This is a genomic window from Ensifer sp. Root954, from assembly GCF_001429005.1.
Lineage (GTDB): Bacteria > Pseudomonadota > Alphaproteobacteria > Rhizobiales > Rhizobiaceae > Ensifer > Ensifer adhaerens.
Map to the genome: position 1 here is coordinate 220200 of NZ_LMJM01000027.1, position 55135 is coordinate 275334.

Annotated in this window: 51 protein-coding genes and 1 riboswitch; of the genes, 30 read left to right on the forward strand and 21 right to left on the reverse strand. The window is 62.8% G+C overall.

Features of this window, described 5'->3' with window-relative positions; all coding sequences use genetic code 11:
• Positions 1-125 precede the first annotated feature (125 nt).
• Positions 126-1547, reverse strand: a complete 1422-nt coding sequence (gene fumC / locus ASE71_RS22985; protein ID WP_089044142.1) for a class II fumarate hydratase — start codon at positions 1545-1547, stop codon at positions 126-128.
• 480 nt (positions 1548-2027) lie between these two features.
• On the opposite strand from fumC, the gene ASE71_RS22990 reads away from it, so the two are divergent.
• Positions 2028-3917 (forward strand): L,D-transpeptidase family protein, encoded by a 1890-nt coding sequence (locus ASE71_RS22990; protein WP_060520684.1) that lies wholly within the window; start codon positions 2028-2030, stop codon positions 3915-3917.
• A 40-nt stretch (positions 3918-3957) separates the two neighbouring features.
• On the opposite strand, the gene ASE71_RS22995 is transcribed toward ASE71_RS22990, so the two are convergent.
• A complete protein-coding gene (locus tag ASE71_RS22995; protein WP_060520787.1) occupies positions 3958-4632 on the reverse strand; it encodes an HAD family hydrolase in 675 nt (224 codons plus the stop codon).
• 223 nt (positions 4633-4855) lie between these two features.
• On the opposite strand from ASE71_RS22995, the gene rpiA reads away from it, so the two are divergent.
• The 3 genes from rpiA to gor all read left to right on the forward strand — a co-directional run bounded on the left by rpiA (position 4856) and on the right by gor (position 7799).
• Positions 4856-5551 (forward strand): ribose-5-phosphate isomerase RpiA, encoded by a 696-nt coding sequence (rpiA, locus tag ASE71_RS23000; RefSeq protein ID WP_060520685.1) that lies wholly within the window; start codon positions 4856-4858, stop codon positions 5549-5551.
• A gap of 119 nt (positions 5552-5670) precedes the next feature.
• The gene (locus ASE71_RS23005) at positions 5671-6219 is read left to right on the forward strand and encodes a DUF2059 domain-containing protein (RefSeq protein ID WP_060520686.1); all 549 of its coding nucleotides are present in this window, start codon (positions 5671-5673) and stop codon (positions 6217-6219) included.
• Between the two features lie 191 nt (positions 6220-6410).
• Positions 6411-7799 carry a glutathione-disulfide reductase gene (gor, locus tag ASE71_RS23010; RefSeq protein ID WP_060520687.1) on the forward strand — a complete coding sequence of 463 codons (1389 nt, stop codon included), beginning with the start codon at positions 6411-6413 and terminating at the stop codon, positions 7797-7799.
• 6 nt (positions 7800-7805) lie between these two features.
• Here gor and ASE71_RS23015 read toward each other — a convergent pair whose 3' ends face one another.
• On the reverse strand, positions 7806-8669 hold the full coding sequence (locus ASE71_RS23015; protein ID WP_060520688.1) for a LysR family transcriptional regulator: 864 nt from the start codon (positions 8667-8669) through the stop codon (positions 7806-7808).
• A 153-nt stretch (positions 8670-8822) separates the two neighbouring features.
• On the opposite strand from ASE71_RS23015, the gene ASE71_RS23020 reads away from it, so the two are divergent.
• From ASE71_RS23020 to ASE71_RS23030, 3 genes are all read left to right on the forward strand, one after another.
• Entirely contained in the window at positions 8823-9086 is a 264-nt protein-coding gene (locus tag ASE71_RS23020) for a hypothetical protein (protein ID WP_060520689.1), read from the forward strand.
• A gap of 367 nt (positions 9087-9453) precedes the next feature.
• Entirely contained in the window at positions 9454-10827 is a 1374-nt protein-coding gene (locus tag ASE71_RS23025; protein ID WP_034795289.1) for a class II 3-deoxy-7-phosphoheptulonate synthase, read from the forward strand.
• A 185-nt stretch (positions 10828-11012) separates the two neighbouring features.
• Positions 11013-11411 (forward strand): GFA family protein, encoded by a 399-nt coding sequence (locus ASE71_RS23030; RefSeq protein ID WP_060520690.1) that lies wholly within the window; start codon positions 11013-11015, stop codon positions 11409-11411.
• 3 nt (positions 11412-11414) lie between these two features.
• Here ASE71_RS23030 and ASE71_RS23035 read toward each other — a convergent pair whose 3' ends face one another.
• The 5 genes from ASE71_RS23035 to ASE71_RS23055 all read right to left on the reverse strand — a co-directional run bounded on the left by ASE71_RS23035 (position 11415) and on the right by ASE71_RS23055 (position 17548).
• On the reverse strand, positions 11415-12332 hold the full coding sequence (locus ASE71_RS23035; RefSeq protein ID WP_060520691.1) for a hypothetical protein: 918 nt from the start codon (positions 12330-12332) through the stop codon (positions 11415-11417).
• Positions 12333-12515: 183 nt separating this feature from the next.
• The gene (locus ASE71_RS23040) at positions 12516-14249 is read right to left on the reverse strand and encodes a TadG family pilus assembly protein (RefSeq protein ID WP_244496924.1); all 1734 of its coding nucleotides are present in this window, start codon (positions 14247-14249) and stop codon (positions 12516-12518) included.
• A gap of 1 nt (position 14250) precedes the next feature.
• A complete protein-coding gene (locus ASE71_RS23045; protein ID WP_034795083.1) occupies positions 14251-14673 on the reverse strand; it encodes a TadE/TadG family type IV pilus assembly protein in 423 nt (140 codons plus the stop codon).
• 282 nt (positions 14674-14955) lie between these two features.
• Positions 14956-15504 (reverse strand): DUF1003 domain-containing protein, encoded by a 549-nt coding sequence (locus ASE71_RS23050; protein ID WP_034795080.1) that lies wholly within the window; start codon positions 15502-15504, stop codon positions 14956-14958.
• Between the two features lie 115 nt (positions 15505-15619).
• The gene (locus ASE71_RS23055) at positions 15620-17548 is read right to left on the reverse strand and encodes an LTA synthase family protein (protein ID WP_082566473.1); all 1929 of its coding nucleotides are present in this window, start codon (positions 17546-17548) and stop codon (positions 15620-15622) included.
• A gap of 268 nt (positions 17549-17816) precedes the next feature.
• On the opposite strand from ASE71_RS23055, the gene ASE71_RS23060 reads away from it, so the two are divergent.
• The 5 genes from ASE71_RS23060 to ASE71_RS23080 all read left to right on the forward strand — a co-directional run bounded on the left by ASE71_RS23060 (position 17817) and on the right by ASE71_RS23080 (position 24331).
• Positions 17817-19499, forward strand: coding sequence for an NAD+ synthase (locus tag ASE71_RS23060; RefSeq protein ID WP_060520694.1), 1683 nt, complete (start codon positions 17817-17819; stop codon positions 19497-19499).
• A gap of 3 nt (positions 19500-19502) precedes the next feature.
• A complete protein-coding gene (locus tag ASE71_RS23065) occupies positions 19503-19838 on the forward strand; it encodes a hypothetical protein (RefSeq protein ID WP_060520695.1) in 336 nt (111 codons plus the stop codon).
• A gap of 24 nt (positions 19839-19862) precedes the next feature.
• Positions 19863-20690, forward strand: a complete 828-nt coding sequence (locus ASE71_RS23070; protein ID WP_060520696.1) for a TolB family protein — start codon at positions 19863-19865, stop codon at positions 20688-20690.
• Positions 20691-20855: 165 nt separating this feature from the next.
• A complete protein-coding gene (locus ASE71_RS23075) occupies positions 20856-22592 on the forward strand; it encodes an ankyrin repeat domain-containing protein (RefSeq protein ID WP_060520697.1) in 1737 nt (578 codons plus the stop codon).
• 236 nt (positions 22593-22828) lie between these two features.
• The gene (locus tag ASE71_RS23080) at positions 22829-24331 is read left to right on the forward strand and encodes a diguanylate cyclase domain-containing protein (protein ID WP_060539317.1); all 1503 of its coding nucleotides are present in this window, start codon (positions 22829-22831) and stop codon (positions 24329-24331) included.
• A 26-nt stretch (positions 24332-24357) separates the two neighbouring features.
• Here ASE71_RS23080 and ASE71_RS23085 read toward each other — a convergent pair whose 3' ends face one another.
• Positions 24358-25377 (reverse strand): LacI family DNA-binding transcriptional regulator, encoded by a 1020-nt coding sequence (locus tag ASE71_RS23085; RefSeq protein ID WP_060520699.1) that lies wholly within the window; start codon positions 25375-25377, stop codon positions 24358-24360.
• 103 nt (positions 25378-25480) lie between these two features.
• Between ASE71_RS23085 and ASE71_RS23090 the strand changes: the two genes are divergently transcribed.
• The 3 genes from ASE71_RS23090 to bluB all read left to right on the forward strand — a co-directional run bounded on the left by ASE71_RS23090 (position 25481) and on the right by bluB (position 28626).
• Complete coding sequence (locus ASE71_RS23090; protein WP_060520700.1) at positions 25481-26674, forward strand: phytanoyl-CoA dioxygenase family protein; 1194 nt, start codon at positions 25481-25483, stop codon at positions 26672-26674.
• An 88-nt stretch (positions 26675-26762) separates the two neighbouring features.
• On the forward strand, positions 26763-27575 hold the full coding sequence (locus ASE71_RS23095; RefSeq protein ID WP_060520701.1) for an SDR family oxidoreductase: 813 nt from the start codon (positions 26763-26765) through the stop codon (positions 27573-27575).
• Between the two features lie 97 nt (positions 27576-27672).
• A riboswitch (cobalamin riboswitch) is annotated at positions 27673-27885 on the forward strand.
• Between the two features lie 45 nt (positions 27886-27930).
• Positions 27931-28626: a 5,6-dimethylbenzimidazole synthase gene (gene bluB, locus ASE71_RS23100; RefSeq protein ID WP_060520702.1), complete on the forward strand. Its 696-nt coding sequence runs from the start codon at positions 27931-27933 to the stop codon at positions 28624-28626.
• A gap of 12 nt (positions 28627-28638) precedes the next feature.
• Here bluB and ASE71_RS23105 read toward each other — a convergent pair whose 3' ends face one another.
• The 4 genes from ASE71_RS23105 to ASE71_RS23120 all read right to left on the reverse strand — a co-directional run bounded on the left by ASE71_RS23105 (position 28639) and on the right by ASE71_RS23120 (position 33979).
• A complete protein-coding gene (locus tag ASE71_RS23105; protein WP_060520703.1) occupies positions 28639-29709 on the reverse strand; it encodes a DUF2865 domain-containing protein in 1071 nt (356 codons plus the stop codon).
• Positions 29710-29873: 164 nt separating this feature from the next.
• Positions 29874-30518 carry an acyl-homoserine-lactone synthase gene (locus ASE71_RS23110; protein WP_034795052.1) on the reverse strand — a complete coding sequence of 215 codons (645 nt, stop codon included), beginning with the start codon at positions 30516-30518 and terminating at the stop codon, positions 29874-29876.
• A 140-nt stretch (positions 30519-30658) separates the two neighbouring features.
• The gene (locus tag ASE71_RS23115) at positions 30659-31396 is read right to left on the reverse strand and encodes a helix-turn-helix transcriptional regulator (RefSeq protein WP_034795050.1); all 738 of its coding nucleotides are present in this window, start codon (positions 31394-31396) and stop codon (positions 30659-30661) included.
• A gap of 270 nt (positions 31397-31666) precedes the next feature.
• Positions 31667-33979: an NADP-dependent malic enzyme gene (locus ASE71_RS23120; RefSeq protein ID WP_034795048.1), complete on the reverse strand. Its 2313-nt coding sequence runs from the start codon at positions 33977-33979 to the stop codon at positions 31667-31669.
• Between the two features lie 173 nt (positions 33980-34152).
• Here ASE71_RS23120 and ASE71_RS23125 point away from each other — a divergent pair, with 173 nt between their 5' ends.
• Both ASE71_RS23125 and ASE71_RS23130 read left to right on the forward strand, forming a co-directional pair.
• Positions 34153-34992 (forward strand): UDP-2,3-diacylglucosamine diphosphatase, encoded by an 840-nt coding sequence (locus ASE71_RS23125; RefSeq protein ID WP_060520704.1) that lies wholly within the window; start codon positions 34153-34155, stop codon positions 34990-34992.
• Positions 34993-35089: 97 nt separating this feature from the next.
• Positions 35090-36310 carry an MFS transporter gene (locus tag ASE71_RS23130; protein WP_060520705.1) on the forward strand — a complete coding sequence of 407 codons (1221 nt, stop codon included), beginning with the start codon at positions 35090-35092 and terminating at the stop codon, positions 36308-36310.
• Here the strand turns inward: ASE71_RS23130 and dgcA are convergent.
• Entirely contained in the window at positions 36262-37245 is a 984-nt protein-coding gene (gene dgcA / locus ASE71_RS23135; protein ID WP_060520706.1) for an N-acetyl-D-Glu racemase DgcA, read from the reverse strand. The genes ASE71_RS23130 and dgcA overlap by 49 nt on opposite strands.
• A gap of 260 nt (positions 37246-37505) precedes the next feature.
• On the opposite strand from dgcA, the gene ASE71_RS23140 reads away from it, so the two are divergent.
• The 4 genes from ASE71_RS23140 (at position 37506) to ASE71_RS23155 (ending at position 41619) form a co-directional block, all read left to right on the forward strand.
• Positions 37506-38633, forward strand: a complete 1128-nt coding sequence (locus ASE71_RS23140; RefSeq protein ID WP_051659332.1) for an ABC transporter permease — start codon at positions 37506-37508, stop codon at positions 38631-38633.
• A gap of 22 nt (positions 38634-38655) precedes the next feature.
• Positions 38656-39465 carry an ABC transporter ATP-binding protein gene (locus ASE71_RS23145; RefSeq protein WP_060520788.1) on the forward strand — a complete coding sequence of 270 codons (810 nt, stop codon included), beginning with the start codon at positions 38656-38658 and terminating at the stop codon, positions 39463-39465.
• Positions 39466-39547: 82 nt separating this feature from the next.
• A complete protein-coding gene (locus tag ASE71_RS23150; RefSeq protein WP_034795040.1) occupies positions 39548-40918 on the forward strand; it encodes an MlaD family protein in 1371 nt (456 codons plus the stop codon).
• Positions 40919-41004: 86 nt separating this feature from the next.
• The gene (locus ASE71_RS23155) at positions 41005-41619 is read left to right on the forward strand and encodes an ABC-type transport auxiliary lipoprotein family protein (RefSeq protein ID WP_060520707.1); all 615 of its coding nucleotides are present in this window, start codon (positions 41005-41007) and stop codon (positions 41617-41619) included.
• 16 nt (positions 41620-41635) lie between these two features.
• On the opposite strand, the gene ASE71_RS23160 is transcribed toward ASE71_RS23155, so the two are convergent.
• On the reverse strand, positions 41636-41908 hold the full coding sequence (locus tag ASE71_RS23160) for a BON domain-containing protein (protein ID WP_060520708.1): 273 nt from the start codon (positions 41906-41908) through the stop codon (positions 41636-41638).
• A gap of 153 nt (positions 41909-42061) precedes the next feature.
• Between ASE71_RS23160 and ASE71_RS35905 the strand changes: the two genes are divergently transcribed.
• Positions 42062-42238, forward strand: coding sequence for a hypothetical protein (locus ASE71_RS35905; protein WP_156400740.1), 177 nt, complete (start codon positions 42062-42064; stop codon positions 42236-42238).
• Positions 42239-42378: 140 nt separating this feature from the next.
• Here the strand turns inward: ASE71_RS35905 and hemF are convergent, their stop codons facing one another.
• Entirely contained in the window at positions 42379-43290 is a 912-nt protein-coding gene (gene hemF / locus ASE71_RS23165) for an oxygen-dependent coproporphyrinogen oxidase (RefSeq protein ID WP_060520709.1), read from the reverse strand.
• A 211-nt stretch (positions 43291-43501) separates the two neighbouring features.
• On the opposite strand from hemF, the gene ASE71_RS23170 reads away from it, so the two are divergent.
• Complete coding sequence (locus ASE71_RS23170; protein ID WP_034795016.1) at positions 43502-43762, forward strand: hypothetical protein; 261 nt, start codon at positions 43502-43504, stop codon at positions 43760-43762.
• Positions 43763-43846: 84 nt separating this feature from the next.
• Here ASE71_RS23170 and ASE71_RS23175 read toward each other — a convergent pair whose 3' ends face one another.
• A complete protein-coding gene (locus ASE71_RS23175; protein ID WP_034795013.1) occupies positions 43847-44086 on the reverse strand; it encodes a hypothetical protein in 240 nt (79 codons plus the stop codon).
• Positions 44087-44138: 52 nt separating this feature from the next.
• Positions 44139-44609 (reverse strand): redox-sensitive transcriptional activator SoxR, encoded by a 471-nt coding sequence (gene soxR / locus ASE71_RS23180; RefSeq protein ID WP_034795010.1) that lies wholly within the window; start codon positions 44607-44609, stop codon positions 44139-44141.
• A 77-nt stretch (positions 44610-44686) separates the two neighbouring features.
• Here soxR and ASE71_RS23185 point away from each other — a divergent pair, with 77 nt between their 5' ends.
• Positions 44687-45262 carry an NADPH-dependent FMN reductase gene (locus tag ASE71_RS23185; protein ID WP_060520710.1) on the forward strand — a complete coding sequence of 192 codons (576 nt, stop codon included), beginning with the start codon at positions 44687-44689 and terminating at the stop codon, positions 45260-45262.
• Positions 45263-45338: 76 nt separating this feature from the next.
• Here the strand turns inward: ASE71_RS23185 and ASE71_RS23190 are convergent, their stop codons facing one another.
• On the reverse strand, positions 45339-45800 hold the full coding sequence (locus ASE71_RS23190; protein ID WP_034795003.1) for a tRNA (cytidine(34)-2'-O)-methyltransferase: 462 nt from the start codon (positions 45798-45800) through the stop codon (positions 45339-45341).
• A 6-nt stretch (positions 45801-45806) separates the two neighbouring features.
• Positions 45807-46346: a GNAT family N-acetyltransferase gene (locus ASE71_RS23195; RefSeq protein WP_060520711.1), complete on the reverse strand. Its 540-nt coding sequence runs from the start codon at positions 46344-46346 to the stop codon at positions 45807-45809.
• 412 nt (positions 46347-46758) lie between these two features.
• Between ASE71_RS23195 and ASE71_RS23200 the strand changes: the two genes are divergently transcribed.
• The 5 genes from ASE71_RS23200 to ASE71_RS23220 all read left to right on the forward strand — a co-directional run bounded on the left by ASE71_RS23200 (position 46759) and on the right by ASE71_RS23220 (position 53740).
• Positions 46759-48612: an ABC transporter ATP-binding protein gene (locus ASE71_RS23200; RefSeq protein WP_060520712.1), complete on the forward strand. Its 1854-nt coding sequence runs from the start codon at positions 46759-46761 to the stop codon at positions 48610-48612.
• 119 nt (positions 48613-48731) lie between these two features.
• Positions 48732-50597, forward strand: a complete 1866-nt coding sequence (locus ASE71_RS23205; RefSeq protein WP_060520713.1) for an ABC transporter ATP-binding protein — start codon at positions 48732-48734, stop codon at positions 50595-50597.
• Between the two features lie 367 nt (positions 50598-50964).
• Positions 50965-51543 carry a ubiquinol-cytochrome c reductase iron-sulfur subunit gene (petA, locus tag ASE71_RS23210; RefSeq protein ID WP_060520714.1) on the forward strand — a complete coding sequence of 193 codons (579 nt, stop codon included), beginning with the start codon at positions 50965-50967 and terminating at the stop codon, positions 51541-51543.
• A 14-nt stretch (positions 51544-51557) separates the two neighbouring features.
• A complete protein-coding gene (locus ASE71_RS23215; protein ID WP_034794990.1) occupies positions 51558-52838 on the forward strand; it encodes a cytochrome b in 1281 nt (426 codons plus the stop codon).
• Between the two features lie 32 nt (positions 52839-52870).
• Positions 52871-53740 (forward strand): cytochrome c1, encoded by an 870-nt coding sequence (locus tag ASE71_RS23220; protein ID WP_034794986.1) that lies wholly within the window; start codon positions 52871-52873, stop codon positions 53738-53740.
• Between the two features lie 297 nt (positions 53741-54037).
• On the opposite strand, the gene ASE71_RS23225 is transcribed toward ASE71_RS23220, so the two are convergent.
• Positions 54038-54604 (reverse strand): GrpB family protein, encoded by a 567-nt coding sequence (locus ASE71_RS23225; RefSeq protein WP_060520715.1) that lies wholly within the window; start codon positions 54602-54604, stop codon positions 54038-54040.
• A 183-nt stretch (positions 54605-54787) separates the two neighbouring features.
• Here ASE71_RS23225 and ASE71_RS23230 point away from each other — a divergent pair.
• Positions 54788-55135: hypothetical protein (locus tag ASE71_RS23230; protein ID WP_060634972.1), on the forward strand; the 348-nt coding region annotated here is incomplete at its 3' end.

The window sequence follows — 55135 nt, forward strand, 5'->3', positions numbered from 1 at the left end:
TCTTAATATTTGCCGCCGTCGCGCCGCCGCATCATGACCGATCACGGCAGATTTTGCCGATCGACAGTGCGTTCGCGACATCAAAGCCACGGCGCCTTGGAGGCGCCGTGGTGTATCAAAATGGATCAGGCCGGGCTGATCATTGTTTCCGGACGAACGACCGCGTCGAACTCTTCGTTCGTCACATAGCCGCCGCCGACTGCTTCTTCGCGCAGCGTCGTGCCGTTCTTGTGGGCGGTCTTGGCGATCTTGGCGGCGTTGTCGTAGCCGATCTTTGGAGCAAGCGCCGTCACCAGCATCAGCGAGCGGTCGAGTGCCGCCTTGATGTTGTCTTCGCGTGCCTCGATGCCGACGACGCAATTGTCGGTGAAGGATACGGCCGCATCGGCCAGCAGCTGTACCGACTGCAGGAAGTTGTAGGCCATCAGCGGGTTGAAGACGTTGAGCTCGAAATGGCCCTGGCTGCCGGCGAAGGTGAGTGCGGCGTGGTTGCCGAACACCTGGACGCAGACCTGGGTCAGGGCTTCGCACTGGGTCGGGTTGACCTTGCCGGGCATGATCGACGAGCCAGGCTCGTTTTCGGGCAGCGACAGTTCGCCAAGACCCGAGCGCGGGCCGGAGCCGAGGAAGCGGATGTCGTTGGCGATCTTGAAGAGGGCGGCGGCTGTCGCATTGATCGCGCCATGGCTGAAGACCATGGAATCATGGGCGGCGAGCGCTTCGAACTTGTTCGGCGCCGAGGTAAACGCGATCCCGGTGATCTTGGCGATCTCTTCGGCGACCTTTTCGGCAAAGCCGACAGGCGCATTGAGGCCGGTACCGACGGCCGTGCCGCCCTGGGCGAGTTCGCAAAGGCCCGGCAGCGTCATTTCGATGCGCTTGATCGAGGAGGCGACCTGCGCCGCGTAGCCGGAGAACTCCTGGCCGAGCGTCAGCGGCGTCGCGTCCTGGGTGTGGGTGCGGCCGATCTTGATGATGTGGTCGAACGCCTTGACCTTGGCTTCGAGCGCCTTGTGCAGGTGCTTCAGCGCCGGCAGCAGGTCATGGATGACGCGCTCGGCGCAGGCGATGTGCATGGCCGTCGGATAGGTGTCGTTCGACGACTGGCTCATGTTGACGTGGTCGTTCGGATGCACCGGCTTCTTCGAGCCCATGACGCCGCCGAGCAGTTCGATGGCGCGGTTCGAGATCACCTCGTTGGCGTTCATGTTCGACTGCGTGCCGGAGCCGGTCTGCCAGACGACGAGCGGGAAATGGTCGTTGAGCTTGCCGTCGATCACTTCCTGGGAAGCCTTGACGATGGCATCGGCGACGGTCGAATCCAGCCGGCCGAGCGCCTGGTTGGTGCGGGCGGCCGCCTGCTTGACGATGCCGAGCGCCCGGACGATCGAGGCCGGCTGTTTTTCCCAGCCGATCTTGAAGTTGCCGAGCGAACGCTGGGCCTGGGCGCCCCAATAGCGGTCATTTGCCACTTCGATGGGGCCGAACGTATCTGTTTCCGTGCGCGTCGATGTCATCGTGATACCTGCCTTGATCATGCGGTTCATCAAGCCTGGGCGAGGGGGCGTGTGGCCGATCTCTCCAGGGTGCCGGGCCTCTCTCTGCCCCGACGGCTGGAGCTTGTAAAGGGGCGGTCCATGGCTGGCCATGCTACAATCGTTTGAAACCCCTTGGGCGTGGCGGGTGCATGCCGCGTCACCGTGATTCGGTCCTTGCCGGGCGTTTGGCGGCGTTGTGATGTTTCGGTCACAGACGCCATCTTCTTTTCCAGCGCCGATCGCCGGCCGCCGCCCGTGCCAACGCGCGCACCGAAATAAAATCCAGTGGGATCAAATTTTTATCGCTCGCTGAACGTCCTGCAAATGAGGCGTTGGGGAGATTCTAAACGGAGGTTCGAGGACGATCGTTATCGGCGCGTTTCCTTTTCATTCACCATCCTTTTCTATAACTTTTAGCGCACGAGGGCGTGGCGAGAATCTGGCTTCAGCCGAATTCGGCGACAACGCGATACGGGGACGTAGTTTCATATGAGAGTTCTTAAGACGGCAGCGATCGTGGCGCTCATGAGCGGCTGTGCGATCGCGACCATGGACGCGCGGCCGGCTTCGGCCTTCACGTTCGGCGATTTCATTCGGGCAGGCAGAAAAAAGCCCGAGGCGCAGCAGGTGCAACCGACCCAGCCGCTCCCCGGCGTCGGCACGATGGCTGACCCGCAGCAGGCGGCCAAGCCGCTGCCGAAGATCACCGGCCCGAAATACTATACCTACAAGGCGGAGCCGCTGCGTCGGATCGCAACCGACAAGCTGCTCGATCCCTTGGTCACCGGCTCCGTGCGCAACGACGCGCTGCCGCCGGTGCTGCGCATGCCGCTGGCTGACGCGCGGCAGTTCCTTCCCGGCATCGATGTGCGCGCCTCGGGTGACGTCGCAAAGGCGGTCGAAGCCCATTACGGCGCCCGCATGGATTACATCTGGATTGGCGCCGAAGGCGTCAACGCCAAGGCGAAGGCGGCGGTTGCCGTTCTTGCCGACGCCGCCAAGGTCGGCCTCGATCCGCAGGATTATGCCGTCAGCGTGCCCTCCGATACGTTCGATCGCGGCGACATGATCGCCCGCGAGAAAGAGCTTGTGCAGTTCGAGATCGCGCTTTCGGCAGCGACGCTCAGCTACGTGCAGGATACGGTGCGCGGTCGCATCGACCCGAACAAGATCTCCGGCTATCACGACTTCAAGCGCAAGACGGTGGATCTGCTGCCGCTTCTCGACAAGATGTCGGCAAGCAGCGACATGACCGCGCTTCTCAATGAGCAGAACCCGAAGAGCGCGCAATTTGCCGCTCTCTCTGCAGAACTGGTGAAGCTGCGCTCCGAGCAGAGCGTCGAGCAGCGCGTCGAAATCGCGCCCGGCACGCTGCTGAAGCCGGGTCAGAGCAATCCCGAGCTCGCCAACATCATCGCAGGTATCCGCCTCAAGGGCTCGGAGAAGCTGAAGGCCGATCATGCCACGGTTCTTGCCGCCTACCAGGGCACGCCGGAATACACGCCGGAGCTGGTTGCTGTGGTGGAGGCCTTCCAGCAGGAGCACGGGCTCAAGGCCGACGGTGTCGTCGGCCAGGCGTCGCTTCGCATCCTGACGGGCGGCGACACGGTCGCCTCCAAGATCAACAAGCTCGAAATCGCCATGGAGCAGGCGCGCTGGCTGCCGGATGGTCTCGGCGACCGCTACGTCTTCATCAACCAGCCGGCCTTTACCGCCACCTACGCCGACAAGGGCGCCGAGCAGTTCTCCATGCGCGTCGTCGTCGGCTCCAAGGCGAACCAGACCTACTTCTTCCAGGACGAGATCCAGACGGTCGAGGTCAACCCCTACTGGGGCGTGCCGCAGTCGATCATCGTCAACGAGATGCTGCCGAAGCTCAGGAGCGACCCGAACTATCTCGACCGGATGGGCTACCAGGTCGAGGTCGGCGGTCGCCCGGTCCCGTCCGCATCGGTCAACTGGAACGGCTCGACCGCATCGGTTGCCGTGCGTCAGCCGCCGAGCAGCGACAATGCGCTGGGCGAGTTGAAGATCCTGTTCCCCAACAGTCACGCGATCTACATGCACGACACGCCGTCGAAGAGCTTCTTCAAGCGTGACAATCGCGCGCTCAGCCATGGCTGCGTGCGGCTTGCCGATCCGCGCCTGATGGCGGCGGCCGTGCTCGGCACCAGCGTCGACGATGTCGGCCAGGAGATCGCCGGCGGCCGCAACAAGGCGCTGCAGGTCCCGGTGAAGGTTCCCGTCTACGTCGCTTACTTCACGGCTTGGCCGAACAAGGACGGCGTGGTCGAGTACTTCAACGACGTCTATGAGCGCGACATGTATATGAACCGGGCCTTCGAGGCGACGCGCGGCGCACGCCGGGCGGAAGGATAAGCAAGAAAAAGGCCGCTTCGAGCGGCCTTTTTCTTGTCTTCTATTGGGAAAACAGGCCCGAGACCAGATCCGGGGTCAGTTCGTCGAAGTGGCTGATGACAACGGTGGGGTCGAGGCTTTCGACCGGAACATCGGAATAGCCGAAGGGAACGGCGATCGAGGGTACCTGAGCATTGCGGGCGACGAGGAAGTCGTTGAGGCTGTCGCCAACCATCACGGCGCGGGTCGCCAGGCCGCCGGCATTGGAGACCGTGCGCAGCAGGTGGGCAGCATCCGGTTTGCGCACTTCGAAGGTATCGCCTCCCGATATCGCGGCGAAGCGCTCGATCAGGCCGAGCCGTTCGAGCAGACGCGTGGCGAGCTTTTCCGGCTTGTTGGTGCAGACCGCGAGCTTGAAGCCGGCGCCGGATAGGCGGTCGAGCGCGTCGACCAGGCCCGGATAGGGCAGCGAATCGCCCGGCATCGAGCCGTGGTAGAAATCGACGAATTCCTTCAGCTGCCATTCCAGCATGTCTTCGGCCAGCGGCTTTTGCCGCATCGCAAAGGTGCGCTCGATCATGGCGCGGGCACCATGGCCGACGAGATGGGTGAGGTCGCCGTAGGTGACCGGCTCGACGCCGGCCTGGGTAACCGCATGGTTGAGGCTGGCGACCAGGTCTGGCGCCGTGTCGACGAGCGTTCCGTCGAGATCGAAGACGACAATGGGAGAAGACAAGGAGAAAACCTCTTGGCGCTGAAAACCGTTGTTGATCGGGTAGGCGAACTCATCGGCGATTGCAATGGCAAGCGGCGCCGGCAAGCACACGGAATCCTGAGTGCCGATTTCATTTTGACTTTTGTTTGCGTCGTCGGGCGTGTAAGTGTCACAGCGGAAAACGGGCGGCCGTTCGCTGATTGCGGCCTGCTGCCCGTGCGAATCACAAGGGAGCGACCGGCGCATGGACGCCCGCGAAATGAAGATCAAAGCCGCGGCCGCGGCGCTGGAATATGTCGAAGACGGCATGCGTCTCGGCATCGGCACGGGTTCCACGGCCGAGGAGTTTGTGCGGCTCCTGGCCGAGAAGGTTGCAGCGGGATTTCGCATCGAAGGCGTTCCCACCTCGGAGCGCACGGCGCGGCTCTGCCTCGAACTCGGTGTTTCACTGAAGTCGCTCGACGAGCTGCCCGAACTGGACCTGACGATCGACGGCGCCGACGAGGTCGATGTTCAGCTGCGTCTGATTAAGGGCGGCGGCGGCGCGCTGCTGCGCGAAAAGATCGTTGCGGCTGCGTCCAAGCGCATGATCGTGATTGCCGACGAGACGAAAGTGGTCGACGTTCTCGGCGCCTTCAAGCTTCCGATCGAGGTCAATCCTTTCGGTCAGGTGGCAACCCGGATCGCGATCGAAAAGGTTGCCTCGCGCCTCGGACTTTCCGGCGATATTACTGTCCGCCAGTCCCATGACGGCGCCTTTCTGACGGACGGCGGGCACCTCATTCTCGATGCATCTTTTGGCCGTATTCCTGATGCAGATGCGCTCGCCGGGGAGCTGAATGCCATTCCCGGCGTCGTCGAGCACGGGCTTTTCATCGGCATCGCTTCGCTGGCAATCATTGCCGGGCCGCAAGGGGCACGCACGCTGACTGCGTCCTGAGCCGGCTTCGCTGCCCCGTCAGGGGCAGGAGCGGTGAAGACAACAGGTTTCCATACATGCGGGCCTGGCGGCGGCAATCGCCCGGGCAGCATGCGACAAACACAGGAGCAAGGGTAAAAATGAACAAACTCGCAGGTCTTGTCCGCACTTTCGCTGCCACCGCGGTTCTGCTGTCCGCGTCCGTTCCGGCGGTTAAGGCCCAGGACGTCTCCGAAGACCAGCTCAAGGCGGCGCGCGCGACGATCGCTGCTCTCGGCGTAACCAACAGCTTCGACAACATTCTGCCGAACCTTGCCGAGCGCCTGAAGAACACGCTGATCCAGGCATCGCCGAACCATCAGGAACTGATCACCGCGACCGTCGACGATAAGGCGCTGAGCCTTGCCGCCCGCCGCGCCGATCTCGAGAACGAAGCCGCGACGATCTACGCCAAGACCTTTTCGCTCGAAGAGCTGAACGCGATCACCGAGTTCTACAACTCGGCCGCCGGCAAGAAGCTCCTGAACGACGGCCCGATCGCATCCCGCGAACTCCTGAAGGCCGCCGACATCTGGGCATCGGGCGTATCGCGCGACCTGACCCAGGAAGCGACCAAGTCGCTCGACGAGAAGGTCGGCTCCACCCAGCCGGCAGCAGCCGAAGGTGCAGTTCAGGCGCCGGCACAATAAGCTGCGGCGCCGAGCGCCTTCATCACGTTTCGAGGAGCCCGGAGCGATCCGGGCTTTTCTTTTGCCCGGAGGCTCCACTATATGTGCCTGCGACGCGGCCATCGGCTGCGCCCGGTTGCGTGTCGGCCCAGGATCGTTCGGCGCGCTTTTCAGATCGCCATTTCGGCCCGCTTGCTTTCAGGAGACTGCCCATGCCCGCTTTCGACTATGACCTTTTCGTAATCGGCGGCGGTTCGGGCGGCGTGCGCAGCGGGCGCCTGGCGGCAAGCCTCGGCAAGAAGGTCGCGATCGCGGAAGAGTTTCGCTATGGCGGCACCTGCGTTATCCGCGGCTGCGTGCCGAAGAAGCTTTATGTCTACGCGTCGCAGTTTTCCGAGCACTTCGAAGATGCAGCGGGCTTCGGCTGGACGGTCGGCGAAAGCACGTTCGACTGGAAGAAGCTGGTCGCCGCCAAGGAGCAGGAAATCACCCGGCTCGAAGGGCTCTACCAGAAGGGCCTCAACAATGCGGGCGCCGAAATCCTGCATACGCGCGCCGAGCTCGTCGGCCCGAACACGGTTCGCCTGCTCGACAGCGGCAAGACGGTAACGGCCGAACGCATCGTCATTGCCGTCGGAGGTCATCCGACCCCGCATGACGCGCTGCCCGGCCACGAGCACTGCATTTCCTCCAACGAAGCCTTCGACCTTGCGGAACTGCCGAAGTCGATCCTGATCGCCGGCGGCGGCTACATCGCCGTCGAGTTCGCCAATGTCTTCCACGGCCTCGGCGTCGAGACGACGCTGATCTATCGCGGCAAGGAAATTCTCTCGCGGTTCGACCATGACCTGCGCCGCGGGCTGCACGTCGCGATGGAGGAGAAGGGCATCCGCATCCTTTGCGAGGACATCATCCAGTCCGTCACGCTCGACGCCGACGGCAAGCGCGTCGCGCACACGATGAAGCACGGCGACATCGTCGCCGACCAGGTCATGCTGGCGCTCGGGCGTGTGCCGAACACCAGAGGTCTCGGCCTGGAGGCCGCCGGCGTCAAGACGGACGAGCGCGGCGCCATCATCGTCGACGCCTTCTCGCGCACCAGCGCGCCCGGCATCTATGCGCTTGGCGATGTGACGGACCGCGTTCAGCTGACGCCGGTCGCGATCCATGAGGCGATGTGCTTCATCGAGACCGAGTACAAGAACAATCCGGTGTCGCCGGACCACGATCTGATCGCGACTGCCGTCTTCTCGCAGCCGGAAATCGGTACTGTCGGTCTGACCGAAGAGGAAGCGGCGCGCCGGTTCGACGAACTCGAAGTCTACCGCGCCGAGTTCAGGCCGATGAAGGCGACCCTTTCGGGCCGCAAGGAAAAGATGATCATGAAGCTGATCGTCAATGCCGCCGACCGCAAGGTGCTTGGCGCTCACATCCTTGGCCATGACGCTGGCGAAATGGCGCAGCTGCTCGGTATTTCGCTGAAGGCCGGCTGCACCAAGGACGATTTCGATCGGACGATGGCAGTGCACCCGACGGCGGCGGAAGAGCTGGTAACGATGTATTCGCCGTCCTATCGCATCCGCAAGGGCGAGCGGATCTGAGCCGCCTCAGGCGGAAGCTCCTGCAAACCGCGCCTCCTCGCGTTTGAAAAGATCGGCGAGGCGATCGATGACCGTCCGGACTTCCGGACGGCGCCGGTCGTCGTCGTTTGCCGCGATCCACAACGGATGCGTCAGGCCCTCGATCAATTCGCCTTCGCGCTTCAGGAATGGATCACCTTCGCCGACGAAGGCGGGCAGGACGCCGCGGCCGGCGCCATTGCGGATCAGCCGCACGAGAAGGGCGGCACTGTCGGTCCACGTATGGATCTGCTGCTCGCGGTTTTCAAAGACCCATTTTTCAGCCGGCGAGCTGGCAACTTCGGTGCCAATCGATATCCAGGGAAAGTCCTCGCGCTCCGGCATGTTGCCGGCGCGATAGACGGCATAGGCGATGTTCACCGAGCGGCGCACTGCCACGTTGCCGGAGCGGGGCTGTTCGTACAGGACGGCCACATCGGCCTCTCTGAAGGTCAAGTCGAGGCCGCGATGCGCATGCTTGCAGCAGAAGCGAAAGCCGTCGCCCGAGCCGCGGATGTCGGTTGAATGATCGGCCACGAAGCCCGCGACCCAGGCGTCGCTTGCGACCGAGACGATCGGCAGGGCGAAGGCGTCGCGGTGCCAGTCGGAGATATTTGCGGCGGCATTCCGCATGGCACGGACATGTTCGAGCAGGATCTGGCCATCGTGGGCGAGGCGGTAGCCTTGCTGGCTGCGGATGAAGAGTGCCCTGCCGGTCGCTCGCTCGAGCGCGAGCATGCGGCGGCCGATGGTCGGCGCGCTCAACCCCGTTCGCGTGGCAGCCCCGCTCAAGCCACCCTCGGTCGCAACGTGATAAAACAGTTTCAAATCGTCCCAGGCTGCCTCGGCCATAAGCACTCCATGGCGGTCATTGTCTCGTAGTAGCGCGGGTCGTCCGCCCTGACTTCCGTTCGCGGATGAAAGACGTCTTTCAACGGTGCGCCTACAACGCTGCCGGCGAAGACATTAGGTCTCCGATTGTCTCAAGGCAAAGGAGGCGAGACCATGTTTGAACATTGGGCGGTCATGTGGACGGTTCTGCAGCGTGAACGTCGCCGCGGGTCACGCAACGGCTTGGATGATCCGCTCGACGGACCGGAGTGGCGTGGCCTGCACTGGGTGCTGCCGGCCTTCTCTTTTCTGCTTAACCGGCGCAGATCGGACGCGCGCTTGACGCGTTCCGATGCGCCACACACCGAACGCACAGGCGCGCGCTGGGACGTGAGGGCCAGCCATTGCCGGCCGCAAGCCGCCGGGCACGATCGCTGAACAATCTGTCGCCTATCTTGGCGGCGGCTGTAGCATCAGGGATGCCACCTATCCCATTGAAACTGCGCATCGTTCTTTCGATATAGGGAGCAGGACTTTCGGGATCGTGCGCTCCGCGGAAATATCGTTGCGCCCCGGGCGCCCTGCAAAGCAATGAATTCTGGTAGGATGGCTTTCCAAGCGTTTCCTTAACGTCTATAAGCCCGCATTCCGCGGCGTTTCCGGCTGGGCGGGCACGAGGCTTGGCCAAGTGACCGGGGCAGGGCGAGCGGATGTTGAGTGAAATTTCAGAATACCGGGCGGCCGCCATTGGCCGTCAGGGCGTGACCCGCGCGGTTGGATCCGCGGCAGACAACAGGTGATCGAAATGGCACAGACTTGGACTCCAAACAGCTGGCGGCAGAAACCCATCCAGCAGGTGCCGGAATATCCGGACCTGGCAGCGCTTGAGGCGACCGAAGCGCGCCTCGCGAAGTATCCGCCGCTGGTGTTTGCGGGCGAAGCCCGTCGTCTGAAGAGTGCCCTCGCCAATGTCGCCGAAGGCCGCGGCTTCCTGCTGCAGGGCGGCGACTGCGCCGAGAGCTTTGCCGAGCACGGCGCTGACACGATCCGCGACTTTTTCCGCGCCTTCCTGCAGATGGCCGTCGTTCTGACGTTCGGTGCACAGCAGCCGGTGGTCAAGGTCGGCCGTATCGCCGGCCAGTTCGCCAAGCCCCGCTCCTCGGGTATCGAGAAGCAGGGTGACGTGACGCTTCCGTCCTACCGCGGCGACATCATCAACGGCATCGAGTTCACCGAGGAAGCGCGCATTCCGAACCCGGAACGCCAGATCATGGCTTACCGCCAGTCGGCTGCGACGCTGAACCTTCTGCGCGCGTTTGCGATGGGCGGCTATGCCAACCTCGACAACGTGCACCAGTGGATGCTCGGCTTCGTCAAGGACAGCCCGCAGGCGGAACGCTACCGCAAGCTCGCGGACCGCATCTCCGAGACCATGGACTTCATGAAGGCGATCGGCATCACCTCGGAAAACCACCCGAGCCTGCGCGAGACCGATTTCTTCACCAGTCACGAGGCGCTGCTGCTCGGCTACGAGCAGGCGTTGACGCGCGTCGACTCGACCTCGGGCGACTGGTACGCCACGTCCGGCCACATGATCTGGATCGGCGACCGTACCCGCCAGCCCGACCATGCGCATATCGAATACTGCCGCGGCATCAAGAACCCGCTCGGCCTCAAGTGCGGTCCGTCGCTGACGGCCGATGGCCTGCTGGAGCTGATCGACCTTCTGAACCCGGCCAACGAAGCCGGCCGCCTGACGCTCATCTGCCGTTTCGGCCATGACAAGGTGGCCGAGCATCTGCCGCGCCTCATCCGTGCGGTCGAGCGCGAAGGCAAGAAGGTGGTCTGGTCCTGCGACCCGATGCACGGCAACACGATCACGCTCAACAACTACAAGACCCGTCCGTTCGAGCGGATCCTGTCGGAAGTGGAGAGCTTCTTCCAGATCCACCGCGCCGAGGGTTCGCACCCGGGCGGCATCCATATCGAGATGACCGGCAACGACGTGACGGAATGCACTGGCGGTGCGCGTGCGCTTTCGGGCGACGATCTCGCCGACCGTTACCACACCCATTGCGATCCGCGCCTCAACGCGGACCAGGCGCTGGAACTCGCCTTCCTGCTCGCCGAACGCATGAAGGGCGGCCGCGACGAGAAGAAGATGGTCGTCAACGGCTGATCTAAATCTCTGGCATTGTTCAGGTTTTCTGAACGTCGCTTCGATGCTTTGAATTTGACAATGCCGGGCCGGCTCTGGAAGCTGGCCCGGCATTTTCGTGTCTGGAGCAGGGCGCGGCGCGGGCTGTCGCTTGCGGCGGCACGCTCCATGGCAGGATCGAAGGGTCATGAACTTGGGGAGGGGCAATGCAGGACATTCATCACGGGGGCTGCCTTTGTGGCACCATTCGCTTCAAAGCGCGCGGCGAGCTGCGCGAACTGATCTTCTGCCACTGCAGCCAATGCCGGAAGCAGACCGGGCTCTATTACGCCGCCACCAACGTGCAGGACCAGGACTTCGAGCTGAAGGGCGCGGAAAACGTAACCTGGTACAGGGCCAGTGACAGCGCCAGCCGGGGCTTTTGCCGTCAATGCGGGTCAGCGCTGTTCTGGAAGGCGGACGGTTCGGATTACACCTCGATCCTCGCGGGCGCCTTTGACAAGCCGACGGTGCTGAAGCCGGGCTACCATATCTTCTGCGAAGATCAGGGCGATTTCTACGAGATCAAGGACGACCTGCCGAAATTCGCAGCCGGCCGCGTCTGAGGTTCAGGCCGGCGGGTTTGCCGCCTGTCGCTCGGCCTGTTCGAAGCCGTTGGCAAGGCCGGCAAGCTTAACTGCCTGCCATTGGGAATATTCATCGATCAGCCGCTCACTCAACCAGAACAGGCCGCGCTGCCCCTCATCGGCTCTTCCAAGCAAGCCCAGATCCTGGGCCCGCGTGAAGATGCGCCGGATATGGGTGTTCGAGATCATGTAATGCGTGGCGAGATCCGAGAGGTTCGCCTCCAGCCAGACTTTGCCATCCACAGGCTCAAGGCTCTTCGGCCGCGCCATGAGATCGTCGAGCAGGAGGCCACCGCACTCGGTCCAGACGAAAGCCGCGACACCTTCCGGCGGCTGGGTCCACCGGCGATCTGAAAGCAGCAGGCGGGCGGCGATCGGCTGAGCCCGTTCGAAAACCGTGCGGTCGGCTTCGACGCGGGCGACACGGCCCTGGCCGTCGAAGCGATCGAGCGTTCCCATCTGGCTCATGAACCAGCGCAGCATGGCGCCTTCGCTGATTTCCGTCGGCTCTAGCGGACGGATCTTCTTGCGACCCCGGCCGCCCTCCGCGTCGCGCAAAAGCTTGTAGGTCAGCAGTTCGGCGATGAAGGCAGCAGCGGTATTGCGGCTGGCGCCGCCGGTCTCATGGATGAACTTGAGAAGGCGGGCGGTCGTAACCCCCGTTTCGGGATTGCCGGGCTCACGCTCAAGGTGCAGGGCGTAGACGGCCTGGCTGAGGGTCCATTTCTGGTGGGAGGCGACAAGGCGAGCGATGCGGGGAAACATGTCGTAGGCCGCCATCAGATCGCGCGCGCTCGCCTGGAGCACGTTGCGTAACTCCGGATGACAAAGAAAACCTTCCGCGGTGAAGGCGAGCGAGCCATCCCGCGCAGCGCCTTCCTGCTCTGCCATCACATGCATCTGCTGCGCACACCCCCAATGCTTGCGCAGCCCGCCAAGTGAAGGGCACTCTCGGTGCCCCGCCGGCCAGCCGCGCTCAGCTGCATTCCTTTTACTAGGGCTACCTTGTGCATAACGTGTCAGCAACCGAATTTGTTCAACGGGGCGTTGACGGTGGCCGTCGAACGACCCGTTTGAACGGGTCTACTGCACCAGGACCGGCGACTGGCACTTGACGCCGGTGACGCGGACATCGGCCTCGCCGACCCGTACGCCGACGAGCAGCAGAAGGTTGTAGAGCAGATCGTCGACCGGCTTGGTGACGGCTCCGAGCGTTTGGGCCAATGCCTGCTGCACGATGGTCGGGCTGCCGAGCGTCAGGAACAGGACCTGTATGTTCAGGTCGAGATTGTTGAGGAGCGTTTGCGTCGTCGAGGTCAGGATGTCCTTGGTCGACACCGTCTTGATCGACCGGGCCGCGACCTCGGACGGGCTGAAGCTCAGGCGCGTCGGCTTGAGGTTTTGCGCCTCGACATGGGCCAGCGCATCGATCTTGACCACCAGGGCGTCCACGAGTTTGGCTCTTTGAACCCGCGCGTCTGACGAGAAGTTGGACAGGACCGCCGGATCGACGTCGCCGATGGCGATTTCGGCAATGCCGGGCACCGCATCGACGCTGACCGAAGCATTTTCGGGCGTGCCGCCATAGCACCTGATGTCGGCGAGCTTGGCTTCCGCATAGGCGAGTTCGACATAGATCGGCAGTCGGATGCGAATGCCGGCAAGGGCGGCCAGGCCATCGACGTTGACTTCGACGGCAAGGCGGGTCTGGGCGGTGCGTATTGCTGCGCCGGGCGTGCCGAGGCGGTGGCTTGGCGTTTCGACGGGCGGCTCGCCGATCGCAAGCTTGACCTTGGCAGATGCGATCCCCGGAAGGCCGGCCACGGCATTGAGGGCGATCTGGTTTTCGCCATTGGCGATGGCTGCAGCCGCCGACACGATCTGCAGCGCGCTTACGCGCATCGCCCAATCGGAGCCGGCGTCGACCTGCAGGCTCTTCTTCGGATCGAGGTTGAGGATCTGCGCCAAGGTGAAGGTGCGCTTGTCGTTCGAGGTCGAAAGCTCGATGCTCTTGAGTGCGGCCGTGACCGTTCCGGACAGGCCCTGGACGAGCCGCATGGAGGCAAGCAGCTGCGGCATCGTCAGGTTTGCCTTGAGCACGTCTTCATAGGACGCAGCCGTCAGGTTGAGCCTGGTCGCAATGACCTTCAGGAAGGGCTGGATATCGATATCGGCGTCGATGAGCGCCTGGTAATCCATGACCTTGAGCGAGATCGTCGTTCCGAGCATCTGCCCGAGGATGGAGTTGAGCAGCCCATCATTGAGGCTTGCAAGACGGGAGCCTACGGAGAAGGCCGCGATCTTCGAGCTCGCCGCGGTGCCGTAGACGCTGAGGTCCGGCGGGGCGCTGAAGATCGAGGCGAGGAAGATGTCGCCCTTCCTTTCGAGCATCACCTGCACGGCGTCCGTGGGCGTGGCGTCCTTGATGAAGCGCTGGCCGGCATCGACCGACGGATCGGGGACGTAGCGCCCGCGCGTTACGGTCGCGACGCCATCAAGCTTGGCGGTGCTGATGTCACCGGGCGGCAGGGTCTTGCCGTCGATGGTCAACAAACCGTTCGGCGTCGATACGCCGTAGTTCAGGCCATTGTTGGCGAAGTGGTTGAGCACGGCCTTCTCGGCGGCGGAGACGTTGGCCGCTGCCGCGATCGCAGCGAGATCGACCGAAGACTGCATTTCACGCTTCTGGACGGTTAGGTAGCCGTAGTCGATCGCAAGGGCCATGGACGTGATCACCAACGGCATGGCCAGGGCGGCCGAGATACCGATATTGCCGCTACGGGCTCGGGCGAGGGAGCGCATGGGTTTCCACAGCATATCAGACCCCTCCGATGCGAATGGTTGCGAAGCGCTCGATCTGTTCGCTCGGCATGGCGAATGTGAACAGGTTGAAGATCGGCAGGTCGCCGGCGTCGTATTTGATCCGGACGGTGAACTGGTTTGCGTTGTTGGCGTCGTCCCTGACGGTGACGGTCATGCGCGACGACTTGATGAAGGCCTGATCCATCGTCGTGCGACGGATATAGTCGGTCGCGAGCCGTTCACGCTCGGTTTGGGAGAGGCCGGCGATGGCTGTGCGGGCGGCATCGGCAGCAATCTGCTGAATGGAATGGGCGGCACTGAGATAGACGCCATAGGCGATCAGGGTCAGCACGCACATGAAGAAGAGTGGTGCTATTATTGCAAATTCGATCGCAGCGGCCCCGTCCCGGCCGCCTAACAGGCGCTTGAAGTTGGACATTGCAGCATCTCCGCGTACCCACGTTGCTGTATTTCTCGAATGTCCCTGCACCCATAACGTGATCCTCAAATATTAATTTTTTCATACTCTGATAAGTTGTTGAATCCCATTGAATTTCGCCAATGTTGCAAAATGTGTATTCACAGTTGAATTAGTATTTATGAAAATGAGCTAGTTTTCGCCTGTCGCGGCGGCTGCGCGCGCCCGCGTCCGGGCGCCGGATCCGCGCGAGGGCAGGCTTGCGTATCGCCAGCGCATCGTCCCGGTTCGGCCGGGGTCCGGTCACTCCTGTCCGGGGGGCGTGCGATAGCGTTCGAGCTGCCGGTTGAGCGTCGCCAGGTCCGCGCGCAATTCGGAGATCTCGCGCAGCAACACGTCGTCGACCTTGTGATGCAGCGCGATCAGTTCGACTTCCGACTTCAGATTGACTTCGTAATCCTTCGAGGCAGCGAAGCGGTCGCGCTCCGCCTGGCGGTTCTGCGACATCATGATGACCGGAGCCTGCAGCGCGGCGAGCATCGAAAGCATCAGGTTGAGGAAGATATAGGGGTAGGGATCGAAGGCGCCGGTGGCGAGCAGAATGGTGTTCAGCAAAACCCAGAAGACGAGAAAGCCGCAGAAGCCAATGATGAAGCTCCAGGAGCCGCCGACGCGGGCGATGTTGTCTGCGAGCCTGTCGCCGAAGGAGAGCCGTGCCGTGAAGGCGGCATGTGAATCGGTGGCGAGCGTGCGTCGGTCCCGGGCATGGGTAAGAATGCGGCGCTCGATCTCTCCGAGCTCGCTGAGCGGCTTGCCGAAAAGCTGTTTCGATATGTCATTGAAGTGCGGCATGGCGATCTCCGGAGTTGGCCGGAGACAATCTAGCGCGTCAGCGCCGCAAGGAAATCAGGCGGTACGCGAAAATGCCGCAAGGACCGGAGCGGTTGCTGGCCGCTCCGGTCTTCGATCAGTGGGTTTCGACGCTGGCGAAGAGATCAGCGTGTGACTTGAAGAACCGGTCGGTCGAGAAGCGGTCGCCGAACATCATGTCGTGTTGCAGGAAGCGGTAGTCACGCAGGAGTGCCGGCACCTTCGGCTGGCGCGACCACTCGGCGACTTCCTTGCCATTCTTGCGGATCAGCATGTAGCGGTCGACGACGCGGTACTGGTCATACACCTTGCCGAGGAAGCCGGTGTAGTAGGGATGCTCGTAACCGGACTGCTTGAGGATCTGGTAGGAGAGAAAGGCCGGGCTGATGGTGCCGACGCTCTTCTTCGGGCCAGTCTTGTTCGACCAGACGACGAGCGGCGTTTCATGCTGCGCCTTCATCTGCTCCTTCGAACCTTTGCGCTCCGCCGTCACACCCTTCATGAAACCGGTGCTGGTATAGACGGTGTTAAGCGGCGGCAGATGGTCGCCAAAAAGCACGATAACCGTTTCGCGATCGCGGTTCTTGGCCCAGTCCATCAGCTTCTTCAGGCTGTCGTCAGCCTCCTTGATGCCCTGCGCGTAGGTGGCAAGCACCTGGCGGTCGGCCTCGGGCAGGTCGCCTTCGACCTTGATGGTGTTGTTGGCGTAGCGGTTGGCCTCATAGGGGCCATGGCCCTGGAGTGTGACGGCGAAGAAGAAGAACGGGTCGTCCATCGCGTCGGCCTGGCGGATGATCTCGTTGGTCAGCGAGTCGTCCGAGGCGAAGATGCCGCGCTTCTGCATCGGTGGCATGTTCTCTTCCGACTTGAACATGTCGAAGCCGAAGGCCTTGTAGACGGCGGTGCGGTTCCAGAACCAGCTCTGGAACGGATGGATGGCGCGCGAGACGTAACCTTCGCCACGGAAGAAGGTGGCAAGCGACGGGATCGGATTGCGGATGTACTGCTGGTACGGGATGCTGCCGTAAGGCAGGAACGCGTTGGAGAAGCCGGTCAGCGCCTCGAACTCGACGTTGGCGGTCATGCCGCCGAACTCCGGCGAGAAGACGTTGCCCGACTGCATTTCGCGGATCGTCGGCATCGGGTCGGGCGACAGCTTGACGTTCGGCAGGCGGGTCGGATCCCAGAAGGATTCGCTCATCAGCACGATGACGTCGGGCTTGCCGCGGTGCGAGGTGCCGGCGGGAAGCGGCTTCACCGGAATGCGGTCGATCGCGTCGGCCATGTAGCCGGCGGGCGCGCTGACATTGGCCATCGGCAGGTTGATCGCAAAGGCGAGCGCAAAGCCGTTGTGCTTATAGTTCTCGGTCTGGTCCCACATGATCGGGATGACCTTCAGGCGATCACGGATCCAGGAAAACTGGTTGTAATCCATGATGTTCCAGAAGGCGACGAGCAGCGGCAGCGCGAAGGCGAGGCGGGCGACACGCTCGCGGGTCGTCAGCTTCGGGAAGGTCCGCCAGGCAAAGCGCAACAGAAGGGCGATGGCGACGACGGTGGCAACCAGGCCGACGGCGATGCCGAGCGCCGTCCACGGACGGTCCTTTACCAGCACGGGCATCAGCTCCATGATCTGGCGGCCGAACAGGAAGTCGGTCGGATAGAGCGGATCGGACAGGAACACCTGCTTCTGCTGGCAGATGACGGCCGGCAGAAGGGCGAGCGGCGCGATCACCACGGCGGACTTGTGCTCGCGGCCGAAAATACCGTCGACAGCGAGCAGAATGAGAAAGAATATGCCGATGGTCGTCAGCGCCGGGCGCGTCGGGTCGAGGACATAGGAAAGGGTGTCGGTCAGCGACTGACGGACGATCAGTTCAACGGCGAAGACAAGGGCAGTTGCAACGAACAGGGAGAACAGGGCGCTGCGCGTGGAAGCGAGCGTCTTGGCGTGCCGTGCGGCGAAGCCGGGTCGGTCGGCATAGACACGTGAGCCTCGCGCGACAGCGGAATCGATACTGGCCAACATATTCTCCAATTTCATAAATGCGTCGTGTAACTGTCATACGCCCGTCATTTTGAACAGGGGATGAATGGTTTCTTAACGGGAATGGAGGGTGGCTTTTCGTGGCGTGAAGCCGCACGAACGGCCCAGTATAAGGACCGGGAAAAACAGAAGTTTTCGGTTTTTTTCGCGTGGCTGCGATTGGCTGTGGGTATTTTCCCGCAGATTGCGCTAAAGAACTTTGCGAAAGTCAGATGCAATCGTTCAGGACAGACCGACAGGCCCGCTCATGACCGCCCATAAAAACGCCCCCTCGCTCCTTCGTATCGCCGTTGCCCAGCTCAATCCGACCGTGGGCGACATCGCCGGAAACCTGGCCAAGGCGCGTGAGGCGCGCGCCGATGCGGCGCGACAGGGCGCCGATCTCCTGCTTTTGACGGAGCTGTTCATTTCGGGCTATCCGCCGGAAGACCTTGTTCTGAAGCCGGCCTTTCTCAAGGCCTGCCTCCAGGCCGTCGAAAAGCTGGCCGCCGAAACGGCCGATGGCGGCCCGGGCGTCATCATCGGCTTCCCGCGCCTGTCGAAGACCGGCCGACATAACGCCGTGGCAGTACTCGACGATGGCAAGGTGATCGCGATCCGCGACAAGGTCGATCTTCCGAACTACGGCGAGTTCGACGAGAAGCGCGTCTTCGATCCGGGCGAGATGTTGGGACCGGTCAATTTCCGCGGTGTGCGCATCGGCATTCCGATCTGCGAGGACATCTGGGGCGATCTCGGCGTCTGCGAGACGCTGGCCGAAAGCGGTGCTGAAATCCTGCTGTCGCCGAATGGTTCGCCCTATTATCGCGGCAAGGTCGACGTGCGCCATCAGGTCGTGCTGAAGCAGGTGATCGAGACCGGCCTGCCGATGATCTATGCCAACCAGCTCGGCGGCCAGGACGAACTGGTCTTCGACGGCGCCAGCTTCGCCTTCAACACCGACAAGTCGCTCGCCTTCCAGATGAGCCAGTTCGAAGAGGCGATCTCGATCGTGGAGTGGAAGAAGGGCGAGAGCGGCTGGCATTGCGAGCACGGCCTGAAGTCGCGCCTGCCGGAGCGGGAGGAGGCGGATTACCGCGCCTGCATGCTCGGCTTCCGCGATTATGTGAACAAGAACGGCTTCAAAAATGTCGTGCTTGGCCTCTCCGGCGGTATCGATTCCGCCATTTGCGCAGCGCTCGCCGTCGATGCGCTCGGCGAGGAGCGGGTGCGCACGGTCATGCTGCCCTACCGCTACACCTCGCAGGAATCGCTGAAGGACGCCAAGGAATGCGCCGAGGCCCTCGGCTGCCGTTACGACATCGTGCCGATCTCCGAGCCGGTCGAAGGGTTCCTCAGCGCACTCTCCGATACGTTCGAAGGCACGGAATCCGGCATCACCGAGGAGAACCTGCAGAGCCGCACCCGCGGCACGATCCTGATGGCGATCTCCAACAAGTTCGGCTCGATGGTTGTGACGACAGGCAACAAGTCGGAGATGTCGGTCGGCTATGCCACGCTCTATGGCGACATGAACGGCGGCTTCAACCCGATCAAGGACCTCTACAAGATGCAGGTCTATGCCATCTCGAGCTGGCGCAATACCACGGTTCCTCCGGGCGCGCTTGGTCCTTCCGGCATCGTCATTCCGCAGAACATTATCGACAAGGCGCCTTCGGCCGAGCTTCGTCCCAACCAGACGGACCAGGATTCGCTGCCGCCCTATCCGGTGCTGGACGACATTCTCGAATGCCTGGTGGAAAAGGAAATGGGGACGGACGAGATCGTCGCCCGCGGCCATGACGAGGTGACCGTTCACCGGGTCGAGCATCTGCTCTACATCGCCGAATACAAGCGCCGGCAATCGGCGCCGGGCGTCAAGATCACCAAGAAGAACTTCGGACGCGACCGCCGCTACCCGATCACCAACCGCTTCCGCGACCGGGGCTAGGCGATGGATATCCTCTCCGAAGAGACGGACGGCCGACAGGGCCGTCCAGATTTTACGGACGAGGAAATCCGGCTCCTGCGACTGTGGTCGGCAAGCGACGTTTCCGCCGGCCGGCAGCTATCGGCGCAGATCGGCTATTTCGCGACGCCTGCGATCTTTGGGGTCTATGGCCTTGCGACCGGAAGCCTCACCGTCGTCGGCGTTGCCTTCATCTGCATCCTGCTCCTGCTGGCCTGGGGTCTGGTCACCACCTGGCGGGACCGACGCGATTCCGTTCTGATGCAATCGGTCTGTTCCAAGGTTCTGGCGACCCTGCCGGCGGGTGAAGACAAGAAATAGCGGCCTCGTCCGGGAGAGAAGAGCATGCGGAGTTCCGTCGAGATCCATGACATCGCAACAGGTGAAACGCGGGTTGTCTGGCAGACGGACCGGCTGGTCGAGGCACCGAACTGGTCGCGGGACGGCTCACATCTGATCATCAACGGTGACGGCAGGCTCTATCGGCTTGGCCTTGATGGTTCCGAACCGGTGGAGATCGATACCGGTTTTGCGACGCTCTGCAACAACGACCACGGCCTCTCCCCGGATGGCATGACGATCGCGATCAGCGACAAGACCGAGTTCGGGAAATCGGCGATCTACCTGCTGCCGGTCGAAGGCGGCACGCCGCGGCTCGTCACCCGCAACCTGCCTTCCTATTGGCACGGCTGGTCGCCCGACGGGAACACGGTGACCTATTGCGGCATCCGCGACCAGGTCTTCGACATCTATACGATCTCCGTCGACGGCGGCGAGGAGCGAAGGCTCACCCATGGGGAGGGCCGCAACGACGGGCCCGATTGGTCGGCAGACGGCGAATGGATCTATTTCAACTCGAGCCGTACCGGCCAGATGCAGATCTGGCGGATCCGCCCGGACGGCAGCGACGTCACGCGCATCACCGACAGCCCCTATGGCGACTGGTTTCCGCATCCGTCGCCTGACGGTAAGCACCTGCTCGTGCTTTCCTATGACGGCGACGTCTTCGATCATCCGAGGGATCTCGATGTCCGGTTGCGGCTGATGGACCTGGACGGCGGCAATGCCCGCATCCTGTTCGAGCTCTTCGGCGGGCAGGGAACGATCAACGTTCCCAACTGGGCGCCCGCGGGCGATCGTTTCGCCTTCGTCCGCTACGAACCGGAAAGCTGACCGCGCTGGACAAGTATATCGAGGCCATGCTAGCGATGAGGTCGTTCGCAGGGCGCATCCGATCCGCGGGAAGGGCAAGGCCCACCTGTTTCACTGAACTTGGTTGCCACACCTCTTTTCAGTCTGTGGGCGCGGATACCGGACGTGAATGAAAGGAGGTCTTTCATGATCACGCGCGATCTTTCCGCGAACATTACCCTCGATACGATCCGCAAGCAGGCCAAGGCCCTTTTGAAGGCCGTCAAGGCTGGCGATGTCAGTGCAAGACAGCGGGCGCTTCCCTATTTCTCCGAACCGACCGCAATGGGCCTTCAGGATGCCCAGCTGGTGCTTGCCCGCGAATTCGGCTTTGCCAGCTGGACGCGGCTGAAGCGGCATCTGGAGAAAGCCGAGACCGGCACGCCGTCGACCGAACAGGTCGCAAACCGCTTTCTCGCTCTGGCGACAGTCTCCTATTTCGGCGACGTCGCTGCCGATCCCGAGCGGTTCGCTCAGGCACTCGACCTTCTCAAGGACCATCCTGAGATTGCCGGGGACAACATTCACGTGGCCGCTGCGCTCGGCGACGCCGCGGCGATCGACCGCTTTCTCGATCGCGACCCGAAACTCGCAGAGAAGCGCGGCGGTCCGTTCGACTGGGAGCCGTTGCTCTACGCCGCATATGCCCGCGTTCCCGGCCGCTCGTCGCTGCCGGCGGGCGCCCGCCTGATTGCGCGCGGGGCCGATCCGAACGTTTACTGGCTCGACGACGGCCAGTATCGTTTCACGGCTTTGACCGGCGTCTTCGGCGAGGGCGAGGCGGGACCGGAGCGGCAGCCACCGCACCCGGATTGCCTTGTCTTTGCGCGGCTGCTGCTTAATGCCGGTGCCCGAGCCAATGACAGCCAGGCGCTCTACAACCGGATGTTCGAACCGGACAATTCCTGCCTCCAGCTGCTTCTCGACCATGGCCTTAATGCCGACGACCGCAACAACTGGCTGGTGCGCAACGATGGCGGCCTGGTCGAAAATGGCGAACGCGTCTTCGACTATCAGCTTGCCTGGGCACTGGAAAAACGCATGTCCGATCGCGTCCGGCTGCTTGTTGCGCACGGCGCCGACGTCAATCGCCCGATCAAGGGGCGCACGCCCTATCAATGGGCGGAGCTCGGCGGCGATCCGGCACTGGCACAATACCTCGTGTCGCGCGGCGCGACCGAAGCACCGCTGGAGGATGTCGACCGGCTGGCCCGTGCCGTTGGGGAAGTGAAGGCCGACGAGGCGAGGGAACTTGTCGATAGGGATCCGACACTTGTCACTCGAACGCAGGCCGCACACCCCGCCATCCTGCACGAGGCGGCGGGTGAGGACCGGCATGACGCCGTGGCGCTGATGCTCTCGCTCGGCTTCGACGTCAACCGCATGACCTCGCGCACGCCGTTGCACGAGGCGGCGCTGCATGGGCATGTCGCGATGGCGAGGCGCCTGCTCGATCACGGCGCCGATCCCTTGGCCCGCGACCCCTACCATCATGCACCGCCGATCGGCTGGGCCAAATACAACGGCAAGGACGCGATGGTCACTTTCCTGAAGGATCAGCCGCTCGACATCTTCGCAGCTGCGTCCTTTGGCGTGGCCGCGCGCCTCTCCGACATCCTCGACCGGCAGCCGGATCTGATCGAAACGCCGTTCGGCACGTTCCGCGGGCGCGGCAGGCCGGAGCCACAGCACGACTGGATGACGCCGCTTGCCTTTGCCGTGATCAACGGGCAGGCAGGAACGGTGCGGCTGCTTCTCGAAAGGGGCGCGAATGCACGCGTGCGCGATGGCGCCGCCGGCCCGTCGATACGCGATCTTGCCCTGGAGCAAGGCAATGCGGAGATCGTCGCCTTGCTGCGCGCTTCGGCGGCCGCCCCGCAATAGGATGCGCAGAGGGAGGCGCGGGCAGTCGCCCGCGTTCTCCTGATCCCCGCTGCGACCGCTGATTGTCGGGCGATTCAGCCGGTTGAAATCGTTAAGTATTTTATCACCAGCTTATTTAAGCCAAACTTCGATTTTGGTCGCTAGGGTGCCGGCAGTATCGGCTGCCATCGTTGCGCATCGCACCTCCACAAGTGCTAGTATGCCCGGCAGGGCCGGTACGGACGAGGGGGACTGGCGTGGTGGAAAAGGCGTTGCGGCAGGCAAAACGGGACAAGACGGTCTGGGCAATCCATGCCGCCTGTACCTTGGTCGCGGTCCTGATCATTGCAAGCCTCATCTATGTCCTCGACCGGTCCGTCACGGAGGCCGATCGCTTCGGCCTTTCGGCCGAGCGTCGGCTTGTCGCAAACGAGCTGCGCCACCAGATGGATGCGGTCGTTCAGTTCCAGGCGCAGGTGTCCTTCTGGGACAAGACCTACGAGGAGCTGGCGACGGGGCATGTCAGCGACAGTTTCGTCGCCGACGAGCTTTCGGGCTGGCTTTGGGAAGACTACGGCTTCTCCTGGATCATCTTCACGGATCCGGCCCGCACCGTTTCGACGGCGCTCAAGGACGGCGCATCGGTTCCGGCAGAGGTGGCCCGCGTGCCGCTCGACGAGGTCGACGATCTCGTAGACGAAGCCAAGCGCCGCTACGATAATGCGCTCAGGAACAACGACGGCACCTACAATCTCGATGTCACGACGCCGGATGCGCAGTCCGTGATGCCGGCCGTGCCCGGCATCCACGCGGTGGACCTGCGCGAGATCGGCGGGCGCATGAGTGTTGCCGTGGTGCAGGCGGTCATCCCCGAGACATTGGTGGTTCCGGCGGAACGGCGCGATCCGGTGCTGATGGTCGCCGTTCGGCCGGTCACGCCGAAAATGACGCGCGAGATCGCGGCGCGGCTGGGCATTCGCGGGCTGGCCTTTGTTCCGCTCAACGAGCGGCCCGCAGGCAGCGCCTATGCGTCCGTCGGGCGCTGCTCCGATTCGTCTTGTCTCGTGGCCGCCTGGGTGCCGAAATCGCCCGGTGGGTTCGTCCGCGCGGAGCTGTTGCCGAGCGTCATTATCATGGCGATCGTCGCAGCACTGCTGATGGCCTTCGTGGCGCTGCGGTTCTCGACGCTCTTTGCCGCCCTGCAGCAGAGCGAGGCGCTGAACCGGCACCTTGCCAAGCACGATCGCCTGACGGGGCTGATGAACCGCAGCGGCTTCGACGACATGCTGGCGGCGGCCCTGTTGCGGGCATCGACGCATCCGTTCACGCTCGTCTATGCCGACCTCGATGAATTCAAGGAGGTCAACGACCGCCACGGCCACGCCGCCGGCGATGCCGTGCTGGTGGCCATGGCCGAACGCTTTCGCAACCGGGCTGGCCCGAAGGGCACGGTCGCGCGGCTTGGGGGTGACGAATTCGCGGTCATTCTCGGCGATTGCAGCGAGGCCGACGCCCGCAGCCTGACGGCCGGCCTGATCGCGGACGCGCAAACGCCGGTCGCTTTCGAGGGCCAAATGCTCGTCGTCGGCGGCAGCGCCGGCATCGCCTTTGCGCCGCGGCATGGCCTGACGGCGCGCCAGTTGCTGCTGGCTGCGGACGAAGCGCTCTATCTGGCCAAGCGGCGCGGTCGCAACCGCTTCGAAACGGCGGACGACATGGTGTTACCGGCCGAGAAGAACGACGGCCAGTCGGCGGCCTGAACGCTACCCGCGGATCGGCAGCAGCGTTACTCCGGAACATTGTAGGGCGTGATCACCACCACGGCGGAGAGCTGCGGGCCGATTGCCGGCGCCTGGGCGCCGGGCCTCAGCATCATCGTGCGAAAGGCTGTGCGCGCATCGGTCCTGAGGTCGTGATGCAGCACGAAGTGAATGCGTCGTTCGCGCAGCAGTGCCAGATTGTCCTCGTCGAGATCATGGGCGATGTAGAGCGCGCAGTGACGCTCGAGGCGCTCGAAGGCTGCAAGGACGGAGCGGTTGCCGCCACCGATCGAATAGGCCGCGTTGATATCGGGATTGGCCGAGAGCGCCGCGTGAGCCAGGCGGCCGGTTTCGCTGTCGCGGCCGTGGCCCTCGCTGATCTCGACGATCCGGATTGCCGGATAGCGCTCGCGCAACACCCGGCGAAAGCCGATCTCGCGTTCCTCCTCACCACGAAAGCGGCCGCTCGAAAGGGTCACCAGCACAGTTGCCGGCGCGCCGGAAAAGCGCTCCCCGAGGAGGTAGGCGGCCGTTTCGCCCGCCGCCCGATTGTCGGCGCCGGCATAGGCTGTCCGCTGGGAATGGGGCAGGTCGGTTACCAGCGTCACGACGGGCGTGCCGCCCATCTCGAAACGGGCGACTGCGGCGACGATCTCGGGCACGTCCGGCGCCTTCAACACCAGGCCGTCGGTCCCGCGCAGCCGGATTCGGTCGAGCAGTTGCACGATCTCCTGTGGGCGCATCGTCTCGGCGAAGTGGAACCGGCAGCGAAAGACGGTGGGCGCGAAGGTCATCGCCTCGCTCTCGAAGGCGCGACGCACCGCATCGGTGAAGCGTTGTGGCGACTCCATGACGATATCGATCGCAAACTTGCACCCCTGGATGTCGAGGCCGGCCTGCTGCTTCTCCAATTCCTCGATGGCTGCGCGAACCCGGGCCTCCGTCTGGCGGCGCACGCCCGGCCGCTCGTTGAGCACGCGATCGACGGTCGCGGTGCTGAGCCCGGCCTGAAAGGCGATGTCCTTGACCAGAAACGGATGGGCCATCGCCTTGCTCTCCTGATGGATTTTTGATGGATTCTTGCTCTATATCATGTTTTGCCGCCGCCTATAGTCGTGTTCATCAGGATGTTCCAGAGGAGGAAACGCGATGAAGACCGACAACAAAGCGCGCCAACGGATCGACCGCGTCTGGCTCACCGAAGAGGCTTGCGATCTCGAATCGTTCCGGGCGGAAGTCGAACGCCAAACCAGTCTGTCCGACTACCCCCATGCTGCCGGCTGCGAAAAGAATATCCTGATCTATGACAGCGCCGCGCTGATTGCGGCGTGCGGCGATGCCGAGGCGCGGCGTTCTGTTTTGGCGGAGATCTGCGAGGTACTGGCGACCGGGCCTGGCGTGGCGGTTTTCAAGCGCGCCTTTGCCGATACGACAGCAATCGACGTCGCAAGCGGGGTCTTTGGCGCCATCATCGAAGAGCAACATCGCAGCAACAGCGGCGGCGGCGATCACTTCGCCAAACCCGGCGCCAATGACCGCATCTGGAACTCGCTGGAAAAGCACTGCCTGAACGCGCCGGAGAATTTCGCCTCCTATTACGGCAATGCCGTCATAGCGCTCGTCAGCGAGGCTTGGCTCGGGCCGAACTACCAGATGACGGCGCAGGTCAATCGCGTCAATCCTGGCGGTGCGGCGCAATCGGCGCACCGCGATTATCACCTCGGCTTCCAGACTGCGGCCGTGATCGAGCAGTATCCGGCGCATGTGCACAGGCTTTCACCGGTGCTGACGCTGCAGGGGGCGGTTGCCCATTGCGACATGCCGCTCGAAAGCGGACCGACGCTGTTCTTGCCCTATAGCCAAACCTATGTGCCGGGCTATCTGGCGCTCAACCGGCCGGAATTCCGCGCCTATTTCGACGCACACCACGTGCAGCTTCCGCTCGAAAAGGGCGACGTTGTCTTCTTCAACCCGGCGCTCTTCCATGCCGCCGGCACCAACCGCTCCCGGGATATCCGCCGCGTGGCCAACCTGCTGCAGGTGTCTTCGGCCTTCGGTCGCGCAATGGAAACCGTTGACCGACTGACCATGAGCGCGACGCTCTATCCGGCCTTGCGGGCCTTGCTGGCGGGCGGGACGCTGACGCAGGCGGAAGCGGCCAACGCGATCTCCTCCTGTGCCGAAGGCTATTCGTTCCCCACCAATCTCGACCGGGATCCGCCACTCGGCGGGTTGGCGCCGAAGACGCAGGCGCAGTTGATGCGCGAGGCGCTCACTGCGGGGACGGGCGAACAAGAGTTTCTCTCGGTGCTGGAGGCGCAGGCGAAGCGCAAGCTGAGCTGACGAGCGAGTTACAATTTGACAGGCTCCCGGTGTGTTTTAGCCGGGAGCCGCAGCCGTTTCAAACGATCATTTCCGAGGGAGGAATTCGATGAGTGGACAATTGCAAGGCAAGATCGCCATCGTCACCGGTGGTACGCAGGGACTGGGCGCGACGATTGCTGGCCTTTTCGCCGAGCGCGGCGCTGAAGGCATCGTCATCTGCGGCCGCAACGCCGCCAAGGGGCGGGCGAAGGCCGAGCAGATCGGCAAGTCAAGCGGTGCGAAAGTTGTCTATGTCGAGGCCGATCTTGAAAAAGTAGAGGACGCCCGCAAGGTGGTCGCCGCTTGCGACGCGGAATTCGGCCGGGTCGATGCGCTGGTCAACGCCGCAGCTATCACCGACCGTGGCACGATCCTCGACACCACGCCCGAACTCTTCGACCGCATGTTCGCGATCAATGTGCGCGCGCCGTTCTTCCTGATGCAGGAGGCGGTGAAGATCATGCGGCGGGAGAAGACCGAGGGCACGATCGTCAACATCGGCTCTATGTCGGCGATGGCCGGCCAGCCGTTCATTGCCGTCTATTGTTCGTCGAAAGGCGCCCTCGAAACGCTGACCAAAAACACGGCTTATGCGCTTCTTCGCAACCGCATTCGCGTCAACGGGCTGAATATCGGCTGGATGGCGTCCGAAGGCGAAGACCGCATCCAGCGCGAGTTTCATGGCGCGGCGGCCGATTGGCTCGAAAAGGCGGCGGCCGGCCAGCCTTTCGGTCGGCTCGTCGATCCGGCCGAAGTGGCGCGGGCCTGCGCCTATCTGTCGTCGGCCGAGTCCGGGCTGATGACCGGATCGGTGATTTGCTTCGATCAGTCGGTCTGGGGCGCCTATGACGGTTCGCCACATCCGGTCGCTCCGCTTTGAGGTGGAGGTAAACGACTAAGCTCGACAGTAGCCGGCGGAAAGTGGCGTGCCATGTCCCGGCCGGGTTGGCGCCGCTTGTCTTTCTCAAACGGCTGTGCACTTAGTGCCGTCGTCAGGTGCCCGCGAAAGCGGGAGAATCGGGAATCCGGTGTCATTCCGGAACGTGCCCAACGCTGTGACGGGGACGATCGCGTCTAAGAGAGCCTTGAATTGATTCAAGGTTTTGCCACTGGATCTTCAAGCGATCTGGGAAGGCGAGGTGATCGGTTGAACCGAAGTCAGAAGACCGGCCTGGCGAGATAGACCGAACCCCGCGTGGACGGCGGGAGGTTTTCGCATTGTTGGGGATCGAACGATGCTGACTGAACCGAAGGGCGGCCTTGCGGCTGCCGGCGCCTTTTCGTTGCCAGAGCGGGAGGCCGTCTACCGTGCCATCGAGACACGTCGCGACGTGCGCGATGAATTCCTGCCCGCGCCATTGCCGGATGATCTGATCTTGCGCCTGCTGGCCGCTGCGCACAGCGCCCCGTCCGTGGGCTTCATGCAGCCGTGGAACTTCGTGCTGGTGCGGGCGGAAGAAACGCGTGAGCGCGTCTGGCATGCGTTTCGCCGCGCCAATGACGAGGCCGCGCTGATGTTCGAGGCGGAACAACAGGCCAAGTACCGTGCGCTGAAGCTGGAAGGCATCCGCAAGGCGCCGCTCAGCATCTGTGTCACCTGCGACCGCACGCGCGGCGGTGCCGTCGTACTCGGGCGCACCCACAATCCGCAGATGGACGTCTATTCCACCGTCTGCGCCGTGCAAAACCTCTGGCTTGCGGCGCGGGCCGAAGGGGTGGGCGTCGGCTGGGTGAGCATTTTCCACGAGGCCGAGATCAAGGCGATTCTCGGCATCCCAGATCATATCGAGATCGTTGCCTGGCTCTGCCTCGGCTATGTCGATCGCCTCTATCAGCAGCCGGAACTCGCCGTGAAGGGCTGGCGCCAGCGCCTGCCGCTCGACGAGCTGGTTTTCGAAGACGGATGGGGACGCAGCAAGGAGAAGGCGTAAGGCCTCGTCCGATCAATTCTGGACCGGCTGATAGGCCGGTCCCTTCGGATGCTTGAGGTCGATGGCGGTTTCTTCCTGCGGCAGGTAGGTCGGGCCGACGACGCGAACCTTGTTCTTCGACGGATCGTAAGGCCGCTCTTCGGCCGGCGCCTTGGCGGTATTGCTCGCCGCTTCCGGCTTCTTGGTCTCGATGACGATGATCGACGACTGGTCGTCACCGATCTTCGTTCCGTTTGCCTTCGGTGTGGTCGAGGCGGTCTGGGGTATCTGGCAGCCGCACTGGCCGGGTTTTCCGACAGCGCGGGTGCGATAGGCAAAGGCGTTGGGCATTTCGGTATAGGGACGGCCGGTCACGGCCGAGACCATCTTGTCGCTCTCTTCCGTGTTGAGGTCGTGAAAATAGAGCTCGGTCTCAGCCCCCGGGCAGCGCGCCCGACAGGCCTGCTCGTCGCGCGGGAAATCGGCCGGCGTCGCATCTGAAGAAACCGGGAAAAAGGCGCCGTCGCAGGTGCGCACGCACATGGTTCTGAGCGTGCCGCTATAGTAGCGCTCCTGCGGCGCGTAGCCGTCTTCGCCTCGGCCGAGCATCGGGCCGTAGGCGTCTTCCGGCGGCAGGTCGGCAACGATGTTGCGGTGGCTTTCCGGCACGTCCGGTTCCACGCTTGCGAACTCCTCGCGGTCGCCATAGCAACCGTTGATCTCCAGCGCGGCGAGGATGCGGCGCCGGCTGTCGTCGCTGCCGCCGGCGACGATCTGCTCGCGCTCGGACTTCAGCATGCGCAGATTGTCTTCCATCTCGGCGATCAGGCTGTTGAGGCCGTAGCAAGTGTCGGGGTCGCCGCCGTCGAAGCCAATGGCGTTGCCGCCACTGCAACCCGCGCGGCGGCGGTCGTTCTTTGCCCGCCGCAGCTCGATATTCTGCCGCGAGATCGCGCTTGCGTAGTCGCGCGCATCGGCATTGCTGGCGACGTAGTCAGGCAGTTGCGCGAGCCGCGCGTTCAGTCGGTCGCAGGCCGTCGATGCCAGTGACGGACCGGCACCGATCAGAACCAGAGGCACAAGGGCCGCAGCGACGTGTTTCATGCGCGTGAACACGGGCGAAAGTCTCTTCCTGTTGCCAGGTCGGCGCCGACCTTCTGCGGGTTGCTGCCAGCGGCATTCCTGTTTCGCCTCCATCATAGAGCTTGTCGGTGATCGTGCAACGACAAGCGACGGTTTGCGTTAACAGCGCAGATCGACTGACGCGCTTAGGCGGCGCGGGCGGTTTCCAGCGACATCGGACGTTCGAGCACGGTACCTTCGATGGCAGCGACCGCCTTCATCCGCGTGAGCAGATCCGGCGTTACTTCCCAAGCGACGGCAACCGCGAAAACGGAGCCGATGCGATGCGGTTCGGCGATACGCTCGCCCGGGCATCCCATGCGCCGGAACATGCGCTCCAGGAACACATCCGTCACCGTGACGATGTGGCTGATGCCGGAAGCAAGGCCCAGCTCGCCGACGCCGCACATCAGTTCGGCGGCCGCGACCGTCACCTGGTTCGAGGCGCGGTCCTGCGAGATCTCGGGCTCGATGCAGAAGCGGCTGGATTCCCAGACCGAAGCGCTGCGGATTTCCGGATTATCGCCGAGCAGGATCGGGAAGGTATCGTCCAGCATGTTTGGGCCGAGTGTCGGCAGGAGGCGAAGCGCGCCGCGCAGCCGGCCGGTATCGGGCGCATAGGACAGGACGTAGAGCGGGTTTGCCTGGTCGTAGTTGTCGATTTCCCAGTCGCCTTCGGTCTGCACGTCCCATTTCAGGAAGTCGTGGAAGACGCGCTTGCGCAACCGGAACATGTCGTCGACGGCCGCCGGGTGTTGTGCGCGGGTCTTTCCGTTCAGGATCCTGATCATCGTTTTCTCCATCCGAGTTTGGGGATGGGGCGATGCTGTCAGGCTCGCGGCGGTTGCGTAACTGTCGCTAGCGACAGTTCAAATGCGCGATATTTGCCACTAGATTTCGAGGGGTTTCGGTGGAGGCGTATTGCCGGGTGTCAAACGGAGGGTATCAGAGCGTGTCGTACGGCCTGTGCCACAGCCTGAGTGTTGGAAACGACATTCAGCTTGCGTCGCGCATTGGTCATGAAGAAGCGCACGGTGCGCTCGGAAATGCCGAGGATCGTGGCGATTTCCCAATAGCTCTTGCCGGCGGCGGCCCAGGTCAGGACCTCGGTCTCGCGGCCGGTCAACCGCATCTCTCGGGTCGAAATGCTGCCGGCCATGGCGCCGTGCTCCAGCATGGCGGCATGGAAGAGATTGGCGGCCAGCTGGAAATCGCGCAGGTGATGGCGGCGATAGGTCGTCCATTCGCCGGCTGTCATGTTGACGTTGATTGCGAGCAACGCCATGCGCCCGGCGGGCGAGGGCAGTGGCAAGGCGACGCCCTCAGTTGATATGCCGATTTCCTGGGCTGCCTGGAACAACGGTTCGCATTCCGGGAAGCGATGCCGCGCCATCGTCCATTCCACCGGCCGCACGCCGCCAAGCGCCAGCTTCAGAATCGGATCGATCCGGTGAAGGCTGCGGGCATGGTAGATCTCGGCAGCGTAGGCGCCGAAGGTGTGATGCAGCCGGCAAACCTTGAGCTCGTCCGCATAGGGCTCGGCTTCGAGATAGAGAAGATGGGCAATGCGGAAGGTTCGACGCATCAATGTGAAGAAATGAGCGGGCTCGACGCAGCCGCCACATTCCAGGATTTCCAGCATGTCGAGGACAGCCTGCTGCTCAGTCATGCCACAACACCGAATCTCGTCCGAGGCCACAGCATGGTTAGAGGTTCACCTTTTGTCCAGCGCAAACTTTCCCGATTGGTGTATAAGACCAATTGCGCACGCCTTGATTGTAGCTGTCGATCGGCCGCGTGACAGGGGCTGATTCGCGGGTGATCTGCAAAACCAGCGATGCCGCGCCTGAAGCAGGCGCGACATCCGGATACGGTTTTGCCGGCGCCGGCATGGCGCCCGAATGCAGCGAAGACCGGTGGCGATCTCCGCGTTGCCATCTCAACCCGGATGGCTGGCTTCGACCACCGCCAGAGCCGCCATGTTGACGACGCCGCGTGAGGTGACGGACGGCGACAGGATATGGGCGGGAAGCGCCGAGCCGAGCAGGATTGGGCCGACATGCAGGCTGTCGGTCATGGTCTTGACGACACCGAGCGTGATGTTGGCGGCATCGAGATTGGGGAAGACCAGGAGGTTGGCTTCGCTCGACAGGCTACTGTCCGGCATGACGCGCTGGCGCAACGCTTCCGAGATCGCCGCATCGCCGTGCATTTCGCCGTCGACCTCGAGATCCGGCGCGAGTTCCCGCACGAGCTGCAGCGCCGTGCGCATCTTGGTGGCGCTCTCCGAATCGCGCGAACCGAAGTTCGAATGCGAGACGAGGGCGGCGCGCGGGGTGATGCCGAAGCGGCGGATTTCCTGTGCCGCCATGACCGTCGTCTGGGCGATCTCTTCGGCGCTCGGGCAGTAGCTCACATAGGTGTCGGTGAAGAAAGTTGCGCCGCGCTGCGAGATCAGCAGGCTCAAGGCCGAGAAATCGAGCACGCCGTCGCGCTTGCCGATGATCTGCGATACGTCGCGCAGGTGCTTGCTGTAGCGTCCTTCGACGCCGCAGATCAACGCATCGGCTTCGCCGCGCTTGACCGAGAGCGCGCCGATGACGGTCGTGTTGGTGCGCACGATCGTGCGGGCGGCTTCCGGGATGACGCCGAGACGACCGACGAGGGCAAAATAGTCCTCGACATAGTCGCGGTAGCGCGGATCGCCTTCGGGGTTGACCACCTCGAAATCGACATCCGGACGGATGCGCAGGCCATAGCGACGCAGGCGCGTCTCGATGATCTGCGGACGGCCGATCAGGATCGGGCGGGCCGTGCCTTCTTCGAGCAACACCTGGGCGGCGCGCAGCACGCGTTCGTCTTCGCCTTCGGCAAAGATAACCCGGTTCTTCTGGGCGTTCTTGGCGGCGGCAAAGACCGGCTTCATGATGAAGCCCGAGCGGAAGACGAAGCGGTTCAGCTTGTCGAGATAGGCGTCATAGTCCTGGATCGGACGGGTGGCGACGCCGCTTTCCTCGGCTGCCTTCGCAACCGCCGGCGCGATGCGCAGGATAAGGCGCTGATCGAACGGCGAGGGGATCAGGTAGTCCGGGCCGAAGACCGGGGTCTCGCCGGAATAGGCGCGGGCGGCAACATCGGAGGGCTCTTCGCGGGCAAGACCGGCGATGGCGCGTACGGCCGCCATCTTCATTTCTTCGTTGATCGTGCTTGCGCCGCAGTCGAGCGCGCCGCGGAAGATATGCGGGAAGCAGAGAACGTTGTTGACCTGGTTCGGGAAGTCCGAGCGGCCGGTGCAGATCATCGCGTCCGGACGGGCTTGGCGGGCGGCTTCCGGCATGATTTCCGGCGTCGGATTGGCGAGCGCCATGATCAGCGGCTTTTCGGCCATCTGCGCCAGCAGTTCCGGCTTCAGGACGCCGGCGGCCGAAAGGCCGAGGAAGACGTCGGCGCCGCCGATGCTGTCGGCAAGCACGCGGTTGCTGCTATCCTGCTCGTAGACGGACTTCCATTCGTCCATCAGCACCTCGCGGCCCTTGTAGACGAGGCCTTCGAGGTCATGGACCCAGATGTTTTCGCGCTTGGCGCCGAGCGTCACGAGAAGGTTGAGACAGGCGAGTGCGGCGGCACCTGCGCCCGAGGTGACGATCTTGGCGGTCGCGATGTCCTTGCCGGCGAGTTCGAGGCCGTTGAGGATGGCGGCGGCGACGATGATCGCGGTTCCGTGCTGGTCGTCGTGGAAGACCGGGATCTGCATCTTTTCACGCAGGCGCCGCTCCACCTCGAAACATTCGGGCGCCTTGATGTCTTCAAGGTTGATGCCGCCGAAGGTCGGCTCGAGCGCCGAGATTACGTCGACCATGCGCTCGATGCTCGACGCGTCGATTTCGATGTCGAAGACGTCGATGCCGGCAAACTTCTTGAAGAGGACGGCCTTGCCCTCCATGACGGGCTTGGAAGCCAGCGGACCGATATTGCCGAGACCGAGGACGGCCGTGCCGTTGGAGATGACCGCGACCAGGTTGGCGCGCGCTGTGTAATCGGCGGCTGTTTCCGGATTGTCACGAATGGCGATGCAGGGGGCTGCAACCCCTGGCGAATAGGCAAGCGCCAGGTCGCGCTGGTTGCCAAGCGGCTTGGTGGGCTGGATTTCGAGCTTTCCCGGGCGTGGGTAACGGTGGAAGAAAAGGGCCTGCTGGTCGATGTCGCCGCTGGCCGGACCGGTATGGGATTTCGTCTTGTCGCCCGTATTCATGCTCTCACATTCCTCATTCGTGGTCGTGCCTTTTGGCATGAATTCGAAGCGAGGTACAGTTTTGCAGTGTTGATTTCAGCGGGGGGACCGGTGACGCAATGTTGATGTCATCTTCCTGAAACACGAGTCTGGTTTCACGAAGGCAGAAAGCATAACCTGAAGACGAGGCTCGCATGATGGCGGCGCAGCAAGACAACTCCGTACGAAAGCTCAGGACGTTGTTCATCTCGGACGTCCATCTCGGCTCGAAGGCCGCCAAGACCGACTACCTGCTCGACTTCCTGCGGCATCATGAAGCGGAGACGATCGTTCTGGTCGGCGACATCGTCGACGGATGGCGGCTGAAGCGCAGCTGGTACTGGCCGCAGAACTGCAACGACGTGGTGCAAAAGCTCCTGCGCAAGGCGCGCAAGGGCGCCCGCATCGTTTACATCCCCGGTAATCACGATGAATTCCTGCGCGACTTTCCGGGCGTGCATTTCGGCGGCATCGAGGTGGCGCAACGCTACATGCACGAGGGGGCCGACGGCCGTAAATATCTCGTGCTGCACGGCGACGAATTCGACGTCGTCGTGCGCAACGCCCGCGTGCTCGCCTATCTCGGCGATTGGGCCTACGACACGGCGATCGCCATCAATATCGGGCTTGCTGCGGTCCGCCGACGTCTCGGCATGCCCTATTGGTCGTTCTCGTCCTGGGCGAAGCTTCAGGTCAAGCACGCCGTCAACTTCATCGGCGAGTTCCAGAAGGTGGTCGCCGAGGAGGCGCGCCGTCACGATGCGCAGGGCGTGATCTGTGGTCATATCCACCATGCTGTCATCGAGGAGACCGGCGACATCCGCTACATCAACACCGGCGACTGGGTGGAAAGCTGCACGGCGATTGCCGAGCACCACGACGGCACGATGGAACTGATCACCTGGCACCAGATGCGCGGTGGCGCCAGCGAAGGCGAAGCCTCTGGTGAAGCGGACAAACTGCTCGCCCAACTGCTGACCCAGCGCGCGGCCTGACCTTTGCGGCGCAGCGATATTACTGTCGCGAAAACTAGGTTATGGCGAGGGGCGCCCGGCTCGTGCTAGAGATTGGGCACAGCCATCAGGTCAGACGATGATTCCCTTCCAAGCGCCCGCCTATGTGGGCCCTCCGCCGCGCCATTTTGCGCTTCGCATTGCTTTGCTCTTCTGTGCGCCGCTGATCGTCAACGGCTTCGCGATGCCATATTTCCCGATGTGGCTGAGCACGCTGTCGATGAGCGACTTCGAGATCGGCGTCGTTCTGGCGTTGCCGATGTTCGTGCGCGTCATCACGGCGCCGATCGCCGGCGTCATTGCCGATAGGCTCGGCGAGCGGGCGATCGTCCTGATCTGGTCCGGTTTCCTGTCGCTCGCAACGGCCGTGGTTCTGTTCTATTTCCGCGAATTCTGGCCGGTGCTGCTCATCTATACGCTGCAGTCGGCCGTCTATTCTCCCTATGTGCCGATCGTCGAGGCGATCGCGCTTTCAGGCGTGCGGCGCTGGGGCTTCGACTACGCCCATATGCGGCTCTGGGGCTCGGTCGCCTTCATCGGCGCGACGATGCTCGGCGGCTGGATGGTGGGCATCTTCGGCAGCGACATGGTGCTGCCGGCGATGGCGATCGGCTTCGGCCTGACGATCATCATGGCCTATGCCGCGCCACGGGTCGGCAAGCCGCGGCGGCCGTCACCGATCACGGCATTGACGGAGCCGCCGCCGAAGTCGCTGCGGCAGCTCGACCTGCAGCTGCTTCTGATCGGGGTGACGCTCGTCAACGCCAGCCACGCGATGCTCTTTGCCTTCTCGGCGATCTATTGGCAGCACATCGGCTACAGCGGTACCGAGATCGGCCTGCTCTGGAGCGCGGGCGTCGCGGCGGAAGTGACGATGTTCATCTTCGCCAAGGCGATCAGCCGCCGTTTCAGCGTCTGGGTGATGATCCTGTCCGGCTGCTTTCTCGCCGTGGTGCGCTGGATCATCTTCCCGATGGATCTCGGCTTCAGCGGCTATTTCATCCTGCAGTGCTTCCACGCTTTCACCTATGCGATCATGCACACCGGCATGCAGCACAAGCTGGTCGAGCGGGTGGTGGAATCACAGGAAGCGTCGGCGCAGGGGCTCTACTTCTTCTATACCGGTATCTTCACCGCGATCTTCACGTTCCTGTCCGGCTATTTCTACGCTTGGTACGGGGTGAACGGCTTCTATTCAATGTCGGTCGTCGCCTTTGCCGGCTGCTGCTTTGCCGTCACCGCCTGGTATCTTCAACCCCAGAGGCGCGGCTCCGGCGGGAAGACAAGCGAGGCCTCGTAGCGCAGGCCGGGCTCGCGATCCTGCGCCAGCAGCAGCGGCCCGTCGAGATCGACGAAATCCGCGCCTTGAGCCACCAGGATCGCCGGCGCCATCGCGAGCGAACTGCCGACCATGCAGCCGACCATGACCTTGAGCCCGAGCGAGACCGCCTCATCGCGCATGCGCAGTGCCTCGGTCAGGCCGCCGGTCTTGTCGAGCTTGATGTTGACGGCGTCGTAACGCCCGACGAGAGCGGCGAGGTCGCCGGTCGCGTGCACGCTTTCATCAGCGCAGATCGGAACGGGACGGGCGATCGTTGCCAACGCCTCGTCGCGGCCGGCGGGAAGCGGCTGCTCGATCAGGTCGATCCGTTCCTCGGCGCAGATCGCAAAGTGATAGGCAAGCGTTTCGGGCGTCCAGCCCTCGTTGGCGTCGAGGATGATGCGGCTTTCCGGTGCGCCGGCGCGCACCGCACGGATGCGGGCAGCATCATCCGACGTGCCCACCTTGACCTTGAGGAGCGCGCGGTGGGCATATTTGGCGGCCTGCTCGCGCATCGCGTCGGGCTCGGCAAGCGAAAGCGTATAGGCCGTGGTCAATGCTTCCGGTGAAGAAATGCCGGCAAGAACATGGGCCGACTTGTTTTTCTGCTTTGCTTCCAGATCCCACAGCGCGCAATCGACGGTGTTGCGGGCAGCACCCGGCTTCATCGCGCGCTGCAGGTCGGCGCGGCTGAGCCCAGCCTCGATATGGTGGCGGATGGCGGCGATTTCGGCGAGCACCGTGTCGATCGTCTCGCCGTAGCGGCCGTAGGGAACGCATTCGCCGGAGCCCGTATGGACACCGTCTCCGATGCGGCAAGTGACGACGCTTGCCGTCGTCTTGGAGCCGCGCGAGATCGTAAACGTGCCCGCAATCGGGAAATGTTCCACGGTGGCATCGAGGGAAAGTGACATGAAAGCGTCTCCGGCAGGTAATCTGTTGGCCCGGCGTCATAGCGCCGCAACGTTCGGGTGACAGCAAAGGTGCGAGCCGTTATGACGGTGGAAGGATTTACGAATCTTTACACAGTCGTTGCCTCCGGTCGGACGCGCAACAGTCGTGGTAACACTTTAGGTCTGCTGCACAATCTTGTCCTCATCTCTATCGAGATTGGACGAGTTTTGCAGAGGCAAATCGGGATAACAGAAGACACGTGTCGCAAGCCGCCCGCAAGATGACCGCCGATGTCGCGCTGTCCGAGAGTGGCGGCGGGCGAAGCTATGTCTTCACCGGCACCTGGCGGCACGAGACGGCCGAAGCGATGGCAGCAAAGCTCGACGGCCTTGCGCGCAAGGGCGACGGGGCCGCGCAGTTCGATCTGTCCGGCGTGACGGCGATGGATACCGCAGGCGCCTGGATCATCCGCCGCTTCATGACCCGTGTCGTCGGCCCGTCGCGCGACAACGTTCATTTCGCCGAAGGCGGACAGCGCTATGTCGAGCTCATCGACGCCCTGCCGGCTGAACTGCGCTCGCCGGAAAAGAACGGCGAACGGCTGCCGCTGTTTCAGCGCATCTTCGCCCCGGTCGGCGAGGTCATGGCGGCGACGTGGGAAGATATCGTCGCTGCGATGTACATCCTGGGGTCCGCGGTGCGCGGCGCCCAGCTTAAGCTTGGACGGCACAGCGGCGTCTCGCCGGCGGCGATCGTCCACCAGATCGACCGCATGGGCGTGAAAGCCGTGCCGATCATCACGCTGATGTCGTTCCTGATCGGCGCCATCATCGCCCAGCAGGGCGCGTTCCAGCTGCGCTATTTCGGCGCCGAGGTCTTCGTCGTCGATCTCGTCGGCATCCTGCAGCTCCGTGAAATCGGGGTGCTGCTGACCGCGATCATGATCGCTGGCCGCTCCGGCAGCGCGATCACCGCCGAAATCGGCTCGATGAAGATGCGTGAAGAGGTGGATGCGCTGAAGGTGATGGGGCTGAGCCCGGTCGGCGTACTCGTATTTCCGCGCCTCGTGGCGCTGACCGTCGCGCTGCCGCTCTTGACGATCATCGCAAACTTCGCGGCGCTCGTCGGTGCGGCGCTCGTTGCCTGGGGCTATTCCGGCATCACGATCCCAACCTTCCTCGCCCGATTGCAGGAAGCCATCGATTTTTCGTCGATCGCCGCCGGCATGATCAAGGCGCCGTTCATGGCGCTCATCATCGGGGTCGTGGCAGCCGTCGAGGGCTTGAAGGTTGGCGGCAGCGCGGAGTCGCTCGGCCGCCACGTGACGTCTTCGGTGGTCAAGTCGATCTTCGTCGTGATCCTGATCGACGGGCTCTTCGCCATGTTCTACGCGGCCATTGATTTCTGATGCGGAGAACAGCGTGAACCCAATCGAAAAGAGTCACGAGGGGTACCAGCCGACCGAGGCGAACGGGCGCGAGGCCGTGCTTTCCGTTCGCGACCTGACGGTCGGTTTCGGCTCCAACATCGTGCTCGACAAGCTGAACCTCGAGATCTACCGCGGCGAAATCCTCGGCTTCGTCGGAGCGTCCGGCACCGGAAAGTCGGTGCTGATGCGCACGGTTCTGAGGTTGCTTGCGAAGCGGTCCGGCAAGATCGAAATCCTCGGCGCGGACTACGACAACATCACCGAGGGCGAACGCATCGCGCTCGACATGCGTCTTGGCGTTCTCTTCCAGCACGGAGCGCTGTTTTCGGCGCTGACGGTGCGCGAGAACATCCAGGTGCCCATGCGCGAATATCTCGACCTGCCGCAGAGCCTCATGGACGAGCTGGCGCGGGTGAAGATCGAGCTGGTCGGCCTTGCGCCGGAGGCGGCGGAAAAGTACCCGTCGGAGCTTTCGGGCGGCATGATCAAGCGCGCCGCACTTGCGCGCGCGCTGGCGCTCGATCCGGACCTGGTCTTCCTCGACGAGCCGACCTCGGGGCTCGATCCGATCGGGGCGGCGGAGTTCGACGAGTTGATCGCCAAGCTGCGCGACACGCTGGGATTGACCGTGTATATGGTGACTCACGACCTCGACAGCCTCTTTTCGGTCTGCGACCGCATCGCGGTTCTCGGCAAGAAGAAGGTCCTGGTCGAAGGCACGGTGGAAGACATGCTGGCCTGCGACGATCCGTGGGTGCAGTCCTATTTCCGTGGCAAGCGGGCACGATCGATCGTGCGGAACGATCAATGAATCTTGAGAAGCCGATTTTGATGCCCAGGCGTCGAGATCGGAGGTAGAGCCGGTGAAGCGGCCACGAAGGTAGTCGGTACGAATGGAAACGAAAGCGAACTACGCCATTGTCGGTTTCTTCACGGTGTTCGTGGTCGCAGCCGCATTCGGCTTCGTCTACTGGATGTCGCAGTATGGCCGTAGCGGCGAGATGATCGAGCTGGTGGTCAACATTCCGGGGTCGGCCAACGGCCTTTCGGTCGGCTCTCCGGTGCGCTTCAACGGCATTCCCGTCGGCACGGTTCGCAACCTCGCGATCGATGCCAACGATCCGCGTTATTCGATCGCGCTGACCGAGGTTTCGGTCGACGCGCCGGTGCTCAAGTCGACCAAGGCGACGCTGGAAGTGCAAGGCCTGACCGGTGCGGCCTATATCGAACTCAGCGGTGGCCACAAGGGCGACGAAAACATCCTGAAGACTGCGATCGAGAAGGGTACGCAGGCGCGTATCCTTGCGGACCAGTCGAGCGTCACCAGCCTGCTCGCGACGGCCGACCAGATTATGGACCGCGCCAACAGCGCCATCACCGACATCCAGGGCTTCGTCACCGACGTGCGCGGTCCGCTGACCAAGACGATCGGTAATGCCGAGACGTTTTCGAATGCGCTCGCGAACAATTCCGGCGCGATCGATGACTTCCTGAAGAGCGTGACGGAACTCTCCGGTTCGGTGAGTGCTGCGTCCAAGAAGCTCGATTCGACTCTGGAATCTGCCGAAACTCTGGTGAAATCGGTGGATCCGAAGAAGATCGATCAGATCGTCTCGAACGTCGAGCAGATCAGCACCGACCTGAAGGCTGCCTCGGGCGGCGTTTCCGAAACCATCGCTGCCTTCCGGCGCACGGTCGAAACCTACGAGCAATTCGGCAAGAACGCCCAGAAGACGCTGGAGCGGGTCGATACGCTGGTCGCCTCGGTCGACAAGCAGAAGGTGGAGCTCGTCGTCAACGACATCACGGCGGCGACGGCCGACGCCCGCAAGACGGTGGCCAACATCTCGCAGTTCGCCGACAAGATCACGGCGCGCCAGCAGGACATCGACCGCACGATCACCGACGTTACGCAGTTGGCAAGCAAGTTGAACGCTTCGGCCAACCGGGTCGACAGCATTCTCGTCAAGGTCGACGGTTTCCTCGGCGATGCGGACGCGCCGTCGCTTTCGGCTGACGCCCGCGCGACGCTCGCCTCGTTCCGCAAGATGGCGGACAATCTGAACGCCCAGATCGGCCCGATTGCGGAGAACCTCAAGCGCTTCTCGAATTCGGGGCTGCGCGACGTCGAGGCGCTCGTCACCGATACGCGCCGCACGGTGCAGAGCCTCGAGAACACGATCTCGACGTTCGACAAGGATCCGCAACGCCTTCTCTTTGGCGGCGAGACGGTAAAGCAATATGATGGCCGCACCCGACGCTGAGTCGGTGGGCACAGCCGGCGTGGGGCCGGGTGGTGTGTTTCGATCCGGAATGCGCCGAAGTTGTGTGGGACAAAGGTAACGGCAGTATGAGTTTTCCAGGGCTGGTGGGCGTGCGAGTAGCGGGAGCGTGGCGCTCCGCCCTGATGATCATGCTGGCAGCAGGACTTGCTGGCTGCGGTACCAAAGCGGTCAACGACACCTACAGTCTTTCGGCAAGGCCGGCCGTCGAAGGTCGCGCATCGACCGGCAAGCAGATCCTCGTGCCGGAGCCGACGGCTCTGAAGGCGCTCGACAGCGATCAGGTCGTCATCCGTCTCTCCGGCGCGGAACTGCAATATCTCGCCAAGGCTCAGTGGAGCGACCGCCTGCCGAAGCTGGTACAGGCGAAGCTCGTGCAGGCCTTCGAGGACACGGGCAAGATCGGCGGCGTCGGCAAGCCCGGCCAGGGCCTGGCGATCGACTACCAGGTCATCACCGAAATCCGCGCCTTCGAGATTTCGACCGAGGGCGCCGACGCGGCCAATGTCGAAATCTTCGCCAAGATCCTCAACGATCGCAACGGCACGGTGCTGGCGCAAAAGGCGTTTCGCGCCACGACCGCGGTCAGGGGCACGGGCAACACGGCCTTCATCAAGGCCATGGATCAGGCCTTCGCCAGTGTTTCGGCAGAAATCGTCAGCTGGACGCTCGGCTCCATCTGAGGAACCGAGGACGCTTCTATCTTGCGGTGACCGTCTCGATCCGGTTGATCACTTCCGCGACGCCTTGCACCTGTTTTGCCGCCTCTTCGGCGCGGAAAACTTCGCCTTCGGTCGCCACGAAACCGGCAAGCACAATGGTGTTGCCTTTGGTGGTAACAGTGACATCGGCTGCATCGAGGCCGGGCGTGACCGCCAGGAGATGGGCGACGCGGCGCTCCAGTTCGGCCGGGTGATCGGCCACCTGCCGCTCCGGTTCATCGCCGTAGAATGTCCGTTTCTTGAAGATCATTGTTTTCACCTCGCTCGACGAAGGTGAAACGCCTGATAGCGGGCTTTGTTCGCCTGTTTCATTCGAAACAGCGGGGTGGGACTGATCCGTGCGATGGCTCGTTTCAGGCGACGGGCGGCTCCGTCGCGGTCGGATTACACGGGGATATACAAAATGCGCAGTTCTTGCTTCGCCATGGCTCTGGCGACGACGATGGCACTTGCCTTGGCCATGCCGGCGAAGGCCGCGAACTATAGCTACGGCTGCAAACCGAGCTGCGTCGTCAAAACGGAACGGGCTTATGGCGCCGACGGTAAGGTCTTCTGGAAGAAGGTGCGGATCTGCAAGTGACGTCAGGAATTCCGAAGCGGCCCGCGACGGCATTGGTCAGCGGGCCATTCATCGGCTCGATCGCGCTATGACGCGCTCCCGGAGAAGAAGCGCATCTGCGCGGTGCGAGCGCTTCTCTCTGCCTGTCTAAGCTGCTGAGTTTACGGCCAGCGCACGACCGGGGGCAGGGACGACAGGATCGACTCGACATTGCCGCCGGTCTTCAGGCCGAAGATGGTGCCGCGATCGTAGAGCAGGTTGAACTCGACATAGCGGCCGCGGCGCACCAGCTGTTCGTCGCGGTCGTTTTCGGTCCAGGGCGCATTGAAATTGGTGCGCACGATCTTCGGATAGACGATGGCGAACGCCTTGCCGACATCACGGGTGAAGGCGAAATCGGCGTCCCAGCCGCCTTGCTCTTCCGAGGAATGCAGCCAGTCGTAGAAGATGCCACCGGTTCCGCGCGCCTCGTTGCGATGGGGCAGGAAGAAGTAGTCGTCGCACCACTTCTTGAACTTGGCATGGTCGGCGACCGCATGGCGCCCGCAAGTGATCTCCATCGCGCGGTGGAAGAGCTGCGTGTCGGGATCCGTCATGACGCGACGGCGATCGAGCACCGGGGTGAGGTCGGCGCCGCCGCCGAACCAGTTGCTGGTCGTCACCACCATGCGGGTGTTCATGTGAACGGCCGGTACGTTGGGATTGACCGGATGGGCGATCAGCGAAATGCCCGAGGCCCAGAAACGGGGATCTTCGGCTGCGCCCGGGATCTGGCTGCGGAATTCGGGCGAGAACTCGCCGTAAACGGTCGAGGTGTGCACGCCGACCTTTTCGAAGACGCGGCCTTCCATCATCGACATGCGGCCACCGCCGCCCTTGCCATCCTCACGGCTCCAGTCCTTGGCAACGAAGCGCCCGGGGGGACGGTCGGAAAGCGGCCCGGTCAGCTCATCCTCCACCGCCTCGAAGGCGGCGCAGATGGTGTCGCGCAGCCCTTCGAACCATGCACGCGCCTCCGCCTTCTTGTCTTCGATGTCTGCGGGGAGCCCCTGGGGTAGCTGCGGTCGTTCCATGAAATTACGTCCTGTTGGCGGGATTTCCCGATGAGATGCCGCCGATTCGATTGAAGTCGCCACAGTTCACACTTTGGCGCTGATGGCAACGGCGGTCCAGCGCTTCGGCCACTCGGTCGCGGCGTGTCCTTGGCCTCGGCGAAACCCGCCTACACAAAGCTCTGGCAAAGGCAGGCTTGCCTCACTATCTTACAATCCAGAGGTATAGCCCATGGCAAGAATACCTGCAGGCCCGCCGCTCGATGGATTGCGGCGGCAGATCGCCCGGCATCGCCGGGAAAATCCGACACGAGGCGACGGCCTTTTCGTGCGGGAAACCTTTCGGCTCGACCGCAGTGCTGCCCGTGCAAAAGCGCGGGAATGGTTCGACACCTGGCCGAAGGCCGCCTACTGGACCGAGGTGGAAAGCTGGCGCCAGCTCGAGGGCGACGAGATCGAGTTTACGATGCGCCGCCTGCCGACCGCGGATTGATCCATCGCCCTGCCGCTTTTTCAGAGATCACCGGTCACGTCAACAAACGCGCCAGATTCCCTGCGAGCCAAGGTAGCACAGCGCTCAACCTCGATTTCGATCCTGAATATAAATCAGAGTTTTTCCGAGAAGAATCAATAGATTAATGATGGCTACCAGCCCGAGTATCACGGTCCCCAGGGCAAGCGCCAGGAATGTATTGACGGCGCATTGCTGATCCCCTGCGGCGCATGCGCGATCGTCAAGATAATAGAACCATGAGAACAGGATGAGAGCGAGAAGAGGAAGGACTATCGCAACTCGGCCTCTTAGTTCTGACTTCATCTTCTTTTCCCCACAATGACCATGCGTAGGCACCTTTGGTCGTGGCGGCCGCTCAAGGGTGGCTGTCTTCATCCATGAGCCTTGGGCCGGCGCCTTCCATCGACAGCACGTCGTGCGGATTGCGCAGAGGACATTCGCGCAGCGACAGGCAGCCGCAGCCGATGCAGCTCGTCAGATGGTCGCGCAACGCCATCAGGCTGGCGATGCGTTCGTTCAGCTGTTCGCGCCAGTTTTCGGACAATCTGCCCCAATCCTCGACCGTCAGCGGACGATCGTCCGGCAAAACCGACAAAGCGTCCTGGATTTCCGACAATGGAATGCCGGTGCGCTGCGCCACCTTGATGACGGCGACGCGCCTGAGCACGCCGCGCGGATAGCGGCGCTGGTTGCCGCGGGTGCGGTTGCTGCGGATCAGCCCCTTGGCCTCGTAGAAATGCAGGGTGGAGACGGCGACGCCGCTGCGCTCCGCCACTTCGCCCACGGTCAGTTCGCGGCGCAATTCGCTTTGTTTCACAATCGTCATAACGGCTATTGACCTCAACTAATCTTGAGGTTTTATAGCATTGGCTCCATGACTGAGACAACAGGAGCTTGATCCCCATGACTGAGAAAATGACCCTCGCCGTGATCTATGGCAGCGCGCGGCAGGGTCGCTTCTGCGACACGGTCGCCAATTGGCTGATCCGGGAACTATCGGCTTCCGACACCTTCTCGCTGACGATCATCGACCCGGCGCGGCTCAGAACGTCGCGCGGCCTTGGCGCGGCGGTCAATCCCGGCGAATGGCTGGAGCGCAAGATCGCCGAGGCGGATGCCTTCATCGTCGTTACGCCCGAATACAACCACGGCTACCCGGCGGCGCTGAAGGAACTGATCGACTCTGTCTACGAGCCCTGGCACGCAAAGCCGGTCGCCTTCGTCTCTTACGGCGGCGCCTCGGGCGGCATTCGCGCGGTCGAGCAATTGCGCCAGGTGTTTGGAGAGTTGCACACGGTGACACTGCGCGACGGCGTGGCCTTCCCGAAGGCGTGGTCGAAGTTCGATGCTGCCGGCAACCTCTATAAACCGGAGGAGCTCCGCGCGCCGCTGTTTTTGATGATGGATCGCCTGACCTGGTGGGCGCCGGTGCTGAAGCAGGCGCGCAAGAGCAAACCTTACAACGAAGTCGCGGCGTAACGTTGGAAACGAGGGCTCTCGGCCGGTCTCTCAAAGAGCTCGGCCTGCCGCCAAGGAGACGGCTATGGAGACGGTATCAAATCGGCGAAACCTGCCGGATCGCTTCGCCCGCAATCATCGCGGCGGAGATCGCGATGTTCAGCGAGCGCTGGCCGTCGGCCATCGGAATGAGGATGCGGCCATCGGCGCGCTCGTGCACGTGATCGGGCACGCCGGCGCTTTCCCGCCCGAAAAGCAGGATGTCGTCTGGGCGGAAATCATAGCGCGTATAGGGCAGGGCAGCCTTGGTGGAGGCGAGCACCAGCCGACGTCCGCTCGCCGAGCGCCACTCTTCGAAGCGCTCCCAGTTGACGTGACGAGTGAGCGCCACCGACGCGATGTAGTCCATGCCGGCGCGCTTCAGGTTTCGGTCGGAGAGGTCGAAGCCGGCCGGCTCGATCACATCGACCGAAAGCCCGAGACAGGCGGCCATGCGCAGGATCGTGCCGGTATTGCCGGGAATATCGGGCTGGTAGAGGGCGATGCGCAGATTGCTCACGTCAGGTTACTCGTTTCCGGGGGCGTTGCGCCGCGTATCGAAATCCGCAGCCAGGATGCCCATCATGATGTCGTCGTGCCACTCACCGTCGATCAGCGCCGATTCGCGTTCGCGGCCCTCGATCGAGAAACCGGACTTGAGATAGGCCGCAATCGCCCGCTCGTTGAAGGCGAGGACCCTCAGCGAGACCCGATGAAGGGCAAGTTCGTCGAAGGCATAGGCCAATACCCGCTTGATGACCGCCGTGCCAAGACCCTTGCCAAGGCGATCCGGATCGAAAATGCCGATGGCGAAGTTCGCGCGGCGATCGGCGCGGTTGATGTTGTCGAGCCGCACTTCGCCGACGAGGCCGTCCTGATCGATGATCCAGGCGGCCGCTTCACCGTGGCCGAAGAGGCCGGGAAACGACCTGCCCGAACCGAACATCCGGTAGATATCCGGATGGCGGCCGAGCCTCAGGCGCGCGTCTGCGTCACCCTCGCGGGGGCGCCGCAGGAGAAAGCCGACACCTTGAAGGTCAGGAGGCGCGTCCGATGAAGCGATCATCCTTGTTCTCCGCTGCGAAACATCCGGCGCTGCTTGCTTTTGAGGTCGCTCATATTGCCTGCGCTAATCTGTGCCGAAACGGCAACAGCGGTCGGAGCGATGAAAAATTGGGCAAGAAAGTGCCTGCGACAATCTGGCATGCGAGCGCGAATAAGGGTAGAGATCGGAGCTCTTCAACGCGAACCGACGGAGGCAAACATGAATGTATTGATGTTGACACGCCTTCCTGGAGTAGTGGGCCACCGTTTGGCCTGACCGGTTCCGCGACCTATCTTTTAACCGAGATCGACGCGCTTCCGGGACTCCGGAAGACGAAGCCCTTTGCGGGCTGCATTTCCGGACTGACTTTTTCATCATAAGAATGCGGGGCGAAATCCCGCTTTCCTTCAAAATACTCTGAAGGAGCAATGTTATGTTTGGCTGGTTTGAATCCCGCCTCAATCCCTATCCGCCGGAGGAGCCGACGGTTCCGCCGAAGACTCTGTTCGGCTTCTGCTGGCACTACTCCAAGCCGGCTGCGCCGTGGCTCATCATCATGTCCGTCTGTACGGCGCTGATCGCCATTGGCGAAGTGGCGCTGTTCCAGTTCCTCGGCAACATGGTGGACTGGCTGTCGAGCGCCGACCGCGAGAGCTTCCTCGCCGCCGAAGGCGGACGGCTGTTCTGGATGGGTGCGCTCGTCCTCATCGGCCTGCCGGGCCTCGTGGCGATCGATTCGCTGATCATGCATCAGGTGCTGCTCGGCAACTATCCGATGATCGCCCGCTGGCAGATGCACCGCTACCTGCTGCGCCAGAGCATGACCTTCTTTGCCAACGAGTTCGCCGGACGCGTGGCAACGAAAGTCATGCAGACGTCGCTAGCCGTGCGCGAAACCGTGATGAAGATCCTCGACGTCTTCGTCTATGTCGTCAGCTACTTCGTCACGATGCTCGCCGTCGTCGCCACCGCCGACTGGCGGCTGGTGATCCCGCTCGGCATCTGGCTGGCAATCTACATCTGCATCGTCAGCTATTTTGTGCCGCGGCTGCAGAAGATCTCCAAGGAGCAGGCGGACGCGCGCTCGATGATGACCGGCCGGATCGTCGACAGCTACACCAATATCGGTACAGTCAAGCTGTTCTCGCATGCCGGCCGCGAGGAAGGCTATGCGCGCGACGGCATGGACGGCTTCCTCGACACCGTGCATCGCCAGATGCGCAAGGTGACGCTGTTCCACGTGCTGGTCTATGCCAACAACAGTATCGCGCTCTTTGCGATCGCAACGCTTGGCATCCATCTGTGGCTGACGAGTGCGATCTCCGTCGGCGCGATCGCGATCGCCGTCGGCCTTGCGATGCGCATCAACGGCATGTCGCAGTGGATCATGTGGGAAGTCTCGGCGCTGTTCGAGAATATCGGCACGGTCTATGACGGCATCGGCATGATGACCAAGGCGCACGACATCGTCGACGAGCCGGACGCCAAGGCGCTGACAGCGGACAAGGGGGCGATTGCCTTCGACAACATCCGCTTCCACTACGGCAAGGCCAAGGGCGTCATCGATCACCTGTCGCTCGACATCAAGCCGGGTGAGAAGATCGGCCTCGTCGGTCGCTCGGGTGCGGGCAAGACGACGCTGATGAACCTGCTGTTGCGCTTCTACGACCTGGAGGACGGTGCGATCCGGATCGACGGCAAGGATATCTCCACCGTCACGCAGGACAGCCTGCGCTCGCAGATCGGCGTCGTGACGCAAGACACCTCGCTCTTGCACCGCTCCATTCGCGACAACATCGCCTATGGCCATCCGGAAGCGGACGACGAGGCGATCATTGCGGCGGCCAAGAAGGCGAACGCCTGGGACTTCGTCCAGGGGCTCGAGGACAACCAGGGCCGCAAGGGCCTGGACGCGCAGGTCGGGGAACGCGGCGTCAAGCTTTCCGGCGGCCAGCGCCAGCGTATCGCGATCGCGCGCGTGTTCTTGAAGGACGCGCCGATCCTGATCCTCGACGAGGCGACCTCGGCGCTCGATTCCGAAGTCGAACAGGCGATCCAGGAGAACCTGTTCGCGCTGATGGCCGGCAAGACGGTGATCGCGATCGCCCACCGCCTGTCGACGCTGACGGAGATGGACCGGCTGGTGATCCTCGAGGCCGGCCGCATCGTCGAGACCGGCTCGCATGCCGAGCTCGTTGCCCATGGCGGTCTCTACGCCGACCTCTGGTCTCGCCAGTCGGGTGGCTTCATCGCCGACGACGTCGAGAAGGAAGAGGCCGCAGAATAAGCAACCAAGACCCGCCGTTCGAAAGAGCGGCGGGCCTCTTTGTTAGACGTTACGCATTTGTAATCTGCAATTGTGTCGAAACCGATTGCTGTTCCTGCCGAACCGCCTATATCGGAACCATGCTCAGCGCCATCGTCAGCCTCTTCGAGAACTGGATCAAGCCCTTCGCACCGCGCGAGCGCCTGCAGCCGCCGAAATCGCTCTGGGGGTTTGCCTGGTTCTACGCCAGACAGGCCAAGGGACCGTTCATCGCTATGGCCGTCTTGGGCGGCCTCGTCGCCATGCTGGAGGCGGGTCTTTTCTACTTCGTCGGGCGGCTCGTCGATCTGCTCGACACCGTGAAGCCGGAAGCTGGCTGGAGCGGGTTGATCGCCGCCAATGGCCCGGAGCTTCTGTTCATGCTCCTGACGGTCATGGTCTTCCGTTTCATCGCGGTGTCGTTAGCGGCGCTCGTCGAAGAACAGGCGATCACGACAGGCTTTTTGAACCTGGTGCGTTGGCAATCCTACGTGCACGTCGCCCGGCAGTCGCTGACCTTCTTCCAGAACGACTTTTCCGGCCGCATCGTCACCAAGGTCTGGGCCGGCGCGCAGGCAACGAGCGACCTGCTCGTCTCGCTGCTGCAGGTCGTCTGGTTCATCGTCATCTACACGGCGTCCACTATGGCGCTGGTGGCACAGCTCGACTGGCGTCTGGCCGCGATGGTCGGCTTCTGGATCGTCGTCTTCCTGGTGCTGGCGCGCTTTTTCGTTCCACGCATCCGCAAGCACGCCCGCGATACCGCCGAAATGGCGTCGATGCTGAACGGTCGCATGGTCGATGCCTATTCCAACATCCAGACATTGAAGCTCTTCGGGCGCGACGAGGAGAACGACCGCTATATTCGCGGCGGCTTCGACCGGTTCCAGCGCGCGGTCATCCCGTTCACGCGGCTCTTGACGGCCGTGCGCGCCTCGCTGGCACTGCTTTCCGGCTTGATGATCACGGCGATCGCGGTCTACGCCATCCATCTCTGGCTCGCAGGCTCGATCAGTTCCGGCGCGGTCGCCTTCACGCTGGCACTGGTGCTCCGGCTCAACATGCTGCTTGGCCGCATGATGACGCAGTTCAACTCGATCATGCGCAACATCGGCACGATCCAGAACTCGGCCGAACTGGTCTCTCAGCCGATAGGTCTCGTCGATCGGCCCGATGCGACGGAACTGGCCGTGAGCAAGCCGGAAATCCGCTTCGAGCACGTCCGCTTCCACTACGGCAAGGGCGACCGCGTCATCGACGATTTCTCGCTCGTGGTGCGCCCGGGCGAGAAGGTGGGCATCGTCGGCCGTTCCGGAGCCGGCAAGTCGACGCTCGTCAATCTCCTGTTGCGCTTCTACGATCTTGAGAGCGGGCGCATCCTGATCGACGGCCAGGATATCGCGTCCGTCAGGCAAGAGTCGCTGCGCGCCCAGGTCGGCATGGTCAGCCAGGATACTTCGCTTCTGCATCGCTCGATCCGCGACAACATCCTCTTCGGCCGTCCCGACGCGAACGAGGAGCAACTGATCGCTGCGGCTCGGAAAGCCGAAGCCTACGACTTCATCGCCGACCTTCAGGACCAGCGCGGCCACAAGGGGCTCGACGCCCATGTGGGCGAGCGCGGCGTCAAGCTTTCGGGCGGACAGCGGCAGCGCATCGCGATCGCCCGGGTGATGCTGAAGGATGCGCCGATCCTCGTGCTCGACGAGGCGACCTCGGCGCTCGATTCCGAAGTCGAAGCGGCGATCCAGTCCAATCTCGACCGCCTGATGCAGGGCAAGACGGTGCTCGCGATCGCGCATCGGCTGTCGACGATCGCCGCGCTCGACCGGCTGGTGGTAATGGACAAGGGGCGGATCGTCGAACAGGGAACGCACGCCGAACTTGTCGCCCGCGGCGGGCTTTACGCCGGGCTCTGGACACGCCAGTCCGGCGGATTTCTCGCTCGGGAAGAGGCGGCGGAGTAGGGCGCTTTACGGACGCCTTCAAGCCCATCCGGCGGGCGCAAATTCCGCCCAACTGATGGCCGTCAAGTCCTTGTGCCAATTGGCCGCGCTTTTCCCCGCGACAATCTGCCCACATGCCCTTGTCAAGGCTGGACATAATTTGCGATCAAGCATAGAACGCGCCGGATTGACGGGGATTCTGCGTGCTGTGCGCGCGCCGATTCTTTTCGGATTCTGTGCCGATGTCGCGTTTGCAACCGCAAGGCGATGGGGCGACAGCACTATGAATAGGGCGTGGTTCCTTGACCTGGATCAAACCGCAAGGGGCAGGAATTTCGCCGGGGGCGGATGCGGTTTCCGCAATATTGCGTGAGAGGATGGTTTAGCCGTGAGCGAACACGACACTTCAAGCGAGGCCTTGGGCGAGCCCACTCGCCGCGACTTCCTTTATCTGGCTACCGGTATGGCAGGCGTCGTCGGCGCTGGTGCCGTCGCCTGGCCGTTCATCGACCAGATGCGTCCGGACGCATCGACGCTCGCGCTCGCTTCGATCGAGGTCGACGTATCGAGCCTTCAGCCCGGTATGTCGCTGACGGCGAAATGGCGCGGCAAGCCGATCTTCATCCGCAACCGTACGGAGAAGGAAGTCGAGGAGGCAAAGGCCGTCAAGCTGGACGAGCTTAAGGACCAGGTTGCGCGCAACGCCAACCTTCCGGCCGACGCTTCCGCGAGCGACCTCGATCGTTCCGCCGGCGAAGGCAAGGAAAACTGGATCGTCATGATCGGTTCCTGCACCCATCTCGGTTGCGTGCCGCTTGGCCAGGCCGGTGATTTCGGTGGCTGGTTCTGTCCCTGCCACGGTTCGCACTACGATACGGCCGGCCGCATCCGTAAGGGTCCGGCGCCGGAGAACCTTCACGTGCCGACCTTCTCGTTCGTATCCAACACAGTTATCAAGATCGGTTGAGGGGACTACTGATAATGAGTGCTGAACATTCAACCTACACGCCGACGACTGGCATTGAGAAATGGGTTGATTCCCGTCTGCCGTTGCCGCGTCTCGTTCACGATAGCTTCATCAGCTACCCGGTTCCCCGGAACCTGAACTACGCCTACACCTTCGGCGCCATGCTCTCGGTCATGCTGATCGTCCAGATCCTGACCGGTATCGTGCTGGCCATGCACTACGCCGCTGAAACGACCGTCGCCTTCAACTCGGTCGAGAAGATCATGCGCGACGTCAATCACGGCTGGCTGCTGCGCTACATGCACGCCAACGGCGCATCCTTCTTCTTCATCGCCGTCTACCTGCACATCGCCCGTGGTCTCTACTACGGCTCGTACAAGGCTCCGCGCGAAATCCTCTGGATCCTCGGTGTGGTCATCTACCTCCTGATGATGGCGACCGGCTTCATGGGCTACGTTCTGCCCTGGGGTCAGATGTCCTTCTGGGGCGCGACCGTTATCACCGGCTTCTTCACCGCCTTCCCGCTGGTGGGTGAGTGGATCCAGCAGTTCCTGCTCGGCGGCTTCGCCGTTGATCAGCCGACGCTGAACCGCTTCTTCTCGCTGCACTACCTGCTGCCCTTCATGATCGCCGGCGTCGTCGTCCTGCACATCTGGGCCCTGCACGTAACGGGTCAGACCAACCCGACCGGCGTTGAAGTCAAGTCCAAGACCGACACCGTGCCCTTCACGCCCTATGCGACGCTGAAGGATGCACTCGGCGTTTCCGTCTTCCTGATCATCTATGCCTGGTTCGTCTTCTACCAGCCGAACTTCCTCGGCCACCCGGACAACTACATTCCGGCTGACGCGCTGAAGACGCCCGCTCACATCGTTCCGGAATGGTACTACCTGCCGTTCTACGCGATGCTGCGCGCGATCACCTTCAATGTCGGCCCGATCGACTCCAAGCTCGGTGGCGTTCTGGTGATGTTCGGCTCGATCATCATCCTGTTCTTCCTGCCCTGGCTCGACACGTCCAAGGTCCGCTCGGCCGTCTACCGTCCGTGGTACAAGCTGTTCTTCTGGGTCTTCGTGGCCAACGCCATCCTGCTCGGCTGGCTCGGCTCGCGTCCGGCGGAAGGCCTGTACGTCGTGATGTCGCAGATCGGCACGCTGTACTACTTCGGCTTCTTCCTCGTCATCTTGCCGGTCCTCGGTCTGATCGAGACGCCGAAGCGCATTCCGAACTCCATCACCGAAGCGGTGCTGGAAAAGCAGAATGCCAAGGCGCAGCCGGCTGCCGCGCGCGCCTGATCAGAACAGCGATTGATAAGGAACCCACAACAATGAAAAAGCTTGTTACAGGCATTCTGTCACTCGCTGTCGTCGCTGGTCTCGGTCTCGGTACGGCTGTTGCCGAAGAGGCGAAGGGCGGCGAGGAGCATGGCGGCGGTACGCCCCACTATCCGATCCACAAGCCGGAACAGCAGGACTGGAGCTTTGCCGGTCCCTTCGGTCACTACGACAAGGGTCAGCTTCAGCGCGGCCTGAAGGTCTACGCCGAAGTCTGTTCTGCCTGCCACTCGATGAACCTGGTGTCCTTCCGCACGCTGGAAGGCCTGGGCTATTCGGAAGGCCAGGTAAAGGCCTTTGCGGCGAACTACGAAGTTCAGGACGGCCCGAACGCCGACGGCGAGATGTTCACCCGCAAGGCTGTCGCCTCCGACCACTTCCCGTCGCCTTACGCGAACAAGGAAGCGGCTGCCGCATCGAACAACGGTGCAGCTCCGCCGGACTTCTCGCTGATCGCCAAGGCTCGCGGCATCGAGCGCGGCTTCCCGCAGTTCATCTTCGACATGTTCTGGCCCTACCAGGAAGGCGGCCCGGATTACATCCACGCGCTGCTGACCGGCTACCAGGATCCGCCGCAGGGCGTCGAAGTGGCTGAAGGCACGCACTACAACCCGTACTTCGCCAACGCTGCCGCGCTGGCGATGGCTCAGCCGATCTCCGCCGACCAGGTCACCTATGACGATGGCACGCCGCAGACGGTCGACCAGTACGCAAAGGACGTTTCGGCGTTCCTGATGTGGGCCGCCGAGCCGCACCTCGAAGAGCGCAAGCGCACCGGCTTCATGGTCATGGTGTTCCTGCTGATCTTCACCGGCCTGGTGTACCTCACCAAGAAGTCGGTCTACGCCAACAAGGAACATTGATCGGCTCCGGCTCAGGCCGGTACGACCAAGACCCAACGAAAAAGGCCCCGGTTCGTCCGGGGCCTTTTTCGTTTGCCACCGTGCATCCCGACACCGTTGACCTTGGGCGAGGAATTTGGCCGGACCTGCAGCAAGTTCGCGATGCTTCACGCATTCCTTTGGCGAAGGGCAGGCGGCTAAACACCAGTCGCTCGCAGGACAGGCTTGCGATGCAGACAGCAGCTACCGTATTCGGCCGATCATTGGCCACCGCACCGATCTCGGATTAAGGCTGTGCCGGGGCAGCGGAAGACCGGCCTACGCATCGGAAGGACCTGGTCTCCAGCCGCTTGCCGCAGCCCACCGATCCGCGCGTCGAATGACCTGCCACAAGTGTTCCGACTTGCCCTCGGTATAGGCTGCCCGGTCGTGGCGATGTCGGCTTGCCAATGCCCGCTTCAGCTCGACGTATGGGCCGTGTTCCGCGGCATGGGCACGCATGTAGTCGCGAAACAGCAGCGACCATTGTTCCTGCCAGCTTCCCGCTCGGCGCACATGGATGTGCGTGCGTTCGTCGCCAGGGCGCTCACGAAAGTAGCGTTTCGTCAGATCGGTATTCTGCGGCCGCCACAGGTAGCCGATCGCCGCCATTTTTTCCGCCAGGACGTCGAGGGACTCCAGATCGGCAACGGAAATCTGAACATCGATGATCGGCTTGGCAGCCAGACCACGGATTGCGGTGGAGCCGATATGGTCGATACGCAAGGCATGATCGCCCAAAACCTGGCGGATCGTCTTCGCCTTGGTGGCAAACCGCTCCGCCCAATCGGAGGACCAATCGCAGATTTCAATCGGCTGTGTCGTGCAAGGCAGCTCCCTATCCATCGGACGAACTTCAGATGCAGAGCGCGATGATGTCAACATTCATTCCTGCGTTCCACCTGTCTGGCTGGCAGAGTGTCTGGCCGTCCGGATGCCGTTAAGGACGACTGCATGTTATGGTTGCATCGACCGTTGGCGCCCGCCTAGAAGGCTGCGTTATTGTTTCTTCAAGGGGGTTGAATCTCGATGTCTATTTCTTTCAAGCGCCTGGCGGCGGTCGCCGCGGTAGCTCTTGCCTTTGTTCCCGGTATTGCACAGGCCGAGAGTTACGCGACGCTCACCAAGCAAGGCTACGCCACCGGCAAGCTCTCCAGGGGCAAGTCCGGCGCCTGGGGCTGGGTGGTCGGCAACGGAGAGAAGACGTTCTTTTGCCGGCTGAACGTCGCTTCTGCCTATGTCAACAAGAAGGAGATGGTGAGCTTCACCGCAAGCGGCCGCATGCTCAAGATCGACCGTGCGACCTACGACGGCGCGCTCGGCGGACCGGACCCGAACAAGCCTTACCTGAAGGATCTGCAGGCGGGCCGGGTCAAG

What these genes read in the sequence shown, in the direction of transcription:
- ASE71_RS23035 (WP_060520691.1), bottom strand. Translation starts at nt 12,332, where the DNA reads ATGCATGTGATGGCAGAGCAGGAAGGCGCTGCGCGGGATGGCTCGCTC.
- ASE71_RS23140 (WP_051659332.1), top strand. Translation starts at nt 37,506, where the DNA reads ATGACCGCCGATGTCGCGCTGTCCGAGAGTGGCGGCGGGCGAAGCTAT.
- ASE71_RS23015 (WP_060520688.1), bottom strand. Translation starts at nt 8,669, where the DNA reads ATGGCCGAGGCAGCCTGGGACGATTTGAAACTGTTTTATCACGTTGCG.
- ASE71_RS23060 (WP_060520694.1), top strand. Translation starts at nt 17,817, where the DNA reads ATGACCGCCCATAAAAACGCCCCCTCGCTCCTTCGTATCGCCGTTGCC.
- ASE71_RS23095 (WP_060520701.1), top strand. Translation starts at nt 26,763, where the DNA reads ATGAGTGGACAATTGCAAGGCAAGATCGCCATCGTCACCGGTGGTACG.
- rpiA (WP_060520685.1), top strand. Translation starts at nt 4,856, where the DNA reads ATGGACGCCCGCGAAATGAAGATCAAAGCCGCGGCCGCGGCGCTGGAA.
- dgcA (WP_060520706.1), bottom strand. Translation starts at nt 37,245, where the DNA reads ATGTCACTTTCCCTCGATGCCACCGTGGAACATTTCCCGATTGCGGGC.
- ASE71_RS23185 (WP_060520710.1), top strand. Translation starts at nt 44,687, where the DNA reads ATGACTGAGAAAATGACCCTCGCCGTGATCTATGGCAGCGCGCGGCAG.
- ASE71_RS23220 (WP_034794986.1), top strand. Translation starts at nt 52,871, where the DNA reads ATGAAAAAGCTTGTTACAGGCATTCTGTCACTCGCTGTCGTCGCTGGT.
- ASE71_RS23025 (WP_034795289.1), top strand. Translation starts at nt 9,454, where the DNA reads ATGGCACAGACTTGGACTCCAAACAGCTGGCGGCAGAAACCCATCCAG.
- ASE71_RS23115 (WP_034795050.1), bottom strand. Translation starts at nt 31,396, where the DNA reads ATGACTGAGCAGCAGGCTGTCCTCGACATGCTGGAAATCCTGGAATGT.
- ASE71_RS23205 (WP_060520713.1), top strand. Translation starts at nt 48,732, where the DNA reads ATGCTCAGCGCCATCGTCAGCCTCTTCGAGAACTGGATCAAGCCCTTC.
- ASE71_RS23200 (WP_060520712.1), top strand. Translation starts at nt 46,759, where the DNA reads ATGTTTGGCTGGTTTGAATCCCGCCTCAATCCCTATCCGCCGGAGGAG.
- ASE71_RS23020 (WP_060520689.1), top strand. Translation starts at nt 8,823, where the DNA reads ATGTTTGAACATTGGGCGGTCATGTGGACGGTTCTGCAGCGTGAACGT.
- ASE71_RS23150 (WP_034795040.1), top strand. Translation starts at nt 39,548, where the DNA reads ATGGAAACGAAAGCGAACTACGCCATTGTCGGTTTCTTCACGGTGTTC.
- ASE71_RS23160 (WP_060520708.1), bottom strand. Translation starts at nt 41,908, where the DNA reads ATGATCTTCAAGAAACGGACATTCTACGGCGATGAACCGGAGCGGCAG.
- ASE71_RS23105 (WP_060520703.1), bottom strand. Translation starts at nt 29,709, where the DNA reads ATGAAACACGTCGCTGCGGCCCTTGTGCCTCTGGTTCTGATCGGTGCC.
- ASE71_RS22990 (WP_060520684.1), top strand. Translation starts at nt 2,028, where the DNA reads ATGAGAGTTCTTAAGACGGCAGCGATCGTGGCGCTCATGAGCGGCTGT.
- ASE71_RS23195 (WP_060520711.1), bottom strand. Translation starts at nt 46,346, where the DNA reads ATGATCGCTTCATCGGACGCGCCTCCTGACCTTCAAGGTGTCGGCTTT.
- hemF (WP_060520709.1), bottom strand. Translation starts at nt 43,290, where the DNA reads ATGGAACGACCGCAGCTACCCCAGGGGCTCCCCGCAGACATCGAAGAC.
- ASE71_RS23075 (WP_060520697.1), top strand. Translation starts at nt 20,856, where the DNA reads ATGATCACGCGCGATCTTTCCGCGAACATTACCCTCGATACGATCCGC.
- ASE71_RS23225 (WP_060520715.1), bottom strand. Translation starts at nt 54,604, where the DNA reads ATGGATAGGGAGCTGCCTTGCACGACACAGCCGATTGAAATCTGCGAT.
- ASE71_RS23040 (WP_244496924.1), bottom strand. Translation starts at nt 14,249, where the DNA reads ATGCTGTGGAAACCCATGCGCTCCCTCGCCCGAGCCCGTAGCGGCAAT.
- gor (WP_060520687.1), top strand. Translation starts at nt 6,411, where the DNA reads ATGCCCGCTTTCGACTATGACCTTTTCGTAATCGGCGGCGGTTCGGGC.
- ASE71_RS23170 (WP_034795016.1), top strand. Translation starts at nt 43,502, where the DNA reads ATGGCAAGAATACCTGCAGGCCCGCCGCTCGATGGATTGCGGCGGCAG.
- ASE71_RS35905 (WP_156400740.1), top strand. Translation starts at nt 42,062, where the DNA reads ATGCGCAGTTCTTGCTTCGCCATGGCTCTGGCGACGACGATGGCACTT.
- ASE71_RS23175 (WP_034795013.1), bottom strand. Translation starts at nt 44,086, where the DNA reads ATGAAGTCAGAACTAAGAGGCCGAGTTGCGATAGTCCTTCCTCTTCTC.
- soxR (WP_034795010.1), bottom strand. Translation starts at nt 44,609, where the DNA reads ATGACGATTGTGAAACAAAGCGAATTGCGCCGCGAACTGACCGTGGGC.
- ASE71_RS23130 (WP_060520705.1), top strand. Translation starts at nt 35,090, where the DNA reads ATGATTCCCTTCCAAGCGCCCGCCTATGTGGGCCCTCCGCCGCGCCAT.
- ASE71_RS23090 (WP_060520700.1), top strand. Translation starts at nt 25,481, where the DNA reads ATGAAGACCGACAACAAAGCGCGCCAACGGATCGACCGCGTCTGGCTC.
- ASE71_RS23045 (WP_034795083.1), bottom strand. Translation starts at nt 14,673, where the DNA reads ATGTCCAACTTCAAGCGCCTGTTAGGCGGCCGGGACGGGGCCGCTGCG.
- ASE71_RS23110 (WP_034795052.1), bottom strand. Translation starts at nt 30,518, where the DNA reads ATGATCAGGATCCTGAACGGAAAGACCCGCGCACAACACCCGGCGGCC.
- ASE71_RS23070 (WP_060520696.1), top strand. Translation starts at nt 19,863, where the DNA reads ATGCGGAGTTCCGTCGAGATCCATGACATCGCAACAGGTGAAACGCGG.
- ASE71_RS23005 (WP_060520686.1), top strand. Translation starts at nt 5,671, where the DNA reads ATGAACAAACTCGCAGGTCTTGTCCGCACTTTCGCTGCCACCGCGGTT.
- ASE71_RS23120 (WP_034795048.1), bottom strand. Translation starts at nt 33,979, where the DNA reads ATGAATACGGGCGACAAGACGAAATCCCATACCGGTCCGGCCAGCGGC.
- ASE71_RS23125 (WP_060520704.1), top strand. Translation starts at nt 34,153, where the DNA reads ATGATGGCGGCGCAGCAAGACAACTCCGTACGAAAGCTCAGGACGTTG.
- ASE71_RS23065 (WP_060520695.1), top strand. Translation starts at nt 19,503, where the DNA reads ATGGATATCCTCTCCGAAGAGACGGACGGCCGACAGGGCCGTCCAGAT.
- fumC (WP_089044142.1), bottom strand. Translation starts at nt 1,547, where the DNA reads ATGAACCGCATGATCAAGGCAGGTATCACGATGACATCGACGCGCACG.
- ASE71_RS23215 (WP_034794990.1), top strand. Translation starts at nt 51,558, where the DNA reads ATGAGTGCTGAACATTCAACCTACACGCCGACGACTGGCATTGAGAAA.
- ASE71_RS23155 (WP_060520707.1), top strand. Translation starts at nt 41,005, where the DNA reads ATGAGTTTTCCAGGGCTGGTGGGCGTGCGAGTAGCGGGAGCGTGGCGC.
- ASE71_RS23030 (WP_060520690.1), top strand. Translation starts at nt 11,013, where the DNA reads ATGCAGGACATTCATCACGGGGGCTGCCTTTGTGGCACCATTCGCTTC.
- bluB (WP_060520702.1), top strand. Translation starts at nt 27,931, where the DNA reads ATGCTGACTGAACCGAAGGGCGGCCTTGCGGCTGCCGGCGCCTTTTCG.
- ASE71_RS23050 (WP_034795080.1), bottom strand. Translation starts at nt 15,504, where the DNA reads ATGCCGCACTTCAATGACATATCGAAACAGCTTTTCGGCAAGCCGCTC.
- ASE71_RS23085 (WP_060520699.1), bottom strand. Translation starts at nt 25,377, where the DNA reads ATGGCCCATCCGTTTCTGGTCAAGGACATCGCCTTTCAGGCCGGGCTC.